The organism is Campylobacter sp. 2352 PW, from assembly GCF_024723575.1.
Classification (GTDB): Bacteria; Campylobacterota; Campylobacteria; order Campylobacterales; family Campylobacteraceae; genus Campylobacter_D.
The window spans coordinates 171,887-224,668 of sequence record NZ_JANQCX010000001.1 but is presented as its reverse complement, the minus strand read 5'-3'; the positions used below and the strand labels follow the sequence as shown (position 1 = coordinate 224,668).

The 52,782-nt window shown below is 30.0% G+C and carries 57 protein-coding genes (1 of these 57 running past the window's edge); 21 read left to right on the top strand and 36 right to left on the bottom strand.

The window, feature by feature from the left end:
• Positions 1-3: 3 nt before the first annotated feature.
• The 3 genes from CAMP5121_RS01175 to CAMP5121_RS01165 all read right to left on the bottom strand — a co-directional run bounded on the left by CAMP5121_RS01175 (position 4) and on the right by CAMP5121_RS01165 (position 1,467).
• On the bottom strand, positions 4-225 hold the full coding sequence (locus tag CAMP5121_RS01175) for a ribbon-helix-helix protein, CopG family (protein WP_263708933.1): 222 nt from the start codon (positions 223-225) through the stop codon (positions 4-6).
• Between the two features lie 10 nt (positions 226-235).
• Positions 236-799 (bottom strand): bacteriohemerythrin, encoded by a 564-nt coding sequence (locus CAMP5121_RS01170; RefSeq protein ID WP_337214562.1) that lies wholly within the window; start codon positions 797-799, stop codon positions 236-238.
• Between the two features lie 80 nt (positions 800-879).
• Positions 880-1,467, bottom strand: coding sequence for a bacteriohemerythrin (locus CAMP5121_RS01165; RefSeq protein ID WP_337214561.1), 588 nt, complete (start codon positions 1,465-1,467; stop codon positions 880-882).
• 133 nt (positions 1,468-1,600) lie between these two features.
• Between CAMP5121_RS01165 and dccR the strand changes: the two genes are divergently transcribed.
• Together dccR and CAMP5121_RS01155 are read left to right on the top strand one after the other, a co-directional pair.
• The gene (dccR, locus tag CAMP5121_RS01160; protein ID WP_337214560.1) at positions 1,601-2,266 is read left to right on the top strand and encodes a two-component system response regulator DccR; all 666 of its coding nucleotides are present in this window, start codon (positions 1,601-1,603) and stop codon (positions 2,264-2,266) included.
• A complete protein-coding gene (locus tag CAMP5121_RS01155) occupies positions 2,229-3,482 on the top strand; it encodes a sensor histidine kinase (protein WP_337214559.1) in 1,254 nt (417 codons plus the stop codon). Before dccR ends, CAMP5121_RS01155 begins: the two co-directional genes overlap by 38 nt.
• A 2-nt stretch (positions 3,483-3,484) precedes the next feature.
• On the opposite strand, the gene CAMP5121_RS01150 is transcribed toward CAMP5121_RS01155, so the two are convergent.
• The 3 genes from CAMP5121_RS01150 to ribE are packed head-to-tail and all read right to left on the bottom strand — an operon-like array spanning position 3,485 to position 4,933.
• Entirely contained in the window at positions 3,485-3,691 is a 207-nt protein-coding gene (locus CAMP5121_RS01150) for a hypothetical protein (RefSeq protein WP_337214558.1), read from the bottom strand.
• A gap of 1 nt (position 3,692) precedes the next feature.
• Positions 3,693-4,361, bottom strand: coding sequence for a peptidoglycan editing factor PgeF (pgeF, locus tag CAMP5121_RS01145; RefSeq protein WP_337214557.1), 669 nt, complete (start codon positions 4,359-4,361; stop codon positions 3,693-3,695).
• Positions 4,325-4,933, bottom strand: a complete 609-nt coding sequence (gene ribE, locus CAMP5121_RS01140; RefSeq protein ID WP_039618779.1) for a riboflavin synthase — start codon at positions 4,931-4,933, stop codon at positions 4,325-4,327. The genes pgeF and ribE overlap by 37 nt, the downstream gene beginning before the upstream one ends.
• A gap of 122 nt (positions 4,934-5,055) precedes the next feature.
• Here ribE and mnmG point away from each other — a divergent pair, with 122 nt between their 5' ends.
• The 12 genes from mnmG to argS all read left to right on the top strand — a co-directional run bounded on the left by mnmG (position 5,056) and on the right by argS (position 17,272).
• The gene (mnmG, locus tag CAMP5121_RS01135; protein WP_337214556.1) at positions 5,056-6,909 is read left to right on the top strand and encodes a tRNA uridine-5-carboxymethylaminomethyl(34) synthesis enzyme MnmG; all 1,854 of its coding nucleotides are present in this window, start codon (positions 5,056-5,058) and stop codon (positions 6,907-6,909) included.
• Positions 6,910-7,075: 166 nt separating this feature from the next.
• Complete coding sequence (locus tag CAMP5121_RS01130; RefSeq protein ID WP_039618773.1) at positions 7,076-7,579, top strand: ubiquinol cytochrome c oxidoreductase, 2Fe-2S subunit; 504 nt, start codon at positions 7,076-7,078, stop codon at positions 7,577-7,579.
• A 1-nt stretch (position 7,580) separates the two neighbouring features.
• A complete protein-coding gene (locus CAMP5121_RS01125) occupies positions 7,581-8,825 on the top strand; it encodes a ubiquinol cytochrome c oxidoreductase, cytochrome b subunit (RefSeq protein ID WP_039668616.1) in 1,245 nt (414 codons plus the stop codon).
• Positions 8,826-8,827: 2 nt separating this feature from the next.
• Complete coding sequence (locus CAMP5121_RS01120; protein ID WP_337214555.1) at positions 8,828-9,955, top strand: c-type cytochrome; 1,128 nt, start codon at positions 8,828-8,830, stop codon at positions 9,953-9,955.
• 173 nt (positions 9,956-10,128) lie between these two features.
• Positions 10,129-10,914, top strand: a complete 786-nt coding sequence (rpsB, locus tag CAMP5121_RS01115) for a 30S ribosomal protein S2 (RefSeq protein ID WP_039626640.1) — start codon at positions 10,129-10,131, stop codon at positions 10,912-10,914.
• A complete protein-coding gene (gene tsf, locus CAMP5121_RS01110) occupies positions 10,914-11,990 on the top strand; it encodes a translation elongation factor Ts (RefSeq protein WP_263664303.1) in 1,077 nt (358 codons plus the stop codon). Before rpsB ends, tsf begins: the two co-directional genes overlap by 1 nt.
• A 2-nt stretch (positions 11,991-11,992) precedes the next feature.
• Positions 11,993-12,628 (top strand): ABC transporter ATP-binding protein, encoded by a 636-nt coding sequence (locus CAMP5121_RS01105; RefSeq protein WP_337214554.1) that lies wholly within the window; start codon positions 11,993-11,995, stop codon positions 12,626-12,628.
• On the top strand, positions 12,615-13,385 hold the full coding sequence (gene fliR / locus CAMP5121_RS01100; RefSeq protein ID WP_263664301.1) for a flagellar biosynthetic protein FliR: 771 nt from the start codon (positions 12,615-12,617) through the stop codon (positions 13,383-13,385). Before CAMP5121_RS01105 ends, fliR begins: the two co-directional genes overlap by 14 nt.
• Positions 13,386-13,444: 59 nt before the next feature.
• Positions 13,445-14,815: a hypothetical protein gene (locus CAMP5121_RS01095; protein ID WP_337214553.1), complete on the top strand. Its 1,371-nt coding sequence runs from the start codon at positions 13,445-13,447 to the stop codon at positions 14,813-14,815.
• Positions 14,812-15,426, top strand: coding sequence for a guanylate kinase (gene gmk / locus CAMP5121_RS01090; protein WP_337214552.1), 615 nt, complete (start codon positions 14,812-14,814; stop codon positions 15,424-15,426). Before CAMP5121_RS01095 ends, gmk begins: the two co-directional genes overlap by 4 nt.
• Position 15,427: 1 nt before the next feature.
• Positions 15,428-15,667: a twin-arginine translocase TatA/TatE family subunit gene (locus tag CAMP5121_RS01085; protein WP_039618758.1), complete on the top strand. Its 240-nt coding sequence runs from the start codon at positions 15,428-15,430 to the stop codon at positions 15,665-15,667.
• A gap of 9 nt (positions 15,668-15,676) precedes the next feature.
• Complete coding sequence (argS, locus tag CAMP5121_RS01080) at positions 15,677-17,272, top strand: arginine--tRNA ligase (protein WP_337214551.1); 1,596 nt, start codon at positions 15,677-15,679, stop codon at positions 17,270-17,272.
• Here the strand turns inward: argS and CAMP5121_RS01075 are convergent.
• The 6 genes from CAMP5121_RS01075 to CAMP5121_RS01050 form a co-directional block, all read right to left on the bottom strand.
• Complete coding sequence (locus tag CAMP5121_RS01075; protein WP_039618755.1) at positions 17,269-17,787, bottom strand: threonine/serine exporter family protein; 519 nt, start codon at positions 17,785-17,787, stop codon at positions 17,269-17,271. The two genes, argS and CAMP5121_RS01075, sit on opposite strands and share 4 nt — an antisense overlap.
• On the bottom strand, positions 17,784-18,560 hold the full coding sequence (locus CAMP5121_RS01070) for a threonine/serine exporter family protein (protein WP_337214550.1): 777 nt from the start codon (positions 18,558-18,560) through the stop codon (positions 17,784-17,786). Before CAMP5121_RS01070 ends, CAMP5121_RS01075 begins: the two co-directional genes overlap by 4 nt.
• A gap of 151 nt (positions 18,561-18,711) precedes the next feature.
• Positions 18,712-19,317, bottom strand: coding sequence for a DedA family protein (locus CAMP5121_RS01065; protein ID WP_337214549.1), 606 nt, complete (start codon positions 19,315-19,317; stop codon positions 18,712-18,714).
• A gap of 49 nt (positions 19,318-19,366) precedes the next feature.
• The gene (locus CAMP5121_RS01060) at positions 19,367-19,795 is read right to left on the bottom strand and encodes a trehalose-6-phosphate synthase (RefSeq protein WP_337214548.1); all 429 of its coding nucleotides are present in this window, start codon (positions 19,793-19,795) and stop codon (positions 19,367-19,369) included.
• A gap of 47 nt (positions 19,796-19,842) precedes the next feature.
• On the bottom strand, positions 19,843-20,325 hold the full coding sequence (locus CAMP5121_RS01055; RefSeq protein ID WP_337214547.1) for a peptidylprolyl isomerase: 483 nt from the start codon (positions 20,323-20,325) through the stop codon (positions 19,843-19,845).
• A 9-nt stretch (positions 20,326-20,334) separates the two neighbouring features.
• Positions 20,335-21,042 (bottom strand): YebC/PmpR family DNA-binding transcriptional regulator, encoded by a 708-nt coding sequence (locus CAMP5121_RS01050; protein WP_337214546.1) that lies wholly within the window; start codon positions 21,040-21,042, stop codon positions 20,335-20,337.
• Positions 21,043-21,122: 80 nt separating this feature from the next.
• Here CAMP5121_RS01050 and CAMP5121_RS01045 point away from each other — a divergent pair, with 80 nt between their 5' ends.
• The 3 genes from CAMP5121_RS01045 to CAMP5121_RS01035 are packed head-to-tail and all read left to right on the top strand — an operon-like array spanning position 21,123 to position 23,970.
• Complete coding sequence (locus tag CAMP5121_RS01045) at positions 21,123-21,668, top strand: GNAT family N-acetyltransferase (RefSeq protein WP_263727863.1); 546 nt, start codon at positions 21,123-21,125, stop codon at positions 21,666-21,668.
• Positions 21,669-21,860: a heavy-metal-associated domain-containing protein gene (locus CAMP5121_RS01040; protein ID WP_263663078.1), complete on the top strand. Its 192-nt coding sequence runs from the start codon at positions 21,669-21,671 to the stop codon at positions 21,858-21,860.
• Complete coding sequence (locus CAMP5121_RS01035; protein ID WP_337214545.1) at positions 21,850-23,970, top strand: heavy metal translocating P-type ATPase; 2,121 nt, start codon at positions 21,850-21,852, stop codon at positions 23,968-23,970. Before CAMP5121_RS01040 ends, CAMP5121_RS01035 begins: the two co-directional genes overlap by 11 nt.
• Before the next feature lie 63 nt (positions 23,971-24,033).
• On the opposite strand, the gene CAMP5121_RS01030 is transcribed toward CAMP5121_RS01035, so the two are convergent.
• The 6 genes from CAMP5121_RS01030 to alaS form a co-directional block, all read right to left on the bottom strand.
• Positions 24,034-25,929 (bottom strand): NAD(P)/FAD-dependent oxidoreductase, encoded by a 1,896-nt coding sequence (locus CAMP5121_RS01030; protein WP_337214544.1) that lies wholly within the window; start codon positions 25,927-25,929, stop codon positions 24,034-24,036.
• 90 nt (positions 25,930-26,019) lie between these two features.
• Complete coding sequence (locus CAMP5121_RS01025) at positions 26,020-26,580, bottom strand: sulfite oxidase heme-binding subunit YedZ (protein WP_337214543.1); 561 nt, start codon at positions 26,578-26,580, stop codon at positions 26,020-26,022.
• Positions 26,580-27,473, bottom strand: coding sequence for a protein-methionine-sulfoxide reductase catalytic subunit MsrP (gene msrP, locus CAMP5121_RS01020; protein WP_337214542.1), 894 nt, complete (start codon positions 27,471-27,473; stop codon positions 26,580-26,582). Before msrP ends, CAMP5121_RS01025 begins: the two co-directional genes overlap by 1 nt.
• A gap of 81 nt (positions 27,474-27,554) precedes the next feature.
• Positions 27,555-29,486 (bottom strand): PBP1A family penicillin-binding protein, encoded by a 1,932-nt coding sequence (locus tag CAMP5121_RS01015; RefSeq protein ID WP_337214567.1) that lies wholly within the window; start codon positions 29,484-29,486, stop codon positions 27,555-27,557.
• Positions 29,486-30,028: a septum formation inhibitor Maf gene (gene maf, locus CAMP5121_RS01010; protein WP_337214541.1), complete on the bottom strand. Its 543-nt coding sequence runs from the start codon at positions 30,026-30,028 to the stop codon at positions 29,486-29,488. The genes CAMP5121_RS01015 and maf overlap by 1 nt, the downstream gene beginning before the upstream one ends.
• The gene (alaS, locus tag CAMP5121_RS01005) at positions 30,028-32,565 is read right to left on the bottom strand and encodes an alanine--tRNA ligase (protein ID WP_337214540.1); all 2,538 of its coding nucleotides are present in this window, start codon (positions 32,563-32,565) and stop codon (positions 30,028-30,030) included. The genes maf and alaS overlap by 1 nt, the downstream gene beginning before the upstream one ends.
• Positions 32,566-32,673: 108 nt before the next feature.
• On the opposite strand from alaS, the gene CAMP5121_RS01000 reads away from it, so the two are divergent.
• The 3 genes from CAMP5121_RS01000 to hemH are packed head-to-tail and all read left to right on the top strand — an operon-like array spanning position 32,674 to position 35,509.
• Positions 32,674-33,750: a DegT/DnrJ/EryC1/StrS family aminotransferase gene (locus CAMP5121_RS01000; RefSeq protein WP_337214566.1), complete on the top strand. Its 1,077-nt coding sequence runs from the start codon at positions 32,674-32,676 to the stop codon at positions 33,748-33,750.
• Positions 33,747-34,604 carry a Gfo/Idh/MocA family protein gene (locus CAMP5121_RS00995; protein ID WP_337214539.1) on the top strand — a complete coding sequence of 286 codons (858 nt, stop codon included), beginning with the start codon at positions 33,747-33,749 and terminating at the stop codon, positions 34,602-34,604. The genes CAMP5121_RS01000 and CAMP5121_RS00995 overlap by 4 nt, the downstream gene beginning before the upstream one ends.
• A 2-nt stretch (positions 34,605-34,606) precedes the next feature.
• Positions 34,607-35,509: a ferrochelatase gene (hemH, locus tag CAMP5121_RS00990; protein ID WP_337214538.1), complete on the top strand. Its 903-nt coding sequence runs from the start codon at positions 34,607-34,609 to the stop codon at positions 35,507-35,509.
• Between the two features lie 27 nt (positions 35,510-35,536).
• On the opposite strand, the gene CAMP5121_RS00985 is transcribed toward hemH, so the two are convergent.
• The 17 genes from CAMP5121_RS00985 to sstT all read right to left on the bottom strand — a co-directional run bounded on the left by CAMP5121_RS00985 (position 35,537) and on the right by sstT (position 50,909).
• Complete coding sequence (locus CAMP5121_RS00985; protein WP_263678801.1) at positions 35,537-37,348, bottom strand: peptidoglycan D,D-transpeptidase FtsI family protein; 1,812 nt, start codon at positions 37,346-37,348, stop codon at positions 35,537-35,539.
• Between the two features lie 3 nt (positions 37,349-37,351).
• Positions 37,352-37,645 carry a flagellar hook-basal body complex protein FliE gene (fliE, locus tag CAMP5121_RS00980; RefSeq protein ID WP_337214537.1) on the bottom strand — a complete coding sequence of 98 codons (294 nt, stop codon included), beginning with the start codon at positions 37,643-37,645 and terminating at the stop codon, positions 37,352-37,354.
• 3 nt (positions 37,646-37,648) lie between these two features.
• A complete protein-coding gene (flgC, locus tag CAMP5121_RS00975; RefSeq protein ID WP_039618718.1) occupies positions 37,649-38,143 on the bottom strand; it encodes a flagellar basal body rod protein FlgC in 495 nt (164 codons plus the stop codon).
• Positions 38,144-38,153: 10 nt separating this feature from the next.
• Positions 38,154-38,585: a flagellar basal body rod protein FlgB gene (gene flgB, locus CAMP5121_RS00970; RefSeq protein WP_039668590.1), complete on the bottom strand. Its 432-nt coding sequence runs from the start codon at positions 38,583-38,585 to the stop codon at positions 38,154-38,156.
• A 92-nt stretch (positions 38,586-38,677) separates the two neighbouring features.
• The gene (aat, locus tag CAMP5121_RS00965; protein ID WP_337214536.1) at positions 38,678-39,319 is read right to left on the bottom strand and encodes a leucyl/phenylalanyl-tRNA--protein transferase; all 642 of its coding nucleotides are present in this window, start codon (positions 39,317-39,319) and stop codon (positions 38,678-38,680) included.
• Positions 39,294-41,423 (bottom strand): AAA family ATPase, encoded by a 2,130-nt coding sequence (locus CAMP5121_RS00960; protein WP_337214535.1) that lies wholly within the window; start codon positions 41,421-41,423, stop codon positions 39,294-39,296. Before CAMP5121_RS00960 ends, aat begins: the two co-directional genes overlap by 26 nt.
• Positions 41,420-41,713, bottom strand: a complete 294-nt coding sequence (locus CAMP5121_RS00955) for an ATP-dependent Clp protease adaptor ClpS (RefSeq protein ID WP_087684979.1) — start codon at positions 41,711-41,713, stop codon at positions 41,420-41,422. The genes CAMP5121_RS00960 and CAMP5121_RS00955 overlap by 4 nt, the downstream gene beginning before the upstream one ends.
• Entirely contained in the window at positions 41,697-42,314 is a 618-nt protein-coding gene (locus CAMP5121_RS00950; RefSeq protein WP_337214534.1) for a thioredoxin domain-containing protein, read from the bottom strand. The genes CAMP5121_RS00955 and CAMP5121_RS00950 overlap by 17 nt, the downstream gene beginning before the upstream one ends.
• 12 nt (positions 42,315-42,326) lie before the next feature.
• Entirely contained in the window at positions 42,327-42,782 is a 456-nt protein-coding gene (gene smpB, locus CAMP5121_RS00945) for an SsrA-binding protein SmpB (protein WP_337214533.1), read from the bottom strand.
• Entirely contained in the window at positions 42,782-43,537 is a 756-nt protein-coding gene (locus CAMP5121_RS00940) for a 4-(cytidine 5'-diphospho)-2-C-methyl-D-erythritol kinase (protein ID WP_337214532.1), read from the bottom strand. Before CAMP5121_RS00940 ends, smpB begins: the two co-directional genes overlap by 1 nt.
• A complete protein-coding gene (csrA, locus tag CAMP5121_RS00935; protein WP_012661763.1) occupies positions 43,534-43,761 on the bottom strand; it encodes a carbon storage regulator CsrA in 228 nt (75 codons plus the stop codon). The genes CAMP5121_RS00940 and csrA overlap by 4 nt, the downstream gene beginning before the upstream one ends.
• A complete protein-coding gene (truB, locus tag CAMP5121_RS00930; RefSeq protein WP_263693312.1) occupies positions 43,755-44,573 on the bottom strand; it encodes a tRNA pseudouridine(55) synthase TruB in 819 nt (272 codons plus the stop codon). The genes csrA and truB overlap by 7 nt, the downstream gene beginning before the upstream one ends.
• Positions 44,570-46,633 carry an ATP-dependent helicase gene (locus CAMP5121_RS00925; RefSeq protein ID WP_263693313.1) on the bottom strand — a complete coding sequence of 688 codons (2,064 nt, stop codon included), beginning with the start codon at positions 46,631-46,633 and terminating at the stop codon, positions 44,570-44,572. The genes truB and CAMP5121_RS00925 overlap by 4 nt, the downstream gene beginning before the upstream one ends.
• Positions 46,630-47,076 carry a hypothetical protein gene (locus CAMP5121_RS00920; protein ID WP_263724777.1) on the bottom strand — a complete coding sequence of 149 codons (447 nt, stop codon included), beginning with the start codon at positions 47,074-47,076 and terminating at the stop codon, positions 46,630-46,632. The genes CAMP5121_RS00925 and CAMP5121_RS00920 overlap by 4 nt, the downstream gene beginning before the upstream one ends.
• Positions 47,069-48,790, bottom strand: coding sequence for a M3 family oligoendopeptidase (locus CAMP5121_RS00915; protein ID WP_337214531.1), 1,722 nt, complete (start codon positions 48,788-48,790; stop codon positions 47,069-47,071). The genes CAMP5121_RS00920 and CAMP5121_RS00915 overlap by 8 nt, the downstream gene beginning before the upstream one ends.
• 4 nt (positions 48,791-48,794) lie before the next feature.
• Entirely contained in the window at positions 48,795-49,673 is an 879-nt protein-coding gene (locus CAMP5121_RS00910) for an aspartate carbamoyltransferase catalytic subunit (RefSeq protein ID WP_337214530.1), read from the bottom strand.
• 9 nt (positions 49,674-49,682) lie between these two features.
• On the bottom strand, positions 49,683-50,909 hold the full coding sequence (gene sstT / locus CAMP5121_RS00905; protein ID WP_337214529.1) for a serine/threonine transporter SstT: 1,227 nt from the start codon (positions 50,907-50,909) through the stop codon (positions 49,683-49,685).
• Positions 50,910-51,040: 131 nt separating this feature from the next.
• Between sstT and metK the strand changes: the two genes are divergently transcribed.
• Positions 51,041-52,234: a methionine adenosyltransferase gene (gene metK / locus CAMP5121_RS00900; protein WP_337214528.1), complete on the top strand. Its 1,194-nt coding sequence runs from the start codon at positions 51,041-51,043 to the stop codon at positions 52,232-52,234.
• Between the two features lie 10 nt (positions 52,235-52,244).
• Here the strand turns inward: metK and CAMP5121_RS00895 are convergent, their stop codons facing one another.
• Positions 52,245-52,782, bottom strand: partial view of an apolipoprotein N-acyltransferase gene (locus CAMP5121_RS00895; protein ID WP_337214527.1) — the 3' end only. It continues 785 nt past the right edge of the window; the window shows 538 of its 1,323 coding nt (coding positions 786-1,323); the start codon falls outside the window, past its right edge; its stop codon occupies positions 52,245-52,247.

Here is a 52,782-nt window from a genome sequence, read left to right as displayed (position 1 = left end):
GAGTTAGCATTTTAATTTTTTAATAACACTGTCTAATTTTTTACTATCTCCATCTTTTAAATCTTCTAAAGCCTCTATAGCAGGAACAAAATCTTCCATTTCATCAAGATAATTTTCTAAAGCATTGCGTAAAATTTCAGCCTTTTTCTTTTTAGAAAATTTTGCAGTTTGACTTAAGCGCTCGTAAAGTTCCTCTGAAAGAGTTAGAGTGTATCTTTTATTCATTGTCTAGCCTTTATTTTGGTCTTATTGCTTCTTGACAAGCTTTACATTTATAATTTGCGTTAGTTGTTTGTATTTTTTGATGAATTTCATAAGGAACTTTGTGAATTTTATTTGCGCAATAACAAATGTATTCATAAAATTCTTGCAATTCTCCTAAGTTTGTATTTTTGTCTTTTTTACTAAGTTGGGCTTGGTGCCATTTTTCTATTTTCATATCTTCTCTTAAAATATGCTCTAAAAGCCATTTGGATGCAATAATATTGAGTTTTTCTTTTAAATCATTAGTGCTTTTTAAATTTTGGATCAAATCTATCATGGATTGTATGATACTTTTATGAATTTTTTGATGATTAGCAAGTTCAGGATAGCCTATTTTTGCCATATATTTTTCTTCTTCGGCAAAATGTTCTTTCATGTAATTGAAAAAATCCGCAAGTAAAAATTTAATCTGTCCTTTATGAATAGGCTTATCTGAAATCATCTCAACATTGGCAGCAAGTTCAAAAAGTTTTTGATGTTGCCTGTCGATTTCTTCATTGTGAATACTATATTTGTCACACCATTTTGGTAACATACTAAAACCCCTTGTTTGGTTTGTGGGAGAGTTCTTGATGTATTATAATTTACAATATTTTAAATTATGATTAATTTTTATTAAATTTCTGTTTTTTCTTTACATAAAATTAAACTAGTAGAGCATTTTTTACATTTAAATTGTACTTTAGAATATTGTATTTTTAAATGAATTTCATAAGGAACTTTATGAATTCTACCTTCGCATTGGCATTGATATAAGAAATTTTTTATTTTTGGTTTTTCTTCTTCAAAGCTATCTGAAGAATTTTGTATTTGTGCACTTTGTTTCCAATACTCTATCATCATATCATGCTGAATGATATGTTCTATAAGCCATGAATTAACCACTATATATAATTTTTCTTTTAAATCATTAGTGCTTTTTATACTTTGTATAAGTTTTACCATAGATTGTGTGATTTGTTTATGCATGAGTTTATGTTGGTTTAAGTAAGGATAATTAATCTCAGCCATGTAGTTTTCTTCATCTTGAAAATGAATTTTAATATAGTGAAAAAATTCAGCAACTATCTTTTTAAGTTCTACTTGATAAATTGGTCTATCTGAAATTTCTTCAACTCTAGCAGCAAGTTCAAAAAGTTTTTTATGTTGTTCATCAATTTTTTCATTATTAATGCTATATTTTTTATCCCATTCAGGTAACATAAAAATCCTAACAGTATAACATTATAAAATAATTAATATTTTATAAATATTTTGCTTTAATTCTACTAAATTCACACTCAATTTACACAAAAAAAATATAATGTTTTAAGAAAATATGATAAAAAGGTTAAAAATGGCTACACAAATTCTTTTGTTAGAAGATGATATTAATTTAGGAGAAATTGTTAGTGAATTTTTAGAAGAAGAAGGTTTTATAGTTACTTTAGTGGATAATGCTCAAGATGCGCAAGATAAAGCTTATGAGAAAAATTTTGATTTATGGATTTTAGATGTAAAAGTTCCACAAGGTGATGGTTTTAGTGTGCTTAAAAATTTAAGAGAAGCTGGCAAATATACTCCAGCTATTTTTATGACTTCATTAAATACTACTATGGATTTACAAAAAGGTTTTGAAAGCGGTTGTGATGATTATATTAAAAAGCCTTTTGAATTGCAGGAGTTAAAAATAAGAATTAATGCTATTTTAAAGCGTTCTTTTGCTCATAAAAATGAAGATTATGAAGACTTGGGAAATGGTTTTAAGTTTGCTTTTATTTCGCAAACTTTATATCAAGACGATAAACCTTTAACTCTGCCTTTAAAAGAATTAAAGCTTTTATCTTTGCTTTTAAAAAATAAAGGTAAATTTATAGATACTGCTTGTATTTTTGAAGAAATTTGGGAGTATGATCAGGAGCCAAGTGAGCTTAGCTTAAGAGCTTATGTAAAAAATTTACGAAAAATTTTAGGTAAAGATAGTATTGTCAACCAAAGAGGAAGAGGGTATTGTTATGTATGAAGCCAAGCGCGTTGCATGGCAAATTCTTTCTTTGTATTTAGTGAGTATAGGAAGTGTTCTTATAGTACTTTTTGGCGTATGGTATGCAAAGTTAATAGAAGAATTAATAGCCGAACATAGCATAAAATTAAGACAAGAACATCGTTTTGTAATTTTACAAATGGAAAAGTTACGTTTTGAGCCTATAGAAAAAGGTGTTAGAAAAATTGCTCAAATTTCTAATATAAAATTTGCAATATTTGATAGAACAAAAGTTTATTTTTCTAATCTTGACTTGCCTGCTCAAACAACATTTTTTAAACTTAATAACGCAAATATTTATAATAATAACACTCTAATTTATGTAGCTGATGTGAATTTAAATAATTTATTGCTTGCAAATACTCAAGGACAAGATGCTTTGGAGGTCCTAGGTGATGTTAATCGTTTGAGGGTTTTGGTACAAGGTGATGATATCTCCAAAGAACTTGGATTTATAAGATTTAAAGTAGCTTTGGCTATGGTTTTTTCTTTGATTTTTGTAAGTATAATGGCTTATTTTATACTAAAATTTGCACTCAAGCCTTTAGAAATGAGAATAAGATTTTTAAATAATTTTATAAAAGATACCACTCATGAGATTAATACTCCAATTAGTGCGATATTAATGAGTGTAGAAGGTTTAGAAAGAAAAAAGAATTTTGAAGAAGTTAAAGCTTTAAAGCGTGTAAAAATAGCTGCTTTGACTTTGAGTCATTTGTATTCAGATTTAACTTTTTTAAATTTTTCTCAAGCTTATGAAGCAAAAAAAGATTGGATATTTTTAAAAGATTTGATTAAAGAAAGAATGGAGTATTTTAAGATATTTTTGGAGCAAAAAAATATCAACTTAGAACTTAGCTTGAAAGATGATGGAAAAATTTATGCCAATAAAGAGCAGTTTTTTAAAATGTTTGATAACCTTGTTAATAATGCTATAAAATATAATGTAAAAAATGGACATATCAAAATAATGCTTTTGGAGCAAAGACTTATAATAGAAGATAGTGGCTGTGGTATAGCAAAGGAAAATTTGGCCAACATTTTTGAGCGTTATTCGAGATTTAATGAAAATCAAGGTGGTTTTGGTATAGGGCTTTCTTTAGTGGATAAAATTTGTAAAGATCATAACATTAACATAAAAGTAGAAAGTGAGCTAAATAAAGGAACAAAATTTATTTTAACTTGGAAAAATTAAAATTATTTATTGCTCATTTTAGCCTTTTCTTTGGCATTTATAAGTGTTGTGATAAATTCATTTAAATTTTTAGTATCGTTTTGATTTAGAGTTTGTGAGGTATGATTTAGCATTTGAGTGATTAAAACTTCGTTGCTTAAGTCATTATCACCAAATTCTATAGCCTTTTGTAAAATTTTTAAAGCAAGCAAATTTTTTACTTCATACATTTTAATCCTTTAAATAAATCACGCTAACAATGCGCTTTGGAGTTTGGTTTTTTCTATAAGAAAAAAATCTCTTATCATCAAAGGTGCAAAGATTGATATCAAAAATATCACTAACACCTAATTCTTTTGCTTGAAATTTAACTAATGCTTTTAAATCAAGCTTATTTTCATGTAAAAAAGGTGCAAATTTTTCTTTGCTGTAGTTTAAAACCTCGCCATTAATTTCATAATTTTTAGCACAAATTCCTGCTGAAATAATGAGTTTTAAATTCTTGGTTTGAGTGTTAAAGCTTTTTTGCATTTTTAAAACAGCTTCTTTTAAGATGTTTTCAAAACAACCTTTTCTACCCGAATGTAAAGCTGCTACGGCTTTATTTTCATCATCATATAAAAGTAAAGGTAAGCAATCAGCACTTAAAATACACAAAGCTATATTTTTTTCATTGCTAATTATCCCATCAGCATTAAAATGAAAATCTTTATTATAATGAGTGATGATATTAGAATGAATTTGATTTAAAAATATACACTTTTTTATTGAATTTTCCCAAGGAAAAATATTATCATAAATTTTTGCTCTAAAAATATTATAATCTTGATCAAAGGCTACAAAAGCTTTTGCAAAATCATTTTCTAATAAAGTGATGTAATCTTGTCTATTTGTTGCCATGAAATTTCTTTTTTATAATTTAATTGTCTGTGTATATATCTTGCTAAAAGATCACTTTCTATATTCACGCGTCTTCCTATGGTATAGTTTTTAAACAAGGTTTCATTAAAGGTTATAGGAATAATAGTCAAACGAATACCATCTTTTAAAACTTCATTGATAGTTAAGCTCACCCCATCTATGGCTACGCTTGCTTTGTTGGCCATATAAATTTGTATATCATCAGGACATTTAATATAAAAATCAACTCCATTTTCTTTTTTAGAAATATTAGTAATTTCACCTATACCATCAATATGCCCTTGCATTAAATGTCCATCTATTCTATCGCCATAAGCTAGTGCAGGTTCAATATGCACATAATCTTTTAAATTTTCAATAGCTATGTGAGTTCTTGTTTCATAAGAAAGCTCAAGATTAAAACCATCATCAAAAAGTTTTGTTACGCTCAAACACGCACCATTAACTGCTATGCTATCACCTAGCTTTGGTTTGTAGTTTGCTTTTAATCTTAAAGTGTTGTTTTGATATGATTTGACAAAGGCTAATTCGCGGATTAATCCATTAAACATTCAATACCTTTAATTTTTATGAGATTTTATCTAAAACTTTTAAATTTCAAAAAGTATTTTTAGTATTTTATTTTAAAAAATATTATATAATTTTTGCCTTTTTATAAAAATGAGGTCAAAATATGTATGATATAATCGTAATAGGTGGTGGGCATGCTGGAGTTGAGGCTAGTGCCGGGGCTGCTAGAATGGGTAAAAAAACTTTACTTTTAACTACTTTAATCGAGCAAATTGGTGCTGCAAGTTGTAATCCTGCTATAGGTGGTTTAGCAAAAGGACATTTGGTAAAAGAGCTTGATGCTATGGGTGGACTTATGGGACAAATTACCGATGAGGCTGGAATTCAATTTAGAATTTTAAATGAAAGTAAAGGTGTTGCAGTGCGCGGAAGTAGAGCGCAAATTGATATGGATGCTTATAGAATTTGTGCTAGAAATAAGCTTTTAAAACTTGAAAATTTAGAAATTTCTCAAGAGCAAGCTTTGTCTTTACTTATAGAAAATGATGAAGTTAAGGGTGTTAAAACTAATTTAGAAAATACATATTTTGCCAAAAAAATCATACTTACAACAGGAACTTTTTTAAACGGACTTATCCATATAGGTGAAACTAAGCTTCAAGCAGGTAGAGTAGGCGAGCTTGCGTCTGTAAATTTAGGAGATTACTTAAAACAAAGTGGTTTAAAAGTAGGAAGATTAAAAACAGGAACTTGCCCAAGGGTTGATGCTAAAAGTATTGATTTTAGTGTTTTAGAAATTCAACCTGGAGATGAAAACCCTAAAGCTTTTAGTTTTAAAACGAAAAATTTCAAGCCTAATCAACTTCCATGTTATATAGCAAGAACAAATTTAAAAACACATGAGATTATAAAAAGTAATTTTTACCGTGCTCCGCTTTTTACAGGACAAATTGAAGGTATAGGACCAAGATATTGTCCTTCTATAGAAGATAAGATTAATCGTTTTGGCGATAAAGAAAGTCATCATTTATTTATAGAACCACAAACTAAAGATGCGACTGAATATTATATCAATGGCTTTTCTACCTCGCTTCCTTATGAAGTGCAAATTGCGATGTTAAGAAGTATAAAAGGTTTTGAAAATGCTAAAATCACGCGTTTTGGTTATGCTATAGAGTATGATTATATTGATCCAACGGAATTAAAACATACTTTAGAAACTAAAAAGATTAAAAATTTATATTGTGCTGGGCAAATTAACGGAACTACTGGTTATGAGGAAGCTGCTGCACAAGGTTTTATGGCAGGAGTGAATGCGGTTTTAGCAATTGATGAAAAAGAACCTTTTGTGTTAAGGCGTGATGAGGCTTATATAGGGGTATTAATCGATGATTTGGTGATGAAAGGCACCAAAGAGCCTTATAGAATGTTTACTTCAAGAGCTGAGTATAGATTGCTCTTAAGAGAAGAAAATGCTATTTTAAGACTTGGAGAATATGGATATAATTTTAAACTTTTAAGTCAAGAAGACTATGTATATATTGATAATATAAAACAAAATGTTAGCAAAGGACTTGAGCTTTTACTTCAAACTACATGGACACCAAGTAATCAAAATAATGAATTTTTACAAAGTATTGAAGAAGAAAAGATTACTTCAATAGTGAGCTTGCAAAAAATTGTTGCAAGAGCTAGTTTTAATATAGAAAAATTAAAAGCTTTAGATGAAATGTTTAAAAATATGGATGAGTATTCTTTAAATGAAATTTTAAATGAAGCAAAGTATTATCATTATATAGCAATGCAAAAAGCACAAATTGAAAAAATGAAAAATTTAAATGATTTGAAAATCCCTGAAAATTTTGACTTTAAAAGTGTGAGTGGATTGAGTAATGAAGTAGTGGAAAAACTGCAAAAATTTAATCCACCAACTATTTTTGCTGCTTCGCAAATTAGCGGTATTACTCCTGCTGCTTTGGATATTTTACATATTTATATCAAAATGAAAAAACAATAGATAATAATAAATTTATCTATTGTTATGATTTAAAACAAACATTTATTTTTGTTTTTAAATAAATATCCATATATCTTAAATCAAGCTTTTTATACCAAAGAAAAAATTTATCATTTTTTAGATAAACTGCTAAGTTTTACAAAAAAATCAAAACAAAGGAAGTAAAATGGCTACATCTGAAAGTAGACGAAGCTTTATGGGCTTTGCCTTTGGAACGGTAGCTGCTGTGGGTGGTGCTTTTTCATTAGTTGCAATGAAAAAAACATGGGATCCACTCCCAAGTGTAAAAGCAGCAGGTATTACTACTGTAGATCTTTCTGGCATGAAAGAGGGCGAGCTTAGAACAATTGAATGGCGTAAGAAGCCTATATTTATCTTAAAAAAAGATGCAGATATGGCAAAAGATAGCAATAGAGATGTTGTTGTAGGTGATGTTGCTTATACTGTAGTTATTGGTCTTTGTACGCATTTAGGCTGTATTCCAGCTTACGCTCCAAGCGAAAAATTATTTAAGTGTGCTTGCCATGGTGGTGAATTTGACACCAGTGGTAAAAATGTATTTGGTCCTCCTCCAAGACCTTTGGACATTCCTCCTTTTAGAATTGATGGAACAAAATTAGTATTAGGCGAAGAAGGTCCAGAATATAAAAAAATGATCGCGGAGGCTTAATATGGCACAGATAAAAAAAGCAAATGGTATTGTAGATTGGCTTGATCAAAGATTAGCTGTAAATAAGCTTTTTAATGTTTTAATGGCTCAATATTGGATACCAAAACAAATTAACTTCTTATGGGCAATGGGTGTTATTTTAACTACTCTTTTTGCTATTTTATTTATTTCAGGTTTATTTTTAGTAATGTATTACAAGCCAGATGTAGCTTTGGCTTTTGATAGCGTAAATAAAACCATTATGCAAGAAGTGGAGTATGGGTGGCTTTGGCGTCATATGCACGGTGTGGCTGCTTCGGTTGTATTTTTAATCATATATATCCATATGTTAACAGGAATTTATTATGGCTCTTATAAAAGAGGCCGCGAAATGATTTGGATTAGTGGTATGCTTTTATTTGTTGTATTTTCAGCAGAAGCATTTAGTGGATATATGTTGCCTTGGGGGCAAATGAGTTTTTGGGCTGCTCAAGTTATTACTCAACTTTTTGGTGGAATTCCTTTTATAGGTGATGCGTTGGTTATTTGGATAAGAGGAGATTTTGCAGTTTCAGATCCAACTTTAACTAGATTTTTTATGTTGCATGTATGTTTATTGCCTATCGTGATTTTAGCAATTATTGCATTTCACTTTTATTCTTTAAGAATTCCTCATGTAAATAATGAAATTTCAGAAGAAATTGATTTTGATTTAGAAGCTGAAAAATATTTAGCAGGTGATACAAAAGGTTCTAAAGTTATTCCTTTTTGGCCAGGATTTTTAGCTAAAGATTTTATGTATATTGCGCTATTTATGATTTTCTTCTTTTATTTAGTATGTTTTAAATTTAATTTTGCAATGGATCCAATCAACTTTGACCCAGCAAATTCTTTAAAAACACCTCCTCATATTTATCCTGAATGGTATTTCTTGTGGAGTTATGAAGTTTTAAGAGGATTTTTCTTTGATGTTGGAAGCATTAAAGCTTTTGATATAGGGCTTGCAGCATTTGGTATAGCACAAATTATTTTCTTCTTATTACCTTGGCTTGATAGAAGTGATGTTGTAAAACCAGCACATGAAAGACCGATGTTTTTTGTATGGTTTTGGGTGTTATTGATAGATTTAATTGTACTAACAGTTTATGGAAAACTTCCTCCAACAGGAATTAATGCTTGGATAGGATTTTACGCTTCTATGGTATTTTTACTATTATTGTTAGTAGTCTTGCCAATTATTACTATCATGGAAAGAAAAAGGGGCTAATAATGAGAGAATTAAAAATATTTTTTGTAGTTGTCTTTTTCACAGGTTTAGTTTATTGGGGTGTTGAGCCTTATGCACATTCAGTGATGAATCCTCCTTCAACTCCGGTTAATTTTGACTTTGCAAAAGCTGATGCAGAATTTACCAAAGGTGAAGTTGCTTTAAAAGAAAAGGCAGCAATGGATGCTAATGCTTCAGGAAGTGAAAAAGCTATAGCTAATGCTCAAAAAGCATTAGAGCTTGCTAAAAGCCAAGAAGAAGCTACTAAGCAATTATGGGAAAAAATCGCAAAAATCGATTTTACTAAAGGCAATGCACAAAAAGGAAAAGAACTTTTTGAAGGAAATTGTATTGCATGTCATGGTGTAAAAGCTGCTGGAATTCCTGCTACTATCACAGATTCTTCTTTAGGTGTAACACCTCCTGATTTAAGTGATGCGGGTGCTATTTATGATGAGAAATTTTTAACCGCACTTATCATTGATCCGGTTAAAGCTTTGCAAATTTCACATAAATTTAATGATGAAAATCCATTCTTAATGCCTGCTTATCCTTTAAGTGGCGATGAAGCACAAGATAATCAAGATTTGGCAGACTTAATTGCATTCTTTAAAAATACAGCTAGTGAATATGAAAAAGAATTTGATACAAAATTAAAAGCTGATTTAGAAGAAAAATATGCTAAAAATCAAGAGCTTTCAGAGCAAGCAAAAACAGCTTTAATTGCAAAAGAGTTTGATTTTGCTAAAAACAAACATACATTTGAAAATGCTTGTGGAAGATGCCATGATGTAAAATATGATGGCTTTGTTTCAAGCTCAAACATGAGTGATTTAAAAAATTATCTTGGTATGACACCTCCAGATTTATCTATGATGATTCGTTCTAAAGGTGCACATTATCTTGAAATCTTCATCAATGAACCTCAAAAGAAAATTCATGGAACTGCTATGCCAAGAGTTGGTTTGAATGAAAAAGCACAAACCCAAGTTATTAATTATCTTGAAAAAGTTGGTGATAGTAAAAAAGAAGAAAGAGAGCAAACAGGATTTTATATTATGATATTCTTTGCTATCTTAAGTATTTTTGCTATAGGCTGGAAAAGATCAGTTTGGTCTAAACTACACTAATTTACCCAAAGAACGCTTTGTGGCGTTCTTTTTCTTCAATAATAAGCTAAATATAAAATAAAATTTGATATAATATTCTTTCATTTCACACGCATTAATTTCCTTATTAGGTTGCTTATGGGTTAAAGAATGCGGAGGAATAAACCTAATTATTTTATTTCAAGGAGAATTTCATGGTAAGCATGAGAGATTTATTAGAGTGTGGTGTACACTTTGGACACCAAACAAGAAGATGGAATCCAAAAATGAAAAAATTTATTTTTGGAGAAAGAAAAGGTATTTATGTAATTGATTTACAAAAAACACTTAGATATTTTAGATACACATATAATATCGTTCGCGATGCTGCTGCAGAAGGTAAAACAATTTTATTTGTTGGTACTAAAAAACAAGCTGGTGGAGCGATTAAAGAATATGCTGAAAAATGCGGTATGCCTTATGTAAATCATAGATGGCTTGGTGGTATGATGACTAACTTTGGAACTATCCGCCAATCGATTAGAAAATTAGAAGTTATAGAAAAAATGGAAGAAGATGGAAGCATTAAGCTTTTAACTAAAAAAGAAGCTTTAATGCTTACTAGAAAAAAAGAAAAATTACTAGCATATCTTGGTGGTATTAGATATATGAAAACTCAACCTGATATGATTTTTGTTATCGATACTGTTAAAGAAAAAATTGCGGTACAAGAAGCTAATAGATTAAAAATCCCTGTGGTTGCTCCACTAGATACAAACTGCGATCCTGACTTAGTAGATTTCCCAATTCCAGGAAATGATGATGCGATTCGTTCAGTTCAACTTTTCTGCCAAGAAATGGCTGAAGCAATCAATGAAGGTAAAGCTTTAAGAGAGCAAGATGGTGAAGTAAATGAAGAACAACCAATCTCTGAAGAAGAAAAAAAAGAAGTTTTAGAAGAAGCTATGAGTGAAGAAGATTTTGAAGGAGATAAAGAGTAATGGCTGAAATCACTGCACAAATGGTAAAAGAACTGCGCGAAAGTACTGGCGCAGGTATGATGGATTGTAAAAATGCTTTAAAAGACACAGATGGTGATTTTGAAAAAGCAGTACAACTTTTAAGAGAAAAAGGACTTGGAAAAGCTGATAAAAAAGCTGATCGTTTAGCTGCTGAAGGTTTAGTAAGTGTAAAAGTAAGCGATGATTTAAAATGCGCAACTGTAAGTGAAATCAATTCTGAAACAGATTTTGTTGCTAAAAATGAACAATTTATTGCTTTAACAAAAGATACAACAGCACATATTCAAGCTAAAAGCCTTCAAAATGTTGAGCAGTTGCATTCAAGTGAGATTAATGGTGTTAAATTTGAAGAATATTTAAAAAATCAAATTGCAACTATAGGTGAAAATTTAGTTGTAAGAAGATTTGCTACTGTAAAAGCTGGAGCTAGTGGAGCGGTAAATGGTTATGTTCATTCTAATGGACGCGTGGGTGTTATTATTGCTGCAGCTTGTGATAGTGAAGCTACGGCTAATAAGTGTGGAGAATTTTTAAAACACCTTTGTATGCATATTGCTGCAATGAAACCAAGTTATCTATCTTATGAAGAGCTTGATATGGATTTTGTAGAAAATGAATATAAAGCTTTAGTTGCAGAGTTGGAAAAAGAAAATGAAGAAAGAAGAAGGTTAAAAGACCCTAATAAGCCAGAGCTTAAAATTCCAAAATTTGCAAGTAGAAAGCAATTAACTCAAGAGATAATCCAAGAAGCTGAAGAAGCTATTAAAGCTGAACTTCAAGCACAAGGAAAACCAGAAAAAATTTGGCCTAACATTATCCCAGGTAAACTAAATAGCTTTATAGCGGATAATTCTCAGCTTGATGGTAGACTTACTCTAATGGGACAGTTTTATGCGATGGATGACAAAAAAACTGTTGAGCAAGTAATTGCAGAAAAAGAAAAAGAATTCGGTGGAACTATTAAAATAGTAGAATTTATTCGTTTTGAAGTGGGCGAAGGTCTAGAAAAGAAAACTGAAGATTTTGCTGCTGAAGTTGCTGCGCAAATTGGTTAAAAATGGAACTTTTAAAAGCGGAAAATTTAAGCCATGGTTTTGATATTCCGCTTTTTGAAAATTTAAATTTTACTTTAAATACAAAAGATTGTATCGCAATATGTGGAAGTAGTGGGTGTGGCAAATCTACTCTTTTACATATTTTATCTACCTTGTTAAAACCTCAATCAGGAAAAGTTTTTTATAATAATCAGGATTTGTATTCCTTAAACGATGAAGCTTTATTAGAAATTCGTAGAAAAGATTTTGGGATTATTTTTCAAATGCACTATTTATTTAAAGGTTTTTTAGCTTTTGAAAATATAGAGCTTGCAAGTATTTTGAGTAGGCAAAATATCGATTATGAGTTATTAAAAAAACTTGATATTGTTGATTTAATGAATCAAAAGATCACAAAATTAAGTGGTGGACAGCAGCAACGAGTAAGTATAGCTAGAGTTTTAAGTAAAAGACCAAAAATCATTTTTGCTGATGAGGCTACTGGTAATTTAGATTTTAAAAATGCTTTAAATGTGTTAGATATTTTGATTAGTTATGTCAAAGAAAATAATGCAGCTTTAGTTTTTGTGACTCACGATCAAGAACTTGCTAAAAAATGTGATAGGATTTATCATTTAAGTAATTATGGAATTTGTTAAATATTTAGGCGATGAAAATGTTGTAATTTTCATGCTTTTATTTGCCAGAATGAGTGGATTAATAGTATTTTTCCCTTTTTTTTCTCACAATAGTATACCTTTGGTAGTAAAAACAACTTTAGCTTTATTTTTAACAATGTTTTTATATCCTTTGGCAAAACTTGAAAATAATACACCTGATTCTTTTTTTATTTTATATCTTTTAAGTGAAGTGCTTTTTGGGATGGTTGCAGGTTTAATTTTGCAAATGATTTTTGCCATTTTACAAATGGCAGGTGAGCAAATTTCTTTTACCATGGGTTTTTCTATGGCTAGTATTTTAGATCCAGCTACAGGTGCTAATACTCCAGTAATTTCTCAAGTTTTAAATTTGCTTGCATTGTTGGTTTTTTTAGCATTTGATGGTCATCATTTGGTATTGCTTTTTATATCTAGTTCGTTAGATTATATTAGTTTGGGTGGATTTTATCCGCATGAGAATTTAATGCTTTATTTGAATAAAGCTATGGTAAATATCTTTGTGCTCGGTTTTTCTATGGCTTTTCCTATTTTAGCAATATCTTTATTATCAGATGTTATTTTTGGTATGCTTATGAAAACTATGCCACAATTTAATCTTTTAGTGGTGGGTTATCCTATCAAGATATTTTTATCTTTTGCGGTGCTTATTGCTATTTTACTCATCATGATGCAGTATTTTAAAAATTTAATGTTAAAAAGTTTTGAGCATATGGAGTTATTGTTTTTCAATATATAAGCAATAAATAATTAAAAATGTTTTAAAATAATACATTTCTTTAACTTGGGAGATGACAGATGAAGGTTGTGCTGATAAATTCTAATGTAGCTGTTTCAAAATTAATTAGTTTGGGGGTTCAAAAACTAGGTTATGAATTTGAAGAGCTTGCAAATGCTGAAGAACTTGAAGAATTTTATGATATTATCATCATAGATCATGATATTGAAGCTAATTTAGATGAATTGAAAAGTAAATGTAATAGATTGATTTATTTATTGCCTAGAAACCAAGAGCAAGTAGAAGGCGTAGAGTGTTTATATAAGCCTTTTTTACCGACTGATTTTATAGAACTTTTGGGTAATGAAAAAACTTTAAGTGAAAGTAAGGATAGTACTTTAGAAGAAGATGAATTGAGTTTTGATGAGGATGTTTTAATTGATAAAGATATGCCTTTAGATGGAAATGAACTTTTGGCTGGTATTGATTTGTCTGAGCATGAAGAAAGTTTAAGTGAAGATGATTTAAATCTGCAAGAAGATTTTTTTGAAGAAAATTTAGATAATTCATTAGAAGCTGAAGATAAATCTAAATTATCAAATGAAGCTGATATTGACAAGGAATTAGATGATAAGTTAACATTAGTAGATGAACAACATGAAGAAAATATAGAAGAAAATATAGAAGAAAATATAGAAGAAAATATAGAAGAAAATATAGAAGAAAATATAGAAGAAAATATAGAAGAAAATATAGAAGAAAATATAGAAGAAAATATAGAAGAAAACCCCGCCGAATTTGATTCTCTTGATGATTTACCTATGGTTGAAGAAATGAGCGAAAAAGAGATGAGTTTTGATGATTTACCTGAAGATGCTCAATTTATTGGTGAAGCAAAAGATGGTGATAGTGTTGCAGAAGAAAATGAACCTTTAGTAGAAGAGGTTTTTGAAGATGAAAGTATAGATGATTTTCAACCAGAAGAGGAGTTAAGCACTCAAGATAAAATAAAAGAAGAATTAGCTGCTATTGATGAACTAGATGAAGAATTTGGTGATATTGATGAGAATTTAATGAGTGATTTTGATATGCAGGATTTAAGTGAGGGTGAAGATTTACAAATGAAACCACAAGCCGATGTGAATGAGGAAAATATGAGTGAAGTTTTAGATGAAACGCAAGATGAATTTGCAAATTTAAACGAAAATGATATTATGTTAGCTTTAGGAGAAGAACTTGCTCCAGCTATTGTAGAAAAGAAAGAAGTAAGCAAGGTAAACACTGAAGAAAAAGCAGAGAATTTACAAGAAGATGAAATGGTAAATGAGCTTAGTAAAAGCATAGCTCAAACTATCACTTCGAGTATTACTGATGATACTTTAAAAGCAGCCTTAAAAGGCATGAAAATGAATATAAACATTAACATAAGCTTTGATGAGGATAAACATTGAGTGGCCAAATTTTAATCATCTCAGGGCCAAGTGGAGCAGGGAAGAGTACCTTGCTTCAAAGGCTTTTTAAAGAAAAAGATAATATTTATTTTTCTATTTCAAGCACAACAAGAGCTCCTAGAGAAAATGAAAAAAATGGAGTAGATTATTTTTTTATTAGCGAAGAAGAATTTAAACAAGGTATAGAAAAAGGTGATTTTTTAGAATGGGCTTTGGTGCATAAAAATTATTATGGCACTTCGTTAATCCCTGTGAAAAAAGCATTACAAGAGGGTAAAAGTGTCATTTTTGATATCGATGTGCAAGGTTTTTGTATAGCTAAAGAAAAAATGCCTGAATATATTACTTCTGTTTTTATTACAACTAAAAATAAAAAAGAACTTGAAAAAAGATTGCTTAAGCGAAATACTGATAAAATAGAAGATATTAGCAAAAGATTGGAAAATGCTAGTGATGAAATGGCTTATTTAGATCAATATGATTTTTTAATCATAAATGATGATCTTGAAAAAAGCTATAGGGAGTTAGAAGCGGTTTTTGAAGCTTCAAAATTAAAAAGTACAAAACATGATTTAAAACAAATTCAAATTCAATGGAATAAAGGAGAATAAAATGCATATGCCAAGCGGAACTCAATGGTTGATTATATTACTTATAGTAGTGTTACTTTTTGGTGCAAAAAAAATTCCAGAGCTTGCTAAAGGCTTAGGAAAAGGTATTAAAACTTTTAAAGATGAAATGAATACAGAAGATGATAAAAAAATCGTTCAAGAAGATGCGCAAAAAATTGAAAAAATCAATGAAAAAGATGTTCTTGTAAAAGAAAATAACGAAGAAGTAAAAAAAGCTTAAGGCAATACATTGAAAACTTTAGTTTATAAAGAAATTAAAGAAAAATTAGGAAGAGATTTTATCTTAGAAAATCCCAAGAATAAAAATCTAGCTCATTTTGCCACGCCTTTGGCTTTTTCTTTGGCTAAAGAATTAAAGCAAAATCCTATGATAATTGCCAATGATATTGTTGCTAAGTTAAAAGATTGTGATTGTTTTGAAAGTGTAGAGGCTTTAAATGGTTATGTAAATTTTAAACTTTCAAAAGCTTTTTTAAATTCTTTGGCTACGCAAGCTTTGGGCGATAGTGAAAATTTTGCAAAAGATGATAAAAAAGAGCAGAGTTTTTTGCTTGAATATGTGAGTGCAAATCCGACAGGACCTTTGCACATAGGACATGCTAGAGGGGCTATTTTTGGCGATACTTTAACTAGGGTTGCTAGGCATTTAGGGTATAAATTTGATACAGAATATTATGTCAATGATGCAGGTAATCAAATTTATCTTTTAGGTCTTTCTATATTACTTGCAGTAAAAGAGCATTGTTTAAAAGAGCAAGTTCAATATCCTGATGAGTATTATAAAGGCGAATATATCGTAGATGTAGCAAAAGAAGCTTTTGTTGATTTTGAAAAAGATTTCTTTGTAGAAGAAAACATTCCGCAATTAGCACTTTGGGCTAAGGATAAAATGCTTAAAATTATCAAGCAAAATTTGGCCGATGCTAAGATATTTATTGATACTTATGTGAGCGAAACGAGTTATTATAATGAATTAGAAAATACCTTAAAAGCTTTAAAAGAGCATGGCGGTACTTATGAACAAGATGGTAAAATCTGGCTTGCATCAAGTGCTAAAGGTGATGAAAAAGATCGTGTGATTATTAAAGATGATGGAAAAGGAACTTATCTAGCTGCTGATATAGTTTATCATAAAGATAAAATGAGCCGCGGTTATGATAAGTGTATTAATATATGGGGAGCTGATCATCATGGCTATATAGCTAGAATGAAAGCTGCTATGGAATTTTTAGGTCATGATAGTCAAAATCTTGAAATTATCTTAGCGCAAATGGTTTCATTATTAAAAAATGGTGAGCCTTATAAAATGAGCAAAAGAGCAGGAAATTTCATCTTAATGGGTGATGTTTTAGAAGAGCTTGGTAGTGATGTGTTAAGATATATTTTTATTAGTAAAAAATGTGATACACATTTAGAGTTTGATGTAGATGAGTTTAAAAAAGAAGATAGTTCTAATCCCATGTATTATATTAATTATGCTCATGCAAGAATTCATCAAGTATTTGCTAAAGCCGGTAAGAGTGTAGATGATGTTATGCATGCTAAACTTGAGAGTTTGAATGAAGATGGCATGAATCTTTTATTTGAAAGTTTAAATTTAAAAGCAGTGCTTAATGACGCATTTGAGTCAAGAGCCTTGCAAAAAATTTCTGATTATTTAAAAAATTTAGCTTCTTTATTTCATAAATTTTATAATGAAAATAAAGTAGTTGGTTCAGATAATGAAGATGAGCTTTTAAAACTTTTTGCCGTATGTGCTTTAAGTATTAAAACAGCTTTTGCGCTTATGGGGATAGAAGCAAAAAATAAAATGAATCACGATTAATTTTGATCGTGATTTTTACTTTTTTTAATACTTCTTGTCATCATAAAGCTTTGCTCAAAAAATAAAAGCAAAGTCACACTTACTCCTACTGCTAAGGCTAGTGTTACTGAAAGTGTTGTAAAAAAATGATCAAAAAATTGAATCAAGAAATTAGTCTTTTCGCTAATATCTTCTGAGCGTATAAAAGAAATCAAATACAATATGGCCTTATATGCATAAATTCCAGGTATCATAGGAATGAGAGCGGGAAAAGCTATGATTTCAGCAGGTGTTTTAAAAATCTTAGCTAAAAATAAACCAAGACAGCCTATACTAAAAGAAGCTATAAAGGTTGCAATAGCCAAGGTTTGAAAGCCAAAATATCCCATCAAGGTAAAGCGCATACCATGAGCTATAGCGGCTAATATGGCTGAGAGTATGAGTGTTTTAAAGGGTGGATTACACACATAAGCAAAACCAAAACCTGTTAAAGCTGCAAAAAACATATCCCAAAGTATAGAAGAATAATCAATCATCTTAAAATCCCAAAATCATTAATACCAAGAGTAGTGTAAATTCCAATGGCAATACAACATACCAATATCGCTACGCTTATAATACGACTAAGTCCCATAAGTATATGATCTTTTAAAATGTCTATAACGGAGTTTATAAAATAAACCCCAGGAATTAAATACAATATACTAGAACCCAAAGCAACATTAGCTTCTTGCACGAGTTTTAAATCCACCCCAAAAAATACAATAAAAGAGGATAAAAAAGAACAAATAATGTATTGAATTCTTAAATCAATTTTTATTCTAGTGAGTAAAACTCTTAAGCTAAAGCCTACTAAAGTAGCTAAAAATACAAATAAACAGCCATAAAAATCTCCTCCAAATAGCTTGCAAAATGCGGAATTTGCCACTGATACTAAAAATAAATTCGCTAAAAAAGGATTTCTTGTGCTTTGTTTGAGTTTTAAAAGAGAAAATTTAGCTTCTTCTAGGTTGTATTTATGATCATGAATTTGCCAGCTTAATGCACTAAGCTCTAAAATAAGTTTAAAGTTAATGTGATTGTGTTTATTAGGTATGATATAGGTTCTTTGTATGGAATTATCATCTTTATCAAAAATATTTAGTGTGGTATGATGAAAGAAAAAATTCATGTTAATCTCATAACCATATGCATTAGCTATTCTTCCAACGCACTTTGCCACTCTTGCTGTGTAGGTTCCAGCACTTAGAAAAACACTAATGTATTCGATTAAAAAATCTGTTAAATTTTGAATAGGTGGCTTTTGCATAACCTTTTTTCTTTGAAATAATTTTTATAATATTTTATCAAAAATCAAATATAAAATCATATAAATTTAAATGTTTTTAGAAAATATATATTAAATTAAAGGAAATAATAAAATACCTAGCTAATGAAACTAGGTATTTAAAATTGAAATTTTAAGATATCCTTTTTCTCTTTTGGATATAGATATAAATAGCCACAATCATAGTAGCAAAAACAATACAAGCTATAATAACAAAATGCAAATATTCTTTGATTAAATCTTCATTTTTACCTAAAACATAACCTAATATAAGCAAAATCAAACACCAAATTCCAGCCCCTAAACTAGTATAAAATATAAACTTTTTCAAATTCATTCTTGCTAATCCTGCAGGTAAAGAAATATACTGACGCAAACCAGGGATTAATCTACCACTAAAGGTGGATATTTCACCATGTTTATTAAAAAAGGCCTCAAATTGAGCAAATTTTGCTTCATTAACTCCAAAATATTTGCATATTTTTAAAAGAACCTCCCGCCCTAAAAAATAACATAAATAATAATTAAGCAAAGCTCCTAAAAGAGCTCCAAAAGTCCCACAAAATAGACATAGCCAAAAGTTAAGTTCATTTTGATGGGCTAAATATCCAGCAGGTATCATCACTACTTCACTGGGAAAAGGAAAAAAGGAACTTTCTACAAACATAAGAAAAATAATCCCCCAATAACCCCAATCTTTTGCAAGAGTGAGTAAAAAATCTATAATATCACCAAGCATAAATAACCTTTATTTTTTAAGCTAATGATATAAGTTTAGTTTTAATGTTTTAAAAATATAACATGGCTTTTGCGCAAATGATTACTAAAATACATAAAATCAATGCAATCAAGTGAGATTTCAAAGGATCTTTTCTTTTTAAAACTTTTATAAAAAATAAAGAGTAAAAAGTCAAAGCTAGCATTGTTATTAATAATAAAAGTTTGATAAATAAAAATATGCCAAAATTACTCGCAAAAAAATCCCAAAAAGAGTTAATTTCATAAAAGCTCAAAAGATAAAATCCACTTAGCAAAAGTAAGATAAAAATACCAGCAAAAATAAAAATACTTGATTTAGTATAGGCTTTTTTGATTTTATCACAATCTTCTTTGTTTGCGTGTTGATAAGCAAAGCGATAAACACATACATCAAAAAATACATAGGCTATAAAAAATACAGCACAAATAAGATGAATACAAATAAAAATAAAATGCATAATTAATCTCCTTAAAAATCATAGCACAATTTTAAGGAGATGTAAAATTAAAGTTTTTCTAAAATTTGGATAGTTTTGATTTTATCTCCTGCTCTAATGCTATCTAGTACTTCCAAACTTTCTTTATCTTCAGGGTTAATTTGCCCAAAGATAGTATGCGCTCCGTCTAAATGAGGCTGTGGGCTGTGACAAATGAAAAATTGCGATCCGCCTGTATCTCTGCCAGCGTGAGCCATAGACAAACTACCTCTTAAGTGCTTGTGTTTTTGATCGTCACATTCACATTCTATCTCATATCCAGGGCCACCTGAGCCTATACCATAAGGACAACCACCTTGTATCACAAAATTTGGAATCACGCGGTGAAAAACAAGCTCATCATAAAAACCATCATTAACTAAGTTGGCAAAATTACACACAGTTTGCGGCGCCTCATCAGGAAATAATTTTAATTTTATATCACCTTTTTCGGTGCTAATGATAGCAAAATTGTATTTTTTTGCATTTTTTGTGTCGATTTTTTTAAGCATTTTTTGATCCTATTCTATATTAGTATAAACTGCTTGTACATCATCATCATCTTCTAATTTATCAAGCAATTTTTCAATATCAAGAAGTTGTTCTTCGCTAAAATTTACAGGATTGTTTGCAAGATATTCAAGTCCTGCTTTTTTAAGCACTAAACCTTTTTTTTCTATGGCATTGCTAAGCTCACCAAAAGCAATGTAATCACCTATAATTAGTAATTCCTCTTCATTTTGTTCAAGCTCTTCAAGTCCTGCATCAATGAGTTCAAGCTCAAGTTCTTCTAAATCTCTATCATATTTTTCAAGATGAAAAACAGCTTTGCGTGAAAACATAAAAGTTAAAGAGCCATTTTGTAAAATTTCTCCACCATTTTTGCTAAAAATCGCTTTTACATTGGCTACTGTACGTGTAGGATTATCACTCATGCACTCAACAATGATTAAAGCTCCATGTGCTGCTTTTCCTTCATAGTGGATATTTTTAATATCAGCACTATCTTTTCCACTTGCTCTTTTAATAGCTGCATCGATATTGTCTTTTGGCATATTATTAGCTTTTGCAGTAGCTATGGCACTACGAAGCTTTGGATTCATATCAGGATCAGCTCCGCCTTCTTTTGCTGCTACTTGTATAGCCTTTGCAAGTTTTGGAAAAAGTTTGCTCATTTTATCCCATCTTGCTTCTTTAGAGGCTCTGCGATATTCAAACGCTCTTCCCATAAATTCTCTCTTTCTTATATTGTTTTAAAGTTAAAAGTATAAACTAAGAAGTCTAAATTTGATTTTAAAGGAGTAAAAGAGTGATCAGAAAAGCTAGAAAAGATGATGTTAAAAAATGCATACAATTGCTTGCTTTAGCAATGGATCATTTTATATACAAACTTAGTGGTTATAATGATCATCAAAAAGCCATAGAGGTTTTAGAAAATTTCTTCACTCAAGAAAATAATCGTTTAAGCTATGAAAATATATATGTTTATGAAGAAGATAGGGAAATTTTAGGTGCGATTTGTTTTTATGATGGGGCTTTGGCGGATGAGCTAGATAAGCCTTTAAATGAGCATTTAGAATTTTTAGGAATCAATGAAAAAGTTTTAAAAGAATGTGAAAATGAGTTTTACTTAGATAGTATTTGTGTGGATGAAAAAGCAAGAGGAAAAGGTATTGCTAAGAAATTGATTGAATGTGCTTTCAATGAAGCTTTAAAAAATGGTAAAAAGCTTTCATTAATCGTAGAAGATGAAAACATAAATGCAAAAATGCTTTATGAAAAAATGGGCTTTAAATTTATAAAAAATAAAATTTTTCACTCTCATAAATATGAATACAGAGAAAAAGGAGAATAAATGATTATAAAAACTAAAAATATTAATTGTCAAAGTTGTGTTAATTTAATCAAGGCTTCACTGGAAGATGAATTTGGTACTATGCAAATAAATGTTGAAACAAAAAGTATTGAGATTGATTTAAAAGCAGAGCAAGTTGAAGAGTTCAAAAAACAATTGCAAGATTTAGGTTTTGAGATAGATGAAGCATGAGTTAAAATTAAAAATAGGCAATATGACTTGTGTTAATTGCTCTAATGCTATAGAAAAAGTTTGTGCAAAAATTGATGGAGTCGAAGATGTAAGTGTTTCTTATGTCAATTCTAGTGGAGTGTTTTTGCTCAAAGATTTGTCTTTGGAAGTAAAAATCAAAGAAAAAATCAAAGCTTTGGGTTTTGAGATATTACAAGAAGAGCAAAATTTATACGAGTTTAAACTCAAAGAGCTTAAAAATATGAAAACAAAGCTTATCATGAGTATAATTTTAAGCTCTATTGCGATGTATTTTGAAATGTTTGTTCAAGGAAATGTTTCTGTTTTAATTCAAATGTTTTTATCTATGGTGGTGATTTTTTATGGTGGAAAAGGTTTTTTTATCCACGCTCTTAAAGGATTAAGACATAAAAATTTAGATATGAACACTTTGATATCCTTAGGTGCCTTTACTTCTTTTGTATATTCTTTTTTTGTGTATTTTGAGGTATTTAGCAAAGATGGTTATTTGTATTTTAGTGGCGGAGCGATGATTATAAGCTTTGTTTTATTGGGTAAATACTTAGAAGAAAAGGCTAAATTTAAATCCTTAGAATATCAAAACAAATTAAAAAACATAGATATTAAAAAAGCTAATATAATCTTAGAAGATGGAAGTATAAAAAGCATACCCAGTGCTTTTGTAAAAGAAAATGATGTGATTTTAGTAAAAGAGGGCGAAAGCGTTGTTGCTGATGGGATGATTATAGCAGGTGAAGCTGAGGTTGATGTGAGTTTTTTAACAGGAGAGTTTTTACCACTTTTAAAAAAGCAAGATGATGAGATTTTAGCAGGAACTGTGTTGATTAATGGAAGCTTAAAGATTAAAGCTAATAAAAAGGCGATTGAAAGTTCATTAGAACAAATCAAAGATCTTGTTTTTAAAGCAGGTAGTGTCAAAACACCTTTAGCAAATTTAGCTAATAAGATTTCAGCTTATTTTGTAGCTTGTATTATTGTTTTATCGCTTTTTGTGTTTGCTTTTTGGTATTTCAAAGAAGGAATTAATGCAGCGTTTTTACATGCTTGTGCTACGCTTTTAATCTCTTGTCCTTGTGCTTTGGGCTTAGCAACCCCTATAGCCATAGTTAGTGCTTTAGCAAATGGAGCAAGAAATTTTATCTTAGTGAAAAATCCAGCAGTGCTAGAGAATTTAGCTAGTATAAAACTTGCTATTTTTGATAAAACGGGCACTTTAAGTCAAGATGATTTAAGTGTTTATAAGCATGATCTAACTCAAGAAAATTTTCAAAAACTCATCCAAATTGAAAATTTAAGCTCACACCCAATCGCAAAGGCTTTTACTAAAGAATTGAATGTAAATTTAAATTTGCAAGGAAAATTAAGTGTTTTAGTGGGTAGTGGTTTGCTTTATGAGGAAAATGAAGATAAATATTTAATAGGCAATGAAAAATTAATGCTTGAAAATGGTGTTGATATGCAAAAAAGCAAGCAATTTTTGCGAGAATTTGAAGATCAAGCACCTATATGTTTGTATTTTGCAAAAAATAATATTTGTCTTGGTGGGGTTTGCTTGAAAAATGAACTTAAAAACGAAGCTAAAGACTTGATAGTAAATTTAAAGCAAAAAGGTGTAAAAAGTATTATTTTAAGCGGTGATAATAAAAAAAGTGTTGCCAAAATAGCAAATGAGCTTAATATCGATGAGTATTATTCTGACTTAAAACCCGAGCAAAAGCTTGATTTTATAAAAGAAAAAATTAAAAAAGAAAAAGTGCTTTTTATAGGAGATGGTATCAATGATGCTCCTGCTTTAAATTTAGCTAGTGCAAGCATAAGTTTTTCCAAAGCAAGTGAGCTTGCTAAAAAAAGTGGAGATTTGATTTTAATAAAAGATGATTTATCTTTAATAGCTTATTGTTTTGAGCTTTCTCAAAAAACTAAAAATATCATCAAACTCAATCTTTTTTGGGCTTTTGTTTACAATGCTTTGTGTATTCCTATTGCAGCAGGTTTTGTGCCATTTATAAGTCTTAGTCCGCATTTGGCAGCTTTGGCAATGTGTTTTAGTTCGGTAACAGTTGTACTAAATTCTTTAAGATTGCATTAGATAATTTTTTAAGCAATATTTATAAGAGTTAATTCATCAAACTCCTAAAAAGGAGTTTGATTGTTAAAGTTCGTTAACAGCACGATATGCTTGATCGATTGCCGAATGCATATAAGCTGACCAATCAGAATCTGAATTTGCTATAACGATATTTCCAAAAGGTTTTCTTGCAAGCTCTATAGTTTTTTGTACTTCTTCACTATCATCAAAAAGACTGTTTTCTGTATATGAATAACAATGCCCCCAGCGATTTACAACTATAGCCTTAATGTCTTTTTCATGGTCAAATCCAGCCGAGCCTAACATGCCTTGAAGTTGATCGCGAACGATTTTTTCATGTTCTTCAAAACTCATAGTGAATAATAAATTTCTACCCACTCTAGCTCTATCTCTTGCATCCATTCCATCAAGATCAATCCCTTGGATGTTTGCAAAAGCTAAAGGAGAGCAAACCATGTGAACACAAATAGGTTTTTTAGGATCTCTTGGATGGTGATATCCTCCCATATCCACAGGATAATCAAGTTTAGTTCTAGCATAAGGCATTTTTGGTGAATAAATTTCATGAACTCCAAGTTTTATAAATGGTTCCCAGTTGCTTATGATAACTTTAGTGTGCAAAAGAGAGGTTTTTACGTTTTTGCTTAAAGCATCTTTTTGATCTTGTGGCATGCTTGGTACTATATATGGAATCATACTATTATAATTTGCCATTACAACCTTTTTAGCTTTTACTCTGTAATTTTTGCCTTTATTAACGTAAGTTACTAAAGCTCCATCTTTTGTATTTTCTACATTAATAACAGTGCTGTTTAATCTTAAACGAACTTTGTTTTTAGCAAGATCAAGTTTAGAATAATCAAAATGAGCTAGAGTAACTTCATCCATATCTTTGCCTTTTTTAGACACATCAGGAATTAATCTTCTAACCATTAATCTAGCAACAGTAGCATTGCCATCAGCACAGTGGTGGATATATGGTTCTTCCATTTCAGCTAATGCTTCTCCTTCGATTGGATCAAGACCAAGCTTGTCAAAACCAGGCAAGAAAGAAACTCTAGCATCTTCACAAGAAACAGCATCAATACCTAAAGCCAAAAAGTCATCTGTCATACCTTCAAAAAATTTTACAGCTTGTGGTGAAAGCTTAACTTTTTCTTCTAAGAATTTTTTATAGCTTGTTTTAGCCACATACTCATCTCTTTGCTCTTTTGTCAAGCCTTTTAAATAGTCTTTTTCGCTTTTAAATAAAGCAATAAGATCTTTTTTATCTTTATCATTAAGTGGAAAATCCCCTATAAAGGCTTCAATGCTTCTTCCGTTGCTTTTTTCCTCAGGAATATCATCACAAATTACTTTTCTAGGGTTGCCACTTACGACCTTATCTACTCCAAATTCAGCCTTAGAAAAATACACACCTCTGCTAAGATTTAAATCAGGATAAAAATTTACATCAAAACGTTTAGCAAGCTCATCAATATCCACACCCAAAGATGATAATAAATCTACTACTTCTTTAGAATATAACGCCTTTGGTGATTGAAATGTTTCACTACCACCATAACTTAAAATAGTACCATCTTCTAAATCTATTTCATTTCTTCTAGCATGTCCACCAAAATCATCATGATTATCAAGGATAAGAATTTTTTTATCTTTTCCAAATTTGTTTTGATAAAAACAGGCAGCTGCTAAACCACTAATTCCAGCTCCAACCACAACCAAATCATATTCTTGTTTAGGTTTGATAGCGCTAAAGTCAAATTTTTCACCATCTCTTAGCATATGTGCAAATTCATAACTTGCATTATTGCTACCCCTTAGTCCAAGCCATTTTGGAGGATAGTATTCTTTGGTAAAATCTTCGATTTTGGCTTCTTTACCATATAATACTTGCAAAGGAGTCATTCCTGCAAGTATAGTTAAAGCCATTCCATTTAAAAAATCTCTTCTTTGCATGATTGTCCTTAAAATAAGATATATCAAGTCTTATTTTAAGAATATATTTATATATTTACTCTTAAAAGTGTTTCATTTGAATACAAATTTTTATAAAAAAGTTACTTTTTTTCTCTTTTTATAATTTTTATATAGTTTAATAAGTAGAAAAATCAAGGCTAGACTCAAAGCTAAAAAATGTGGAATTTGTGGTATTTTTGCAGATAAAAAATAATGCCAAGCTACTAGCAAAAAGCAAAAATATCCAAGTTTTCTTATTTTACTCATTTTTTTAAAAAACTTAAATGAACTTATAAACATAAATGTGAGTATAAAAAAGCTTATAAAACCACTAAATTCTAAATTTTTACTAAAAGTATCTTTGAAAAAAAATATTAAATCTAAATTTTTTCCAAAAGCAAAATAATTAAAAAAGTGAATCAAAGCCCAAAAAAATGCATAAAAACCTAAAAATTTAGGGTAATCTTTTGTGTGTTTATACTTTAAAAGTGAAAAAAACAGGCTCAATCCAAAAAAGATTAAGCTAAATATACCACTATAAAAATATACAGATTTTACAATATCAAATTCTTGCATGATTTGATAAATACTAAAAATAATACTTAAAGCAAAGGCTAAAAATCCACCGATATTATAAACTTTTTTGCTCATTAAAAATTAACCTTTAAATCCATATCTTTATACAAATGCGCTACTTCTTTTTCATAGCCATTAAACATTTGCGTAGGCTTGGTGAAAAAATCTCCCAAAGGACGCTCATTTACTTGAGACCATCTTGGATGAGAAACATTTGGATTAACATTGGCATAAAATCCATATTCTCTAGGGTTTGCTAGCTCCCATGTAGTTTTAGGTTGTTCTTTGGTAAATTCTATTTTTACAATAGATTTTATACTTTTAAAGCCATACTTCCATGGAACTACAAGACGAATCGGCGCTCCATTTTGTCCTAATAAAGGCTTTTTATACATACCCACAGCCATAAGCGTTAGTGGATGCATAGCCTCATCTAATCTTAAGCCCTCCACATAAGGATAATCAAGAGTTGGGAAAAATGAAGCTTGATCGGCAAATTGATTTTTATCAAAAAGAGTGGTAAATTTTATAAATTTAGCCTCACTTTTGACTTTGCATTTTTCTATTAAAGCACGCAATTCAAAACCAACCCAAGGCACTACCATAGACCAAGTTTCAACACAACGAAATCTATAAATTCTCTCTTCTAAAGGAAAGGCTAATAAATCTTGCATGGTTAAAGTCAAAGGCTCTTCAACTTCTCCGCTAACTTCTATTTTCCAGCCGTTTGTGTTAAAATTTTTCGCAAGCTCTACGGCTCTTTTTTTATCAGTAGAAAATTCATAAAAATTTACATAATTAGTCGCAATTTTTTCATCGCTAAGTTTTAATTTTTCATTATTAGGATCAGGAAAGAAATTTAATGCCATCAATTCAGATTGAACTAAGGCTGAACTAACTAAAGCTCCAGCACCTAGTTTTAAAAAATGGCGTCTTTTTTTATATAATTGTTCGTTTGTGATGTTCATAATTTTCCTTTATAAGTTTTGTGATATTAAAACATATAAAGGAAAATAAAAGGATAATTTTTATTATATAAAAAAATATTTTTAAAAAATTATCTCGTTATTTTCAGATAGAGCAGGGTTGTTTTTTGGAAATGGAGAGGTATTAGTGTAATACTCTCTTTGCTTTTCATAAATTCCTTGATGAACCCCTTTTGGAATGATAAATTTTCTAGCACTATCAGGATAAAGTTCTAAGTATTTTGTTAAAAATTCTTTAAAAACCGGAGCAGCAGTCCTTGCACCACCTTCGATTTGTTTCATAGGTTTATTATCATCATTACCATACCAAATGATAGCTTCTATTTCAGGAGTCAAGCCACAAAACCATGCATCTACGCTTTTGTTTGAAGTGCCTGTTTTTCCAGCTATCTCAATCCCTTCTACTCTAGCATTGCGTCCAGTACCTTTTTTAACAACATTTTGCATCATATCATTGACTAAAAAGGCTTGTTCGGGTTCGCTAATTTTTCTTTCTCCTGAATTAAATTCTACTACCATTTTGCCATTTTTATCAATTACTCTTTTAATGAGTATCAAATCTTTTTGCACGCCATAGTTTCCAAATACTGTATAAAGTTTAGCATAATCATAAATAGAAATTCCAAAGCTACCCAAAACTATAGATAAATCAACCGGTATATTCTCAAAGCCCATAAATTGAAGTTTATCATGGATTACATCAAGTCCTAGGGCAAGAGCTAAATTTATGGTAGCTAGGTTTCTTGATCCAGTTAATGCTTCTTTTAAGCTTATAAGCCCTAGAAATTTTCCACCGTAATTTTTAGGTTTCCAGTCTTTCTCATCTTCTTTGGTGCTTTCAAAAATTCTTGAAATATCAGCAACCTTACTCATAGGAGAATAGCCCATATCAATGGCAATTTGGTATAAAAAAGGTTTAAAAGAACTTCCAGGCTGTCTTAAACTTTGAGTAGCACGGTTGAAATTACTTTTTGTATAATTTACCCCACCTACTAAGGCTAATATGTCTCCATTTTGGTGATTTGCTACTATCATAGCTCCATTAAGTGTACTTAAATTGGCATCTTTGTCTCTTTTAACTATTTCATCATAGCCAAATTTTAAAGCTTCTCTTGCAATATTTTGCACATCAAGATCGATAGCAAGCTCTATTTTATAGCCACCACTTTTTAAGTCTTTAATTCCGCTTAGTTGTTTTAAAACTTCTTGAGTAACATAAGGAGCTGCATTTTGTGTTAAAGTATCATCATATACTTTTGGAATTTCTTTTAAGGCATTTTCATACTCTTCTTTAGAAATCCAACCAAGATTATACATTCTTTGTACTACGCTATTTGCTCTAGCTAAAGAAAGATCTAAATGTCTAGTAGGATCGTAAGTACTTGGAGCCTTTGGTATACCTACTAAAATGGCAATTTCTTTCAAACTAAGCTCATCTAAATTTTTTCTAAAATACCCAAGCGCAGCAGTTTTTACTCCATAATATCCATGCCCAAAGAATATGAAATTTAAATATCTTTCTAAAATTTGCTCTTTAGTTAAAGTACTTTCTATTTTATATGCAAGCAAGGCTTCTTTTAGCTTTCTACTCAAAGTGCGCTCAGGGGTTAATTCTGTGTTTTTTATGAATTGTTGCGTAAGAGTGGAAGCTCCTTCCATGGTTTTTCCACCACTTCTTATGATTTTAATGGCTGCTCTAAAAATCGCATCTATATTAACCCCGCCATGTTCAAAAAAGCTAGTATCTTCAATGGCCACCAAAGCTTCTATAAGTCTTGGTGGAAGTTCTTCATAAGGAGCGTAAAAGCGGTGTTGCTCAAAAACATTTGCAACTAACTTTCCATTTTTATCAAAAATTTGTGTTGTAAGAGGTGGTTTGTAATCTTTAAAGGTGTATTGATTTAAATCAGAATCAGAAAATAAATACGCAATAAATATAAAAACTCCAACTGCACACACTATACAAAAAGAAAGAAATATTTTTAAAATTTTTATCATAAAAATGCTTTCAAAAGTTCTATATTAAGCCCTAGTGCTGTACTTTGATGGCCTATGATTTTTTTAATGTATTTTTTATGAAAGCCCTCGCACATCACAGCTCCGGCTTTACCTTGATAAAGTTTTGACTCAATGTATTCTTGCATATCTTTTAGATCAAATTTATCCAAAATCAAATCACACTTGCTAAGATTAAAAATCTTTTTATCTTTTAAAACCAAAATCATCGCGCTTAAAACGCTAATGCTTTTGCCACTTTGCAAATTGAGCATATTAAAAGCCTCATTGTCGCTTTTAGCTTTAGTTAGAATGATATTTTGAGCACAAACTATGCTATCAGCAAATAAAACATTTTTTAAATCAGGATATTTTGCAAAAAACTGCCTTTCTTTTTCTAAAACAATTTTTTGCACATAAGAGCTTGGATTATCTTTTTTTACCAAGCTCTCATCATAATCGATAATAATTTGTTCAAAAGCGATATTTGCTTCTTTTAATAAAGCAACGCGTGAAAGCGAACTTGAAGCTAAATAAAGCATTAAATAAGACTTTCTTCTATGATTTTCTTAGCATGATCAAGCGCTTGTTCTATTTTGCTTGTATCTTTACCACCAGCTGTTGCAAAATCATCCCTACCGCCACCGTTTCCACCAAGTATTTGTGCAATTTCTTTTACCAAAACACCAGCTTTCAATGAAGCGTCTTTAACACCTGCTGCTATGATGATTTTGCCTTCTTTTTCTTGTAAAAGTAAAATTACAGCTTTGTTAAATTTGTTTTTAAACTCATCTATCATGGTTTTTATATCGCCACTGTCTATTTTTTGCACACAATATTGAATGCCATTTATTTCTTTAGAGTTTAATTCTGCTTTGTTTGAATTTTTTAATTCATTTTTTAAACTAGCTATTTCATTTTTTAATTTTGCCACATAGCTTAAAATATCATGAGTTTTTAACTCTTCTTTAGCTTGGTTTAGCTCTTTTAAATTTTCATTAACATAATCAAGTGCAGCTTTGCTTACTACTGCTTCTATTCTTCTAACTCCAGCGCTAACACCGCTTTCTTTGATGATGTAAAAACTTCCTATTTCAGAGCTATTTTTCACATGGGTACCACCGCAAAGCTCTTTACTAGCTCCTAGGGTTAAAACCCTTACTTTTTCTTGATATTTTTCACTAAATAAAGCTATGGCGCCACTTTTTTTAGCTTCATCTAAAGCCAAAATTTCAATTTTAGCTTCATTTGCTTGCATGATGTAAGTATTTACTAAAGCTTCTATTTGCTTTAATTCTTCTTTGTTTAGGGCTTTTGGATGAGTAAAATCAAACCTTAATTTATTATGTTCTACCAAAGAGCCTGCTTGGCTAATGTGTGAGCCAAGAATTTCTCTTAAAGCATGGTGTAATAAATGTGTTGCACTATGATGTCTTGCGATTTGTTCTCTTTTTTTAGTATCTATGCAAGCTAACACTTCATCATTTGTTTTAAGATCTTGTTTTAATTTCACTTGACTAAGATTAATATCAAAGAATTTTTGTGTATCTAAAACCTCATTTTCATTGATAAAGCCTATATCAGCACTTTGTCCTCCGCTTGTTGCGTAAAATGGAGTTTTTTCAAGCATTAACCATGCTATATCTCCTGCTTTAGCTTCGGTTATGATTTTAAAATTTTCATCTAAAATGGCTATGATTTTAGTTTTTTCTTCATAATTTTCATAACCACTAAAAGTATTTTTGCCAAATTTTTCTAATAAAACTTTAAAGTCTCCGCTAACTGCTTTATCTCCACTTCCTTTCCAAGAAGCTTTGGCTCTGTCTTTTTGTTCTTGCATAAGCTCATTAAATTTAGCCTCATCTACACTAAGATTTTTCTCTCTTAGCATATCTTGGGTTAAATCAAGCGGAAAACCATAAGTATCATAAAGTTTAAAAGCTACTTCACCACTAAAAATATCTTTAGTTTTTTTAAGTTCTTCATTGAAAATTTCTATACCATTTTCAATAGTGCTTAAAAATCTTTCTTCTTCTAGTTTGATTTGTTCTTTAATAAATTCTTTTTTTTCATTTAAGTAAGTATAATGCCCACCCATTAACTCACAAACTACATCTACAAGCTCATACATAAAAGCTCTTTTAAGACCTAACAAATATCCATGTCTTAAGGCACGACGCATAATTCTTCTTAAAACATAGCCCCTGCCTTCTTTATCAAAGCCAACTCCTTGAGCAAGTAAAAATACACTTGATCTTATATGATCAGCGATTACTCTATAGCTAGCTCCGCTTTCATAGGTATAAGTTTTACCGCAAAGTTTTGCAATACTCTCAATAATAGGCATAAACAAAGAACTATCAAAATTGCTAAATTTTCCTTCTTTTATAGCACTAACTCTTTCAAGTCCCATACCTGTGTCAATGCTTGGTTTTGGTAATGGAGTAAGTGTGCCATCAGCACTTCTTTCATACTGCATGAAAACGAGGTTCCAAATTTCTAAGAACCTATCTCCATCACCACCCATATAATCTTCACTAGAATTAAAATGCTCAGCACCTTGATCATAAAAAATTTCACTACAAGGCCCGCATGGTCCAGTATCGCCCATTTGCCAAAAATTATCTTTATCGCCAAATTTATAAATTCTTTCTTTTTCTATATGCTTTTGCCAAAGCTCATATGCTTCATCATCGCTTTCATGTACAGTTACATATAATCTTTCTTTAGATAATTTTAAAACTTCAGTTACAAATTCCCAAGCATAAGCAATAGCTTGTTCTTTAAAATAATCCCCAAAACTAAAATTTCCAAGCATTTCAAAGAAAGTATGATGTCTTGCTGTGTAGCCTACATTGTCTAAGTCATTGTGTTTTCCACCGGCCCTTATACAAGTTTGACAGCTTGTTTTACGCGGAGGATTAGGGCGTGGTACTTCTCCAGTAAATATACTTTTAAAAGGCACCATACCTGCATTAGTAAAAAGTAAAGTTGCATCATCAGGAACTAAAGGGCTTGAAGGAGTGATTTCGTGTCCTTTTGACTTAAAAAATTCTAAATATTCTTTTCTTATATCCATAGATTTTCCTAGCTAGTTTTTTGCTTAAAATAATACCAAAAATACTTTAAATTAAGTAAAACTATCCTATAATCACGATTTTAAATTTACTAAGGTAATACAATGAAAATTCCTTTTATAGACTTAAATGCTCAATATAATGCTTATAAAAATGAAATCGATGAGGCTATTAGTGAAGTTTTACAAAGCACTTCTTTCATAGGTGGTGCAAAATTAGAAGAATTTGAAAGCAATTTAGCTAAATATATAGGTATTAAACACGCAATAGGTTGTTCAAGTGGCACAAGTGCGTTATTTTTAGCCTTGATGGCTTTGGGTGTGGGTAGAGATGATGAGGTAATAGTGCCAAGTTTTACCTTTATAGCTACAGCTGAAATGGTTGCTCTAATCGGTGCTAAACCTGTTTTTGTAGATATTGATTTTAAAGATTATAATCTTAGTTTAGAAAAAGTTCAAAGTGCTATCACGCCTAAAACTAAAGCTGTAATTGCTGTGAGTATTTTTGGACTTATGCCCGATATGCTTACTCTAAAAGAGCTTTGTAAAAGTCAAAATATTGCTTTGATAGAAGATAGTGCGCAAAGTTTTGGAGCTAGTCAAAAAGGTATAAAATCATGTGCTATAGCTGATATATCATGCACAAGCTTTTTTCCGTCTAAGCCTTTAGGTGCTTATGGAGATGGCGGGGCGATTTTTACCCAAGATGATGAATTAGCGCAAAAAATAAAAATTTATTTAAATCATGGACAAGTGCAAAGATATAAGCATAAATACATCGGTATTAATGGAAGGCTTGATACTATCCAAGCAGCTATTTTAAATGTGAAATTAAAATACTTAGATGAAGAGATTAAAAAAAGAGAAGCAATAGTAAAAATTTATGATGAAAATTTAAAAAATTGTATTTTACCACCAAGAAAAGATGGTTTTATGAGTGCCTGGGCTCAATATAGCGTGCGTGTAAAGAATAGAGAAATTTTCATGCAAAAATTACAAGAGCAAGGCATACCTACTGCGGTGCATTATCCTTTGGGGCTTCATTTACAAGAAGCTTTTGATTATCTTGCTTATAAAAAGGGTGATTTACCAAATACAGAGCTTTTAAGTGATGAAATTTTATCCTTACCTATGAGTGCATTTTTAAAAGAAGAGCACCAAGCTAGAGTGATTGAGGCTTTTGAATGAAAATAGGGCTTATAGGCCTTGGTAAAATGGGCAAAAACCATTTAAGAGAACTTGAGCATAATTTAAAAGTAAAAGAAATTCATCTTTATGACCCTTTTTGCAAAGATGAATTTAAACACTTTTTTCATAAAAATTTTGATGATTTTTTAGCACAAAATCTTGATGGTGTTATCATTGCCACGCCTACTCATACGCATTTAGATATAGCTTTAAAGGTTTTTCCTAAAATAAAAAATGTTTTGATAGAAAAGCCTTTGGCGTTAAATGTTGATGAAATTTTAATCTTAGAGCAAAAAGCTAGAGAAAACAAAGTCAGAGTAGGGGTGGGTTTTTGCGAGAGATTTAATCCTGCTATTTTAACTTTAAAAGAAAAACTTTTAGAAGATGAGATTATAAGTATTAATATACAAAGAATTTCGCCTTATCCGCAAAGAATAAACGATGTAGGTGTTTTAAGTGATCTTAGTGTGCATGATATTGACTTAGTTAGATTTTTAAGTCAAGAGCAAATTTTAAAAGCAAATATTTATAAAAGCTTCCATCATGATAAATTTGAAGATGAGGTAATGATAAGCTTAAAATTAGAAAATATCTTAGCAAGTATTCATGATAGCTGGAATGGACAATGCATTATAAGAAAAATCACACTTTTAGGTAAAAAACATACTTATGAACTTGATCTTAAAAATTTTGAACTTTTTATCAATATGCAAAAAATTCCAAATTTATATGAAAACTCTCCTTTATATGCTGAGCATGAAGCCTTTTTTGAGCTTTTGCAAAATGGGGTTTGTAAAAATTTAGCTAGCATTGAAGATGCTTTGAGAGTGCAAGAAATTTTAGAAGGTGTTTGATAGTGAAATATGTGTTTTTTTTAAATATGGGCGGGGTTAATAAACTTGAAGAATGTGAAGTTTTTTTAAAAAATATGTTTAATGATCCTTATATTTTAGGGATAAAAAATGTTTTTTTAAGAAAATTTGTAGCCTTTATGATAAGAAAATCAAGACTAAAAGCTATGAAGCAAAACTATGAAAAAATGGGTGGGAAGTCCCCGCTTACCCAAATCACACAAAGTTTATGTGATAAATTAAATTCTAAAACTAGAGAATATAACTTTGATTTTATTAGTCTTTATGTGCCACCCTTTGCAAATGATGTTTTTTCAAAATATGATTTTCAAAAAAATGATGAAATCATTTTATTTCCTTTATATCCTCATCATTCTAAAACCACTGTAACTAGTTCTTTAGAAGTGGTGCAAAATGAGCTAAGAAATATCCAAAATCAAGCTAATGTAAAAATCATTGATGTTTTTTATAAAGATGAGCTTTATAATGAAATGATTATAAAGCATATTTTAGAAAAAAAGAAAGAATGTGATTATAAAACTTTGATTTTTTCTGCCCATTCTTTACCGCTTTCAGTGATTAAAAAAGGTGATTTGTATGAAAAACATGTGCAAGAGCATGTGGGTATCTTGAAAGAAAAGCTTAAAAATAAATTTGATCAAATCATTTTATCATATCAATCAAAACTAGGTCCAGTAAAATGGCTTGAACCTAATACAAGTGATATTTTAGCAAATTTAGATCAAAAAGCTTTGATTTATCCTATATCTTTTTGTATAGATTGTTCTGAAACGATTTTTGAGCTTGGAGCTGAGTATAGACACTTAGCAAAAAGTGATTATGAGCTTATTGCTTGTCCTAATGATAGTGATGAGTTTATAGAGTTTATTTTAAATTGTTTAGTTTAGAGTCAAATAAAACTCTAAATTTTAAAGTTAGTTTGGATTGGTTTTTATCGTTTTGTTCTCTATAGGCTTTAAATAACTTTCTTTTATCATAAGATTTACTGTATCTTTAAACATAGGTAAAGCACTTTGTGCAGCATAATAACTATAAGCCTTGGTGGGATTTCTCACCAAAACCCCTATGGTATAATTGTTTTTCTCATCATTTGCAAAGCCAAAAAATGAAGCATTGTAGCGATTTGAAGTATAGCCTTTTCTTTCAGCAATCCTAGCAGTTCCTGTTTTACCACCTATGATAATGCCTTGAGTTTGTGCTTTTTTACCCGTTCCTTTTTCTATAACATTGATTAAAATTTGTTGCATTTCTTTGGCAGCTTTACTTGAGAGAATTTTTTCTTTTTTAACTTCATCATCAAGTTTTATTAAGCGTCCATCTTGATAAATTTTATTTGCAATTTGTGGTGTGATATAAATTCCATCATTGTTAAATACATTATAAGCAGCTAGAAGTTGCATAAAAGTTGTTTTTAAGCCATAACCATAGCTTAATACAGATTTTTCTACTTCTCTTAATCTTTTTGGATTTGGTATTTCTCCTTTTTGTTCATAAGGAAGATCAATACCACTTCTTTCTCCAAAACGAAAAATTCTAAGCCCTGAGATGATTTCAAGATTGCTTAATCTTTGGGCGATTTTAATCATACCGACATTTGAAGAGTAGGTGATAACTTCTTCCATGCTCATTTTATCTTTTTTATGATCATCGCGTATAGTAAAACGACCAAGTTTATATTGACCACCTTGGGTGTTGATGATTTCATTGACTTTGATTTTATCTAGCATTAAAGCAGTGGTAAATATAAAAGGCTTTATAACAGAACCTGCTTCATAGCCATATTCTATCGCACTTGCATTAAGCACAGATAGATCTTTTCCACGATTTTGCGGATCGTATCTTCTTGAGCTAGCAAGGGCTAAAATTTTCCCACTTTTACTTTCCATAATTGCAACTATAATTTCATTAGCTTTTAGATCTTCATTTCTTTTATCAATAGCCTTTTCTAAGCCTTTTTGGAGTTTTAGTGAAATATTTAAGTATAAATTACATCCATCTATTTTACGTTTTTCATAAGAGTGTAAATTTAAGATAATATTGCCACCTATATCTCTTAAACCTTGGATTTTTGCATTTTGTAAAGGGCTTAAGCATTCATTGTAATATTTTTCTAAGCCTTTTATACCGACATTTTTAAAAATTTCGCTTTTTTCATCCATATAAGTTCTTGTGTAGCCTATGATAGGAGTAAGTGAGTCTTTTGGCATATACACGCGATCTTCTTTGTGTTCTATGATATCAAGTCCTCTTGTTTCAACTCTGCCGTTGTTATTTGTAAAAGACTTAAAAAAACCTTGAGTATAAAGCTTTTTAGCTAATTCTTTTAAATAACTTGCATCTTTTGAATTAATATCTTGGAGTAAAATAAAATTATAACTTCTTCTTTTTTTTGCAAGCATTCTTTTTTTGATATCTTGCATTTGTTCATCGCTTGCACCACTATAAATTTGAAAAAGCGTTAAGAATAATTCTTTTTTATCAGGATTTAAACTTCTTAGATCAATCTCTGCTCTATAAATTTGCCTACTAGAAGTTACTGTAAAATTATCGCTTGTGATGATATTACCTCTAAGAGCGGAAAAATATTGTTCTTTTTGGGTATTTGGTATATGGCGTTTTGAGGTTAGAAAAAAAGTAGAAAGTAAAAACAAGGCCATAAAAAACAGAGCCATACAAAAAGCAAAAGCTACCTTTGAAACTCTATTTCTAATGGTGTTTGAAAGCATATATTAAATTTGAGTTCTTGAAATTTCTTTATATGCGTTTATAGCCTTATTTCTAACTTCAAGCATAAATTTCATACTTGATTCAGCTTTGCTAATAGCAATTGCTGCTTGGTGTAAGTCTTTTACTTCACCTGTTGCAATGTCTACCATAGCAGCTTCAGCTGTTTCTTGAGCTTTATTAAGGTTGTTAATAGAATTTTTTAATAAGCTTGAAAATTCATCACCTATATCATTTGAGTTGTTATTATTTTTATTGTTAACATTGTTAAATTGATTTATACCATTAATAGTGTTCATTTATTAACCTCTTAGTAAATCTATCGCACTTTGTGCTATGGTTTTAGTGCTTGTAAAAGCGCTTACATTTGCTTGGTAAGCTCTTGTTGCTTCTATTAAATCGGCCATTTCAATGACAGGGTTTATATTTGGAAAAGCAACATAACCTTGTTCATTCGCATCTGGATGAGATGGATCAAATTTCATACGAAAATCTTTATCATCTCTTACAACCTTATCAACTACTACGCTCATTATAGCAGGTTTTGCATCTTTTTGCGAAGCAGGATCATTTAAAGGATTTTCATATTCTAAAAAATTATTATCTTTAGCGATTTGTTTATTTAGTAATTCATTAAAATCAGTCGCTTTAAAAATTACTTCTCTTCTTCTATATGGACCGCCTTCTGCTGTTCTAGTAGTGTTTGCATTAGCTATATTTGAGCTAATTACATTCATTCTAAAGCGTTGAGCGCTAAGTCCGTATCCGCTAATATCAAAATCACTTAAATAAGCCATTGTTTTTCTCCTAGCCTAATTTAGAGCTTGTTTCTATGATGGTTGAAAAAATATTACTTTGTCTTCTTAAAACACCATCTAAAGCAGTAATCATCATAGTATTTTTACTCATTTCAGTAGTTTCTACATCAAGATCTACTGTATTTGCATCATTTCTTGCTAAATGCCCATCTCTTAAATAAATGGTTGATTTATTAGGATCTGGAAATTTCCAAGGTTTTTGATGATTTGCATTTGTACTTGCTAATTCAAGCTCTTTGGTATCTTTCTTTTTAAAAATTTCATTTGCTCTATTAACTAAAGCAGTTTCAAATTCTATATCTCTTGCTTTATAAAAAGGAGTATCAACATTTGCAAGGTTAGAATTAATCATTTGACTTCTTAGGTTTCTTCCTGCTAAAGCATCAACAATAAGTTCTTTTGATTTAAAAGGGCTTATCATAGTTTTTCCTTTAAAATAAAGCTTTTATAGACTAAAAGCAAAAATCATTCCAAAATATTTATGCAATTTTGTTTATCTATAAGTATATCTTTTTATAGTAAATTTTCGAAATTTTTAAAGCCACTTTCAAGCGAAACCTTTTTTTCTAGTGTTTTTAAAAAATCTTTTTTTGTCATTTCTTTAGCGCCCATAAATTTTAAATGCTCATTAGGCACTTGACAATCTATTAAAAAATCATATGGTTTTAAAAGCTCACAAAGTCTTATTAGGGCTACTTTTGAGGCATCTTTTTTAAGACTTATCATGCTTTCGCCAAAAAATATTTTACCTATGATAAGTCCATATAAACCGCCGATTAAAACATCATTTTCATAAACCTCAACACTATGAGCTAAATTTTGCTCAAAAAGCTTTGTATAAACTTGTATAAATTCTTGACTTATCCAAGTTTTTTTTCTTTTTGCGCAATGGCTTATAAGAGAGTTAAAATCAAAATCAAGTCTTATTTCATAAGTTTTTAAAGCTTTTTTTATGCTTTTTTGTATATGCACTTCATTAGGTAAAAGCACCATTCTAGGAGAAGGGCACCACCAAGTAACAGGATTGCTAGTCCATGGAAAAAGCCCTAAGCTATAAGCATGAGGTATAAAATCTACCTCTAGCTTTTCGCTAATAAAAACAGGCGCATCATCAGGGCTTTTTAAAAGTTTAGAATACAAATTCGATTTTTTCATTTTTGGAAAGTTTGAGTTTTAATTTGCCACCATTTTTTAATTTTCCAAACAAAATCTCATCGCTCAATCTCTCTCCTAATTCTTCAGCAATAATGCGTTTTAATAATCTTACCCCAAATTCTTTATTATTGGTTTTTTTAGCAAGAAATTCTTTTACTTTTTTATCAGCTTCTATGGTGATATTATTTAAATTTTTCGCCATTAAATCTAGCTCTTTTTGGACGATTTGTTCTAAAATTTCTTGATTTAAGTCATTAAAATGAATGATTTTATCTATACGGTTGATAAACTCAGGCGCAAAAAAATCTTTTATGGCTTTATTACTTTTTTCTTTATCGCTGCTTAAAAAACCAAGCTCATTACTTTCTTTTAAGCCTAAATTTGAAGTCATAATGATAATAGTATTTTTAAAATCAGCTTTTAATCCACTATTATCCGTCAAGCTTGCATTATCAAAAATTTGCAAAAAAGTATTAGTTAAATCAGGATGAGCCTTTTCTATCTCATCAAACAAAACTACGCTAAAAGGATTTTTTCTAATACTATTACTAAGTAAACCACCATCTTCATAGCCCACATAACCTGCTGAAGTTCCTATGAGTTTGCTCACATCATGTTTTTGTGAGTATTCACTCATGTCAAATCTTTCAAGATTAAGGTTTAAAATTTGTGCTAAATTTTTAGCAAGTTCGGTTTTGCCAACCCCGCTTGAACCGGTAAATAAAAACACGCCTTTTGGGGTATTTTTACCTTTTAATCCTGCATAGCTTTGTTTTAAGGTAGAACATAAAGCCTTGATAGCTTCATCTTGTCCAAAAATGTTTTGTTTTAAATCATGCTCTAAGTTCTTAAGAATTTTACCTTGATCGCTTTTATAAATTTTATGAGAATGTGTCATTCTTGCTAAAGTATTTTCTAAATCTTTTATTTTTACTATTTTTTTACTTTTTTTATCTTCTAAAGCAAAGCTTGCACCAAGCTCATCGATTAAATCAATCGCACTATCGGGTAAAAATTTATCATGTAAAAATTGTTTTGCTAATTTTATACTTGTTTGCAAAATTTCATCGCTGATTTTGATTTTGTGAAAATTTTCATATTTGCTTTTTAAGCCTTGTAAGATTAAAAAACATTCTTCTTCGCTTGGCTCATCTATATCAATTTTTGCAAATCTTCTACTTAGGGCTTTGTTTTTATCAAAGGTGTTTTTATATTCTATAAAAGTAGTTGCTCCTATGCATTTGATGTTGCCATTACTTAGTGCAGGTTTTAATAAATTTGACATATCTGCATGACTTTCATTACTTGCGCCAGTTCCTACTATGGTGTGAATTTCATCTATAAATAAAATAGCATTAGGGATATTTTCTAATTCTTTTATGATATCTTTTAATCTTTTTTCAAAATCACCCCTGTATTTTGTCCCTGAAAGCAAGCTTGCCATATCAAGACTATAAATTTTTGAGTTTTTTAAATGTTTTGGTACTTTTTCTTCGGCTATAGCTAACGCTAGTCCATCTATAATGGCACTTTTACCAACACCTGGCTCACCAACTAAAATAGGATTATTTTTTTTGCGACGGCTTAGAATTTGCATCATTCTTTCAAGTTCAAATTTCCTACCTATAACAGGATCTATTTTGCCTTTTTTTGCAAGCTCAACTAGCTCTATGGTATGGGTTTTTAAATTTTCAAATTCAGCATTTTGTAACAATTCTTTTATTTTTTCTTCTTCTATTAGGTGTTTTTTTAAGATATTATAAGAATAAGCTTTTTCTTCTTTGCAAAGTGCAATGATAAAATCAATCACACTTGTTTGATTTTTTGCATTTAGCTTGTGTAATATATTTTCCAAGATTACAGAAAAAATAGGTTCTATTTCTTTTTTTAAAATTTCGTTATTTTTAGCTAAGTAGTTTTTTAACTCATTTTCAAAGCCTTGTAAATCACCATCTCCGATTTCTTCAAGTAGATTTTTAAAATCATTGCTAAGCTTAACTAAAGCAAAAAGCAAATGCTCACAAGTGATAAATTCATGATGATTGATAAAGCTTAAATGTCTTGCATTTTGTATAAATGAGTCAATTAATTCTTTATATTTCATTGTTCTTCTATCCTTGTTTGGAGTGGAAAATCATTGTTTTTTGCTGCCGTGTCAACTTGCTGTTTTTTACTTAGTGCAATCTCTTCTGTATATATACCACAAACTCCACTTCCTTGATGATGAATTTCAAGCATGATCGCACTTGCTTTTTCAAAATCATGATGAAAAATATTCATTAAAATTTCAATTACAAAATCCATAGTGGTAACATCATCATTTAAAAGCAAAACCTTAAACATTTTAGGTTCTGCTAGTTTTTGTTGTTCTAAAATTTCACTTTTTAGACTCATTTAATATCCTAGTAATGTCTTCTTGCATAATCTCAGTAGAAACTTTCCCAAGATAATATTTCACATAACTTTTTGAGTCTTTATTCCAAAAGTCTGTTAAATCTTGATAAATACCATCTTTTAAAACTACTTTAAAAGGAAGTTGTTCCATGCTTTGATAATTAATATCTTTTAAAGCTTGTGCGACAATTCTATCATTTTCTTTAGAATTGCTTAAAAAATAATACGCCCCATATTTAATAGCAAAATCTTTTACAGTTTGATCGCTTACATTTTCAAAATGACTAAGCCCCATGATGATAAAATTATCTGTATTTTTTTGCCATAAGCTTGTTAAATGGGTAGCTTCTTCTTGGCAAGGTGTGCAAAAGGTTCCAAAAAAATCAAACATTAAAATTTTATTCTCTTCACCCTTTACCACAAAACCATTTTGTGTTCTTACTAAGGTTTTTTCGCCACCATTGACACTTTTTAAAAGAATTTCATCACCCATTTTATACTCAGCAAATGCAAATTCATTTTCGATTTTTTCTTCACTTGAGCAAGCACTTATTAAAAATGCAAAAGCAATAGTAAAAAATAAATAAGCAACTTTTTTCATCAAAATCCTTTTTTAATAATGATTTTTCATAGCAGTTCTTGCCTCAAGATCTGCTTGTTTTTTCTTTAAACTTTCTCTTTTATCGTGTAAGTTTTTTCCTTTAGCTAAGGCTATTAAGACTTTTGCTTTATTTTTTTCATTAAAATAAAGTTCTAATGGCACTATAGTAAAGCCTTGAGTGCTAATTTTACCAAAAAGCCTATTGATTTGCTTTTTATGCATTAAAAGTTTTCGCGTGCCTTTTTCATCATGCTTATAAAAAGAATGTGTAGTACTAAGATGAGAAATATGAGCATTAAGTAAGAAAATTTCACCTTTGATAATACGCACAAAAGAATCTTTTAAATTTGCTCTACTAGCTCTTAATGCTACCACTTCAGAACCTTTTAAAACAATACCTGCTTCAAATTTTTCCAAAATTTCATAATCAAAAAAAGCTTTTTTGTTTTTTACTATAGTTTTTTTCATCATTTAGCCTTAAAAACTCCACTTCCACTTCCACTTAAAAAATAAGCCTCATCAAGAAAAGTTTGCATTTTAGGATAAATTTTTACACAAGGAGCAAATAAGTCATTTAAATCAGTATTTTTATACTCTAAAATTTCGCTTGTTTTGAGTGTTTTAAGTGTTTTGGACAAATTTAAATTTGCTGTTAAATCATATGAGCTTTCATCAAATGCTTTATATACTTTTGCACTTGAGCATTCAATAGCCGGAAAAGTAAAATCAAGTTGGGTAAAATCATCTTCAAAATATTCTACAATCTCGCCACACCCACTAATATTTGCACTATTGTATCCGCTTAAAAAAAAGATTAAATCAGAACCGAGTTTTTGGCAGATTTGTTCAAGTTGTTGTTGGTTGAGTTTTAAATTTAAAGCTTCGTTGATCATAAGCAAAAATGTCACTGCATCAGTGCTACTTCCACCAAGGCCTCCACCTATGGGAATATTTTTGATAAGCTTTAAACTTTTGTCTTTAAAAAATTCATTTAATTCATTAGAAAATCCTAAATTTTCTAATTCTTTATAAGCTTTGTGTATGATGGTATCTTGGGTAAAATTTCCAGTGATTTCAAATCCTTCTTTTGTTTTTTCATCACTAAAGCTTAATTCATCAAAAATATCTTTTAACAAGACAAAGCGTGATTGTAATAAATGATATGATCTTGAGTCAATTCCTGTGATTTTTAAAAAAATATTAGCTTTTGCGTAAGCTTTCATTTTTTTAGCTTTTTACTCAGATCATCAAGTTTTATCGTTTCATCGCTAATTGCATGTAAATTTTCACTTTTTACTTGCTCGATAAGCTCTTTGCGTAGTATCATTAAAGACTTTGGAGCTTCGATGCCTATTTTAGCATAGCCTTTGCCTGTTTGAACTACTTTAATTTCTATATCATCTCCGATTTTTATGCTTTCATTTTCTTTTCTTGATAAAATTAACATTTTAATACCTTATTTAAATAATATTGCACTTGATTATCTTGGATAGAAATGATAGAAAAAAAATCTTTTTCTTCTAAAATATAGCTACCTTCTTCTTGAATTTCCAAATCGTCCAAAAATATTTTTTGTCCATTGTGTAATTTTTTGGGGTATTTTACCGTATTTTTTCTAAGATTTAAATAAGCTAAAGGATTTAACTCTTTTTCATTTTCATAAAAAAACATTCCCTCACTTAAGCGCTCTAATGAGCTTAGCGTGGCTTTAATACCAAGTTTTCTGGCAAATAATTCACAATAAGAGCGTATATAAGAACCCTCACTAACTGCTATTTCTATGGTTAAAAAGGGGTGGTTATAGTGTAAAATTTTAGTATAAAAAATTTCCATAACGCAGGGTTTTAAATTGACTTCAAAACCTCTTTTTGCAAGCTCGTAAGAGCGCACTCCATCTATTTTTTTTGCACAAAATGCGGGTGGGGTGTAGGTGATTTTACCTAAAAGTTCATTTTTAATTTGTTCTAAAACTTTCTCTTCAAAAGCATGTATAAGATTGATCTCTTTGATATTTTGATTATCAAGGCTTAGTGAATGCACGCCTAGCCAAAGCGTTGCTTTGTAAACCTTTGGATTTTTATCAAAAAAGCGAAAAAGTTTTGTATATTGATCAAAGGCTATGAGTAAAACACCTTTTGCAAAAGGATCAAGTGTTCCTGAAAAACCTGCTTTTTTATTTTTATATTTTTTCTTGAGTTTGCCTAAAAAAGCATTAGAGCTCATTCCGCTTGGTTTGTAAGCTACAAAAAGCTTATTCATATCACTTTTTCCACAAAACTTGACATTATCATTCTTTCTATGCCTCCAAAATTAATCGTGAGTTTTTCTTCAGCACCTATTTTACTTACCCCAGTGACTCTACCTATGCCAAAAATTTTATGTTTGATTAAATCGCCTTTTTTGTAGCAATTTTTTTGATGATCTAGTGTTAATTCTTTTTTGATTACATTACTCTCGCCAAAAAATCTACTTTTTTCTAATCTTGTGCGACTTCCTTTGTAAAATCTAGAATTAGCATAGCTTAGATAAAGTTTTTTCTTGGCTCTAGTGATTGCTACATAAGCAAGTCTTCTTTCTTCTTCTATATTGCTGGATTCGCTAGTAAGTGGGAAAAATCCTTCTTCTAAACCTATAATAAAAACATAATCAAACTCAAGTCCTTTGCTTGCATGAATACTCATAATACAAATACTTTCTTTATCAAGTCCATCTTGCTCATTAAGTAAAGAAATTTCATTTAAAATATCATCTAAGCCATTATAATTTCCATGAGTGATTTTATCTTTTAAGTTAGCATAAAGTTCATCTATGTTTAAAAGTTTATCTTCACCTTCTGGGTTATCTTTATAAAATTCTTTGATTTTAAATTCTTCTTCTAAGGCTAAAATCATTGCAAGTAAATCATCTTTTTCTTTGATTTTGTGTATGCTTAGTATGAATTTTTCTAATTCTTTGTCTGTTTTTTTGCTAAAAAATCCACTTCCTTGCAAAGCACATAGGCTTTCAAATAAAGACAAATGATTTTCTTTAGCATAATTTTCTAGCTTTTCTAAACTTGCATTACCAAAATTTCTTTTAGGACGGTTGATAATACGTTTAAAAGAATAATCATCATTTAAATTTGAAAGCAATCTTAAATAAGAAATAATATCTTTAATTTCAGCTCTTTCATAAAAACGAATTCCACTTAGCAATTTAAAAGGAATTTTTTCTTTACTAAAAGCTTCTTCAAGAGCGCGAGATAGGGCATTTACTCTATAAAGTATGGCTATTTCACTAGGATTAATCCCTGAGTTTAAAAGTTTTGAAACTTCTCTTGCAACCTTCAAGCTTTCAATTTTCTCATCATCATTTTGTAAAATTGTAATTTCTTCGCCTTCATCTTTGGTGCAAATTAAAGTTTTTCCTAGTCTTTTTCTATTGTGTTCTATAAGTTCATTTGCAGCTTGTAAAATAGCGCTAGTTGAGCGATAATTTTGCTCTAGTTTGACTAATTTTACATTATTAAATTGCTCTTTGAAATTTAAGATATTTTCTATTTTAGCCCCACGCCAACCATAAATACTTTGATCATCATCGCCCACCACACAAATATTTTCATGAGATGTGCAAAGTTTTTTTAGAATTTGATATTGTAAGGCATTAGTATCTTGATATTCATCTACTGTTATATAAGTATATTTTTGACTTTGCTCTTTTGCAAATTGTTCATCTTCTAAAATTTTATTAGTTAGCATGAGCAAATCATCAAAATCCATAAAATTATTTTGGATTAAAAAATGCTCATATTGCTCATATAAATGAATGATTTCTTCGTAATTTTTGTTTTTTTCATCTTTTAAAAATTCTAATTCTTTGCGTATTTCTTGAGCGCTTTTGCTTTGATTTTTAAAATTTGAAATATAAGCACCTATGCTTGCTAAAGAGCTTTGCAAATTTTCGCTAGCCAAATCTTTTAGTATTTTCTTTTTATCATCTGTGTCAATAATGACAAAATTATTTGCTCTATTAATTCTTTCGCTATAAAGTCTTAAAAATAACAAGCCAAATTTATGAAAAGTACATAAAAGGGGATTGTGTAAATTTTGATCTTGTAAAAGTGCTAAGGCTCTTGTTTTCATTACATTAGCAGCTTTATTTGTAAAGGTTAGTGTGAGGGTATTTTGCGCAGGAATGCCTACATGATCGATTAAATAAGCAAGTCTAGTGGTAATGGTTTTAGTCTTTCCACTACCTGCGCCTGCTAGTATCAGCATAGCTCCATCAATATGCATGATAGCTTCTTTTTGGCTATCATTTAAACTTTCAAAAAAACTCATTTTTTAAATAAATCTTTATTGTTGGGATTATTTAAAAAAGCATTCATGGATTTTTCTTTTAATTTTTGATCATTTTGCTTTTTGAAATAGTTTGAAAAATTAACAAAAATGATATTATCTTCAACTTGAATTTGAGTAATTGCTCCCAAATCTACTTTCACAAAGGTTGCAAAATCATCAGGTCCAAAACCTGCATGAAATTCTATATGCTCATTTGTTAAAACTATAGATTTAAAAGTATAACCACCAAGCGCAAAAAGACAATAAGGATTTTTACTCACTACATCTAATTCTGGCGGCAAAGGAGGTTCGAGTGTAACAAATTTAGTATTTACAATGATATTAAATTCAATATTCTCTTGAGTTAAAATTTGCAAACATTCATAAATGCTTTTTTGCATTAAACTTATAAAATTTTTATTATTTAAAATTTTATCAATCATTGCTTAGCCTTAAAAATTCATCTACTAGTATTCTAACTTGCTCTAAGCCTATATTCCAAAATTCATCACTTTCTATATCAAAGCCAAACATAGCTACAAGTTCTTTTGGACTTTTACTTCCCCCACTACTTAAAAACTCAATATAAATTGAGGTAAAATTAGGACATTTGCCACTTTTATATAGACCGTAGAGTGCTAAAACTAAAAGTTGTGCATAAGCATAAGCATAGCAGTAAAATGGAGAGTGTATAAAATGTGGTATATAAGAATACCAAAGGCCATAGTTTTTGGTTAAAACTACACTATCTTGAAACATTTTTCTTGATTCTTCAAGCCAAATTTCACTTAGTTCTTGAGCGCTTAGTTCTTCTTTTTTAGCATGAAATCTGCGTTCAAAAGTAGTAAAATTAATCTGTCTATAAAGAGTAGCAAAAATATCTTCGATTTTTGCTGCATATAAAGATAAAAGCTCCTCTTTGTCTAAATTTTCTTTAATGTAATCAAAAATCAACATTTCTGCAAACACTGAAGCAGTTTCTGCTGTAGTTAGAGGTGTATCTTGATTTAAAAAACTTACTTTATAAGAAAGTTTTTGATGTATAGTGTGGCCTAGCTCATGAGCTAGGGTAAAAAGATCGCGTCTTTGGTTGGTATAGTTTAAAAGTATGAAAGGATGGCTTAGTGGCGTGCTTGAGTGAGAAAAAGCACCGCTTTGTTTAAATTCTTTAGGATAAACATCAATCCAATTATTCTCAAAAGCTTCTTTTGCTATCATATAAAAATCTTTAGAAAATTTTTCAAAGGCTTTTAAAACGATATCCTTTCCTTGATTAAAATCAACTTGCATTTCTTTTCCAATAGGCGCATAACGATCATAATCTTTTAGCTTTTTATATCCTAGAATTTTTTTCTTTGCATTGTAAAATTTAGAAACGATATCAAAGCTATTCTCGCTAGCACTAATAAGTGCATCAACACTTTTTTTAGAAATTTGATTTCTTATATGTCTTGGAGTTTCAGGACTTTCATAGGATCTTAACTCGCAAATACTAGCAAGTTCACTTTTAATCATATTGAAAATATATACTAAAAGTTTGTTTTGCTTTTTTAAGGTTTTACTAAAGCATTTTGAAGCATTTTTTCTAATGCTTCTATCTTTATCATAAAGATTGCTTAGAATTTCTTCCTCGCTTAATTTTTGCCCTTCAAAATTAAATTTTAAAGCACTAAAGGTTTCATCAAATAATCTTGCAAATGCATCTGAGCCTGTACTTGATAGAGCCAGGATAATTCTTTCTTCTTTTTTAGAAAGATTGTGTTTTTTGTGTTTGATAAGATTGTTTAAATAAAACTCATAATCTTTGCAAAATGTGATGAAAGTTTTGCTTTTTTCTTCTTTTAACTCGCAAAATTCAAGGTCAAAAAATAAAAGATTTTCTTCTATTTTTTTACTTAAATTTTCATATTTTGCATAAAAAGCACCTTTGGTGGTATCTTGAGCAAAATTTAAATATACATAGGTTAGTATGTGAGAAAGTTTTAAGATTAATTCTTCATAATTTTTTAAAGCCTGTAAGAATTGCTCATTGTCTAAACTATGAAGATTATTTTCATATTGTTTTTTAAATTCACAAGCTTCTTCTTGGGTTTTTTGTAAAAAAAGATTTAATTCTTGCTCATCTTTAAATAACGTACTTAAGTTCCAATTTTGCATGATTTTAGCTTTCTAAAATGAGTTTTTTTAATACAGCCATTCTAATGGCAACACCATTTTTAACTTGAGTTAAAACCTTACATCTTTTATCAGCCATTACTTCATCGCTAATATCAATATTTCTATGCACAGGGCCAGGATGTAGGATAATGAGATTTTTATCTTTTATTAAATCTTTACTAATGCAAAAATCATTTGCATAATCTTTAAGCGATGCATAGGTTGGAATATTGTGTCTTTCAGTTTGTGTTCTAAGACTCATGATAATATCAATATCATCAATGACTTCTTTTAGTTTATTTGTTTTTTTAATGGGATAATTTGGCATAAAATGAGGTGGGGCTACTAGGGTGATATCAATACCAAAACGAGGCAATAATTCTAAATTTGAAGCAGCAACGCGCGAGTTTTTAATATCTCCTACTATTGCTATTTTTTTACCTTTGACATTATAATCAAAATGTTCCATTATAGTAAAAAGATCAAGTAAGGCTTGGGTAGGATGAGCATGTTTGCCATCGCCTCCATTAACTATAGGACAATGAGTATAATTTGCTAAAGTATGAGGCGCACCTGAGTTTTTGTGTCTAACTACAATAGCACTTGGTGCCATTGCATCTAAATTCGCAGCAGTATCAAAAAGTGTTTCACCTTTACTTGAGCTACTTCTTGAAACATCTAATTTTAAAACTTTAGCACCCAGTCTTCTTGCAGCTGTTTCAAAGCTTGATTGAGTGCGTGTTGAATTTTCAAAGAAAATTGTTGTGATACTTTTTCCTTCTAAAAATGTACGCGGTTTTTCATCTAAAAATTCTTTTGCTTCTTTAAATAAAGCCAAGATTTCATCATTGTTAAAATCTTTTGTAGTGATTAAATGTCTCATAAGCCCTCCTTAAATTTTTAAATTAAGCTCATTATCTGAACAAATGGCGCTAAATAAAACGTCTGTTGAACTATTTAAAGCTGTTTCAACGCTATCTTGAATAACCCCTATGATAAAACCAACCGCAACTACTTGCATAGCTATGTCATAATCAATATTAAATAAAGAACAAGCAAGTGGTATAAGTAAGAGTGAACCTCCAGCAACCCCGCTAGCTCCACAAGCTGCAAATGCGGCTAAAACACTCAAAAGCATAGCTTGTAAAAAATTTATTTCAATGCCTACTGTGTGAGCTGCTGCAAGACTTAATATAGCAATGGTTACAGCTGCTCCTGCCATGTTAATCGTAGCGCCTAGTGGAATAGAAATACTATATAAATTATTATTGATATTTAATTTAGAGCAAAGTGCCATATTTACAGGGATGTTTGCTGCAGAACTTCTTGTAAAAAATGCAAAAACAGCACTATGTTTTAAGCAAATAAAAATCAAAGGATAAGGATTTTTCTTCGTATAAGCAAAAACAATTAAAGCATTAATCACAAAGGCTACAAAAAACATGGTTAAAACTAAAATGATTAATAATTTAACATAACTTAAAAGTCCTGCTGCTCCTGTTTGAGCAACTGAATTTGCTACAAGTCCAAAAATTCCAAAAGGAGCAAGCTTGACTATAAATTTGACGATTTTTAACACGCCTTCGTTGATATCAGTAAAAAGTTGCTTTGCATCATTTGAGCAATGCCTTAGAGCAAAACCTCCACCTATAGCCCAAGCTAATATACTTAAATAATTTCCTGAAGATAAAGCGTGGATAGGATTATCTACTATTTGAAAAAGTAAGGTTTTAAATACTTCGCCTATATGCGCAGGGCTTGTAGTGGAAGCTTTTTCAATATCAGTTAATACTAATTCTACAGGAAAGATAAAGCTTATACTAACTGCGCTTAAAGAAGCTAAAAAAGTTCCAAATATATATAAGAAAATGATATGTTTTATTTTTTCGCTTCCATGGTTAAATTCTTTTGTGCAAATAGTTGTTAAGATTAAGATAAAAACTAAAATTGGCGCTATAGCTTTTAAAGCTCCTGTAAATAAAGCACCAAAAATATTTGCAAAAACAGCTAAATCTTTAGAAAAAACACCTACTAAAATTCCTAAAATAATACCTATGCAAATTTGTAAAATAAGATTTCCATCTTTATAGCGTTTGATTGCACAAGAAAATAAACTCATTTTTTACCTTTTTTGTAGTGATAAATTTTTAATTTATTCTAACAAAGTAAAGCTTAAATAAGCTTTTTTATTTTTAAGCTAGCTTGTGTTAAAATAAAGCTAGAATTTTTATGATAAGGAATATTAAAAATATGTATTTGTTTACTTCTGAAGTTGTTAGTGCAGGACATCCTGATAAATGTGCTGATATTATAGCTGATTCTATAGTGGATGCTTTCTTAATTCACGATAAAGATTCAAGGGTTGCTAGTGAGGTTTTTGTAGCAGGAAATAAAGTAGTAATTGGTGGTGAAATTAAATCAAAACATAAACTAGAAAAACAAGATTATGAAAATATTGTAAAAAAAGCTCTAGCAGATATTGGCTATGATGGGCATCCACATTTTAGCAAAAAACAATGTTTACATCCTGATGATTTAGATGTAATGGTATTTTTAAATGAGCAAAGCCCTGATATCAATCAAGGTGTTGATCAAGAAGATGGAGAGATTGGAGCGGGTGATCAAGGGATAATGTTTGGTTTTGCAAGTAATGAAGCAAAAGAATATATGCCAGCAGCTATTTCTTATGCTAGAATGCTTTGTGATAAAGTATATGAGTTTGCAAAAAACAATCCTGATAAACTTGGAGTGGATATTAAAACTCAAGTGACAATTGATTATGTAAATAAAGAAAATTTTGAAAATTGTAAACCTCAAAGCATCCATACTATTGTAGTTTCAGCTCCTTGTGTTGAAAGTATGAAAATAGAAGATCTAAGAGCTTTGGTGATGGATTTGATTTTAGATTCAAATTTACCAAAAGAACTTTTTTGTCCAGAAAAAACAAGAATTTTAATCAATCCAACGGGAAAATATGTAAATCACAGCTCGTTGCATGATAGTGGTTTAACAGGAAGAAAACTTATAGTAGATAGCTTTGGTGGTTATGCTCCAATAGGCGGAGGAGCGCAATCTTCTAAAGATTATACTAAGGTTGATAGAAGTGGGCTTTATGCAGCAAGATGGCTTGCTAAAAATATCGTAGCCGCAGGTCTTGCTAAAAAATGCATAGTGCAGCTTTCTTATGCTATAGGCGTAGCTAAACCAACTTCTGTAAGTGTGGATTGCATGGGAACAAACACAAGATTAAATGATGATATTTTAAGTGATTTTGTGATGAAAACTTTCCCATTAACTCCAAATTGGATTAAAAATAAATTCAATCTTGATAAACCAAGTAAAGATACTTTCATGTATGCTGATGTAGCTGCTCGTGGTCAAGTAGGTCAGGCTGATTATCCTTGGGAAAAATTAGACGCTCTTGATGAATTTAAAGCATTATAAAATGAAGCTTTTAAGCTTCATTTTGCTTTAAAAGTTTTTCTTTTATCTTTAAAATCAATATCTCTTTTGGCTTAATTACAGTATTTTCTTTTCCATTAACTGCATGATATATGCTTACATTATAATTATTCGCATAAAAACGCATTAGAAAATTTTGTAATTTATATTCACTTGAAAAATTAAACCAAGCATTGTTTGAAATGGCTATGATGATCTTTGAGTGTTTGTAAAGTTTTTCTTTTGTGGCTTCAAAGCAGATAGCATTAGTGATGAGTTGATTATTTAGAATGTATTGATTTAATTCCTTTCCTTTTGAAAATTCATCAATATTTAAAAGATATTTTTTAAAAAAGGTTTTAAATATAGGAATTTCTTCCCCAAAAGGTACAAGATAGTGTTTGTTAAAAACTTGTATGTTACCATTGTCAAATACATAAGTGCTATTATATAGATGATTAGGTGTGGTACTTATAGCACCTGTGATGATGATGATTTGTTTTGATAAATCTTTTAAAGCTTGTAAATAACTTGGAGCTTTATTTAAAGCA

Excerpts from the sequence above, each read along its gene's own strand:
- CAMP5121_RS01175 (WP_263708933.1), bottom strand. The coding sequence starts at position 225 with ATGAATAAAAGATACACTCTAACTCTTTCAGAGGAACTTTACGAGCGC.
- CAMP5121_RS01170 (WP_337214562.1), bottom strand. The coding sequence starts at position 799 with ATGTTACCAAAATGGTGTGACAAATATAGTATTCACAATGAAGAAATC.
- CAMP5121_RS01165 (WP_337214561.1), bottom strand. The coding sequence starts at position 1,467 with ATGTTACCTGAATGGGATAAAAAATATAGCATTAATAATGAAAAAATT.
- dccR (WP_337214560.1), top strand. The coding sequence starts at position 1,601 with ATGGCTACACAAATTCTTTTGTTAGAAGATGATATTAATTTAGGAGAA.
- CAMP5121_RS01150 (WP_337214558.1), bottom strand. The coding sequence starts at position 3,691 with ATGTATGAAGTAAAAAATTTGCTTGCTTTAAAAATTTTACAAAAGGCT.
- pgeF (WP_337214557.1), bottom strand. The coding sequence starts at position 4,361 with ATGGCAACAAATAGACAAGATTACATCACTTTATTAGAAAATGATTTT.
- ribE (WP_039618779.1), bottom strand. The coding sequence starts at position 4,933 with ATGTTTAATGGATTAATCCGCGAATTAGCCTTTGTCAAATCATATCAA.
- mnmG (WP_337214556.1), top strand. The coding sequence starts at position 5,056 with ATGTATGATATAATCGTAATAGGTGGTGGGCATGCTGGAGTTGAGGCT.
- CAMP5121_RS01130 (WP_039618773.1), top strand. The coding sequence starts at position 7,076 with ATGGCTACATCTGAAAGTAGACGAAGCTTTATGGGCTTTGCCTTTGGA.
- CAMP5121_RS01125 (WP_039668616.1), top strand. The coding sequence starts at position 7,581 with ATGGCACAGATAAAAAAAGCAAATGGTATTGTAGATTGGCTTGATCAA.
- CAMP5121_RS01120 (WP_337214555.1), top strand. The coding sequence starts at position 8,828 with ATGAGAGAATTAAAAATATTTTTTGTAGTTGTCTTTTTCACAGGTTTA.
- rpsB (WP_039626640.1), top strand. The coding sequence starts at position 10,129 with ATGGTAAGCATGAGAGATTTATTAGAGTGTGGTGTACACTTTGGACAC.
- tsf (WP_263664303.1), top strand. The coding sequence starts at position 10,914 with ATGGCTGAAATCACTGCACAAATGGTAAAAGAACTGCGCGAAAGTACT.
- CAMP5121_RS01105 (WP_337214554.1), top strand. The coding sequence starts at position 11,993 with ATGGAACTTTTAAAAGCGGAAAATTTAAGCCATGGTTTTGATATTCCG.
- fliR (WP_263664301.1), top strand. The coding sequence starts at position 12,615 with ATGGAATTTGTTAAATATTTAGGCGATGAAAATGTTGTAATTTTCATG.
- CAMP5121_RS01095 (WP_337214553.1), top strand. The coding sequence starts at position 13,445 with ATGAAGGTTGTGCTGATAAATTCTAATGTAGCTGTTTCAAAATTAATT.
- CAMP5121_RS01085 (WP_039618758.1), top strand. The coding sequence starts at position 15,428 with ATGCATATGCCAAGCGGAACTCAATGGTTGATTATATTACTTATAGTA.
- CAMP5121_RS01075 (WP_039618755.1), bottom strand. The coding sequence starts at position 17,787 with ATGATTGATTATTCTTCTATACTTTGGGATATGTTTTTTGCAGCTTTA.
- CAMP5121_RS01070 (WP_337214550.1), bottom strand. The coding sequence starts at position 18,560 with ATGCAAAAGCCACCTATTCAAAATTTAACAGATTTTTTAATCGAATAC.
- CAMP5121_RS01065 (WP_337214549.1), bottom strand. The coding sequence starts at position 19,317 with ATGCTTGGTGATATTATAGATTTTTTACTCACTCTTGCAAAAGATTGG.
- CAMP5121_RS01060 (WP_337214548.1), bottom strand. The coding sequence starts at position 19,795 with ATGCATTTTATTTTTATTTGTATTCATCTTATTTGTGCTGTATTTTTT.
- CAMP5121_RS01055 (WP_337214547.1), bottom strand. The coding sequence starts at position 20,325 with ATGCTTAAAAAAATCGACACAAAAAATGCAAAAAAATACAATTTTGCT.
- CAMP5121_RS01050 (WP_337214546.1), bottom strand. The coding sequence starts at position 21,042 with ATGGGAAGAGCGTTTGAATATCGCAGAGCCTCTAAAGAAGCAAGATGG.
- CAMP5121_RS01040 (WP_263663078.1), top strand. The coding sequence starts at position 21,669 with ATGATTATAAAAACTAAAAATATTAATTGTCAAAGTTGTGTTAATTTA.
- CAMP5121_RS01035 (WP_337214545.1), top strand. The coding sequence starts at position 21,850 with ATGAAGCATGAGTTAAAATTAAAAATAGGCAATATGACTTGTGTTAAT.
- CAMP5121_RS01030 (WP_337214544.1), bottom strand. The coding sequence starts at position 25,929 with ATGCAAAGAAGAGATTTTTTAAATGGAATGGCTTTAACTATACTTGCA.
- CAMP5121_RS01025 (WP_337214543.1), bottom strand. The coding sequence starts at position 26,580 with ATGAGCAAAAAAGTTTATAATATCGGTGGATTTTTAGCCTTTGCTTTA.
- msrP (WP_337214542.1), bottom strand. The coding sequence starts at position 27,473 with ATGAACATCACAAACGAACAATTATATAAAAAAAGACGCCATTTTTTA.
- maf (WP_337214541.1), bottom strand. The coding sequence starts at position 30,028 with ATGCTTTATTTAGCTTCAAGTTCGCTTTCACGCGTTGCTTTATTAAAA.
- alaS (WP_337214540.1), bottom strand. The coding sequence starts at position 32,565 with ATGGATATAAGAAAAGAATATTTAGAATTTTTTAAGTCAAAAGGACAC.
- CAMP5121_RS00995 (WP_337214539.1), top strand. The coding sequence starts at position 33,747 with ATGAAAATAGGGCTTATAGGCCTTGGTAAAATGGGCAAAAACCATTTA.
- CAMP5121_RS00985 (WP_263678801.1), bottom strand. The coding sequence starts at position 37,348 with ATGCTTTCAAACACCATTAGAAATAGAGTTTCAAAGGTAGCTTTTGCT.
- fliE (WP_337214537.1), bottom strand. The coding sequence starts at position 37,645 with ATGAACACTATTAATGGTATAAATCAATTTAACAATGTTAACAATAAA.
- flgC (WP_039618718.1), bottom strand. The coding sequence starts at position 38,143 with ATGGCTTATTTAAGTGATTTTGATATTAGCGGATACGGACTTAGCGCT.
- flgB (WP_039668590.1), bottom strand. The coding sequence starts at position 38,585 with ATGATAAGCCCTTTTAAATCAAAAGAACTTATTGTTGATGCTTTAGCA.
- aat (WP_337214536.1), bottom strand. The coding sequence starts at position 39,319 with ATGAAAAAATCGAATTTGTATTCTAAACTTTTAAAAAGCCCTGATGAT.
- CAMP5121_RS00960 (WP_337214535.1), bottom strand. The coding sequence starts at position 41,423 with ATGAAATATAAAGAATTAATTGACTCATTTATACAAAATGCAAGACAT.
- CAMP5121_RS00955 (WP_087684979.1), bottom strand. The coding sequence starts at position 41,713 with ATGAGTCTAAAAAGTGAAATTTTAGAACAACAAAAACTAGCAGAACCT.
- CAMP5121_RS00950 (WP_337214534.1), bottom strand. The coding sequence starts at position 42,314 with ATGAAAAAAGTTGCTTATTTATTTTTTACTATTGCTTTTGCATTTTTA.
- smpB (WP_337214533.1), bottom strand. The coding sequence starts at position 42,782 with ATGAAAAAAACTATAGTAAAAAACAAAAAAGCTTTTTTTGATTATGAA.
- CAMP5121_RS00940 (WP_337214532.1), bottom strand. The coding sequence starts at position 43,537 with ATGAAAGCTTACGCAAAAGCTAATATTTTTTTAAAAATCACAGGAATT.
- csrA (WP_012661763.1), bottom strand. The coding sequence starts at position 43,761 with ATGTTAATTTTATCAAGAAAAGAAAATGAAAGCATAAAAATCGGAGAT.
- truB (WP_263693312.1), bottom strand. The coding sequence starts at position 44,573 with ATGAATAAGCTTTTTGTAGCTTACAAACCAAGCGGAATGAGCTCTAAT.
- CAMP5121_RS00925 (WP_263693313.1), bottom strand. The coding sequence starts at position 46,633 with ATGAGTTTTTTTGAAAGTTTAAATGATAGCCAAAAAGAAGCTATCATG.
- CAMP5121_RS00920 (WP_263724777.1), bottom strand. The coding sequence starts at position 47,076 with ATGATTGATAAAATTTTAAATAATAAAAATTTTATAAGTTTAATGCAA.
- CAMP5121_RS00915 (WP_337214531.1), bottom strand. The coding sequence starts at position 48,790 with ATGCAAAATTGGAACTTAAGTACGTTATTTAAAGATGAGCAAGAATTA.
- CAMP5121_RS00910 (WP_337214530.1), bottom strand. The coding sequence starts at position 49,673 with ATGAGACATTTAATCACTACAAAAGATTTTAACAATGATGAAATCTTG.
- sstT (WP_337214529.1), bottom strand. The coding sequence starts at position 50,909 with ATGAGTTTATTTTCTTGTGCAATCAAACGCTATAAAGATGGAAATCTT.
- metK (WP_337214528.1), top strand. The coding sequence starts at position 51,041 with ATGTATTTGTTTACTTCTGAAGTTGTTAGTGCAGGACATCCTGATAAA.